Raw genomic sequence first — 56,460 nt, 5'->3', positions numbered from 1 at the left:
CAGTTCCTTGGCCAGACCGGTGATCTGCTCGCCCCGGTGATAGACCCGGTCGATCATGGCCAGCAGTTGCGATTCGGTCACCACGGCGAGTTCGATCTCGCGTTTGACCACCCGGCTGATCTCGTCGTAGGCCTGCAGGTCGGTGGGGTCGGACAGGCCTACCCGCAGAAGGCCGGAGCCCGGCTCATCCAGCACCAGGGCGCGGAAGCGGCGGGCCTGGGCTTCGGGAAGCAGTCGGATGAGGTCCGGCTTGGGCGTAAAACTGCGCAGATCGAGGAAGGGAATGCGCAACTGTCGCGCCAGGGCCTGAGAGATGCCCTCTTCCGTCACATAGCCGCTTTCGACGAAAATGCGTCCCAGCTTGCGCCCGGTGGCCCGCTGCCGGTCGAGGGCGAGTTTGAGCTGCTCCTCCGTGAGCAGGCCTTGCTCAATCAACAGATCGCCGAGGCGAACCTTCTGCGGTGCCGGCATCCCCTCCTCCAACCCACCTTAAGAGTTTTCGTTAATACCCTGAATTAACGATATTTTTACTTGGGCGGAACTTACCCCTTTTCCCCCACGCTGACAAGTGTTCGCCGTCGTCCTCGTCCATCCTGAAATCCCCCCCAATACGGGCAACGTCATCCGCCTGTGCGCCAACACCGGCGCCGATTTGCATCTGGTCGAACCCCTGGGCTTCGATTTCAGCGACAAGTCCTTGCGCCGGGCCGGCTTGGATTACCACGAAACCGCCCGCGTCCTGCGCCACCCGGACTGGGCAAGTTGCGCCGCGGCCCTGGCCGGGCGGCGCCTTTTCGCCATGAGCACCCGGGGCGAGCGCAGCCCCTTCGACCTGGCCCTGCGACCGGGCGATGCCTTCGTGTTCGGCTGCGAGACCGCAGGGCTGCCGACGGCCGTGCTCGAGACTTTCCCGTCCGGGCACCGCCTGCGCCTGCCCATGCGCCCAGGCCAGCGCAGCCTCAACCTTTCCAACGCCGTCGCCGTCACGGTGTTCGAGGCCTGGCGGCAGAACGGCTTCGCCTCCCTGGGCGACACCTCGCCTACCGGGCTCCGGCCGTGACCCGGCGCGGCTGGCGCATTGGCATCGCCCTCGCCCTCCTGGCCGCCGCCCTGGTCCTGGTGGCGGCTGGAGAAGTCCTCAGCCGCCCCGTCCCGCGCCCCGTCGGCCCGCCCCCGCCGGATTTCCCGGCCCGCACCGTGACCATCCCCGTCCCCCAAGGCGAGCCCCTCGTGGGCTGGGTCAGCCCCGGCCAACCCGGCCGTGGGGCGGTGCTGCTGCTCCACGGCGTGCGCTCGGACCGGCGGCAGATGCTCGCCCGCGCCCGCTTCCTGGCCCGCGCGGGCTACGCCACCCTGTTGATCGACCAGCAAGCCCACGGCGAGAGTCCGGGGGAACGCATCACCTTCGGCACCCGGGAAAGCACCGGCGTCCCGGCGGCCCTGGCCTTCCTGCGCCAGCAGTTGCCGGGGGAGCCGGTGGCCATCATCGCCGTTTCCCTGGGGGCTGCGGCCACCGTCCTCGCCCAGCCGCAGCCGCCGCCGGCGGCCGTGGTCCTGGAATCCCTCTACCCCACCATCGAACAGGCCGTCGCCAACCGCCTCGCGCTGCACGTCGGCCCCGCGGGCAAGCTGCTCGCCCCGCTCCTGCTCTGGCAACTGCCCCTGCGCCTGGATATTCCCCCCGAGGCATTGCGGCCCGTCTCGGCCATCGCGGGGCTCCAGGCCCCCGTCCTCATCGCCGCGGGCAGCGAGGACCGCCACACCCCCTGGAGCGAGACCGAGCAACTCTTCGCCGCCGCTACCGCCCCCAAGGAATTGTGGCGCGTCGAGGGCGCGACCCACGTGGACCTGCACGCCTTTCATCCCGCCGCCTATGAGGCGCGGATCGGCGAATTTCTCGCCAGGCACCTGGGCCCGGTGAAAGCGAAAGGGAAGACAGGAAGTTGACGTAGCCTGCTTCGTCATTGGCGGGACAAGATGAACGCCGGATTTGTGCGTCTGGCCAGGCGCGATCGGGGCGCGGATGCGCGCCTCGGCAGCGACGCAATCCGATTTGACTGGCCACGAGTCGCCGAACGCCAACCCTCAGGCTTCGCCGCCTGCCCTGCAGGCACCTTCGATGACCGCGTCCGAGAGGTAGTAGCCGGATTGCCTCAAATCGCCCAGCGTAGCGCGCAGATCGCTCAGAAGGCCGCGTCGCCTGGCTTCTGCAAGCAGGCCTGGCGTTCCCTTTACCGGCAGGCCATACACATGGTGAGCGATGCGCCGCCCACGCTTCTCGTCGATAATTGCCATGCACGGGGGGCAGACACGTGCCAGGCTGATGACGCTTGCTTCTCCCGCGTCGAGTTCCACCACCAGAAGCGGGTCGGGCTCGGGAGAGATCCGCACCCGTTTGGCCCAGGGCTCATCGGCGAGCGCTGCCGCGCCGGGGCGACCAAGACCGGCAAGCGCGACTTCACGGAATACCGTTTCAGGGATACAGAATTCCTTGAACAGCGCAGGCAGAAGATCAAGCCGCCCCACCAGCGACAAAGCGACCAGCGGGCCGGCATTGACCACCGCACGTTCAAGCATCACGCCGAAAATTCCCGGGTGATCTCATCCTCGGTCATGTCCACGACGGGCACGCCATCGCGGCTCGCTGCCAGCAGAAATTCGACCCGCCCCATGCCCGCCAGCCGCCCAGCCTTGCCGGAAGAAATTCTTCCCTGCTCAAAGAGCTTGAGCGCCAGCAGATAACGCGCCTCGTCAGAGAAGTTGCTCGGGAGCTCGGCAGGCGAGGGAAGTCCCTCGACAGGCAATTCGATAATCATCGTGTTCATCTTGAGCTCCAGCGCAATCTCGGGGTCGGCAACCGCCCTTGATCATACTTTCTACACCCCCCGATGGCGAGGGCGAGCGACGAGGCGACGAATCGGGCTGGGGGGCGAGCCGCACGACGAAGCTGTGCATTGCGCCTTGATCGCCCCCCGGTGCACGCCCCTCGGGCGCGCCCGAAAAATTCACAGGCTGCGAGTCAGGCGATTTCTTCCTTGGGATCCCGCGCCATGAGTTGTTCCAGGGCGCCGCGGGCGGAGAGCTTGCCGTCGAGGACGGCGGCCACGGCGGTGGAGATGGGCATGTCGATGGCCAGTTCGGCGGCCAGTCGGGCGACTTCCCGGGCGGTGTAGACGCCTTCGGCGACGTGGCCGAGTTCGGTGAGGATCTGCGCCAGGCTCTTGCCCTGGGCGAGGCCCAGGCCGACGCGGCGGTTGCGGGAGAGGTCGCCGGTGCAGGTGAGGATGAGGTCGCCCATGCCGGCGAGGCCCAGGAAGGTTTCGCGGCGGGCGCCGAGGGCGAGGCCCAGGCGGGCGATTTCGGCCAGACCGCGAGTCATGAGCGCGGCGCGGGAGTTGAGCCCGAGACCGAGGCCGTCGCACACGCCGGTGGCGATGGCCAGCACGTTCTTGACCGCGCCACCGACTTCGACGCCGACCAGATCGTCGTTGGCGTAGAGGCGAAGGCGGGGGGTGTGGAGTTCCCGCGCGCTGCGGCGGGCGAAGTCGAAATCCCTGGCGGCAAGGGCGACGGCGGTGGGCTGGCCGGCGGCGACTTCCTCGGCGAAGCTGGGGCCGGAGAGGACGCCGCAAACGAAGTCCTCGCCCAGCACTTCGGCGACGACCTGATGAGGCAAGCGGCCGCTGCCCGCTTCGAAGCCCTTGCACACCCAGATCAGGGGCACGGTGCAGGCCAAGGCGGCCAAGGCTTCGGCCGTGCCCCGCAGGCCGGCGATGGGAGTGGCGACGACGATGAGTTCGGCGTCGGCGACGGCCCGGGCGAGGTCGGTTGCGACGGCGACGCTTTCAGGCAGCGGGTAGCCGGGGAGGAAGCGCCGGTTTTCGCGCAGGGCGACGAGGCTCGGCGGCGACGTCCTCTTCGCGGCTCCAGAGGGTGACGCGATGGCGCCCGGCGAAGGCGATGGCCAGGGCGGTGCCCCAGGCTCCGGCAGCGAGGACGGCGAGGTTCATGCTGTCAACATCAGTAGCCCCAGACCTGGGTGCTGCGCACGTAGCCCCCGGCACCGTCCTTGTGGCGGACCTTGATCCAGCCGGCCGCGGCGGGTTCCAGGTAATCCAGGGCGACCCACTTTTCCGCTTCGAAGACCAGGGGGGCTTCCGGTTTGTCGGACTGACGGACTTCGGCCCTCGGGGCAGTCACGACGACGGTGCGACGGTCGCCCAGGGCCTTGCTCTCGACCCAGGCGAGGCTGCCTTCGGCGTCCCGCACCTTGGTCCAGCCTTCCAGCAGGACGACGATTTCCACCGGGGCGTGGCGGCGGATGAGGTAGAGCTTCTTGCCCTTCTGCGAGGGGGCGTCGTACATCACCGCCACCGGAGCCTCGATGGACCGGTACTCGACGGCGAAAGCCGGCAGGGCGGCGGCCAGGAGCGCCCCAAGGGCGGCGGCGACGCGGACGCCCATGGCTTATTGCAGGGGGGCGGCCGGGGCGTCGCCCTGCTCCGCCTGCTGCTGTTGCAAGCGGGCCATGTACATGGCTTCGAAATTGACCGGCTGCAGCACGATGGCGTTGAAGCCGGCGCGGGTGACGGCGTCGGAGACCGCTTCCCGGGCGTAGGGGTAGAGGATGTTGGGGCAGGCGATGGCGATGAGGGGCTCGATCTGCTCGTTGGGCACGTTCTGGATGCGGAAGATGCCGGACTGGCCGACTTCGACCAGAAAGACGGTCTTGTCTTCCAGCTTGGCGGTGACGGTGACCGTCAGGACCACTTCGAAGACGCCGTCGCCGACGCCAGTGCCTTGGGTGTTGAGCGTAATCTCGACCTTGGGAGCCTCCCGTTCGAGGTAGATCTGGGGGGCGTTGGGCACCTCGACGGAGAGATCCTTGACGTAGAGTTTTTCGATGCTGAACACCGGCTGCTGATTCTGATCCATGATGGTCTTTCGGGTTGAGTAAAGGGATTCAGGCGTTGTCGCCCAGGAGCAAGGGCAACAATCCGCCCGCGGCGTCCAGGGCCACGAGGTCGTCGCAGCCGCCGACGTGGGTGTCGCCGATGTAGATTTGGGGAACGGTGCGGCGTTGTGTTTTCTGCATCATTTCATCCCGCCGCTGGGGATCGAGGTCCACCCGCACCTCGTCGATGGCGCTGACCCCCCGGGCCGCCAGCAACTGCTTGGCGCGGATGCAGTAGGGGCACACCGCGGTGGTGTACATGAGGACGCGGGGCTTCATGGCCGATGAACCGGAAGCCCAGCGAAGGCCTGGCGCAGGGGCACGCTCACTTGCCGCGGCTGCCCTTGCGCACCGGCAGGCCCGCCTGGCGCCAGGCGTCGAAACCGCCGTCGAGGCTGTAGGGGCGGGCAAAACCGGCCTTCTTCAGTTCGCCGCAGGCCTTGGCCGAGCGGATGCCCGAAGCGCAGCAGAGGATGACCGGGCGCTCCTTGAACTTTTCGATTTCACCCAGGCGTTCGCCGAGCTTGCCGGCGGGGATGTGGCGCGCTTCCGGCAGGTGGCCGGAGGCGAACTCGTCGGCTTCACGCACATCGACGACCACGGCATCCTCCCGGTTGATGAGCAGGGTGACCTGGGCGGGGTTGAGGCCCGCGGCGTTCTTGGCCAGAAACTGCCAGGCGAGGGAGAGGCCGCTGGTGACGACGACGCCGATGAGGAGGATGTTCTGATTGATGAATTCCATGGCTGCCTTGTTCAGTCGTCTTCGCCGCAGAACACTTCGCGCATCATGCCGATGAGCTGAAGTATGCGGGCGTCGCCGACACGGTAGTAAACGCGGTTGGCATCCTTGCGCGTGAGGAGCACGTCCTTCTCACGCAGGATGGCCAGGTGCTGCGAGATGTTGCTCTGCGAAGTCCCGACCGCCTCGACGATTTCCTGGACACAGGCTTCCTGGTCGCCGAGGACGCAGAGAATCTTGAGCCGCAAGGGGTGGGCGATGGCCTTGAGGGCCCGGGCTGCCGTTTCGATGTGTTCCTGCTTGTCCATCAGGTTGAAAGCGGGTTTTTCCACGGAAAACCTCTATGGGGTTGGGGGGTTGATTATAAAATAGTCAAATCGTTTGCACAGAGCTTTCCTGCGTCCCGAAGCGCTTTCCGGAACGCATCCCGCCTTTCCTCCCCCTTGCCTTACGCCGTCCTCTACCTCGCCGCCGCCCTGGCGTTCGCCTTGCCTGCCGGCGCCGCCGAGCAGAAGGCCAAGCCCCGCGCGGTCAAGAGCCGTTCCACCCCGCCCCCCGTCGCCGCGCCGGAAATCGCCGACCGCCAGGCGGATTTGCAGGAATTGCGCGGGCGCATCGAGGCCCTGCGCAAGGATCTCGCCAGCAGCGAGGAAAACCGGGCCGACGCCGCCGACCGCCTGCGCGAGTCGGAACGGGAAATCTCCAATCTCCAGCGCAGCCTGCATCGCCTGGGCAACCAGCGCGGCGAATTGCAGGCCCGCCTAAACGATCTGGGGCGCCAGTCCCAGGATCTGGGCGCCACCCTGAACCAGCAGCAGGCGCAGTTGGAGAAGCTGCTCTACCGCCAGTACCTGCGCGGCAACCCGGATTCGCTCCACATTGCCCTCAACGGCGACGACCCCAATCAGGTGGCGCGGGATCTGCATTACCTGGCGGCCATCGCCCGCAGCCGGGCGGAACTGGTGGGGGAAATCGGAGCCACCCTGGAACGCAAGAAGACCCTCGCGGCAAGCGCCCGGGAGCAGGCGGAGGCCCTGGCCGAGGTAGAGGCGGAACAGAAGAGCCAGCACCAGGAATTGCACAAGCAGCGCAATGACCGCAAGGCGGTCCTGGCCGAGGTGGCCGACCGCGTCAAGCGTCAACGCAAGGAAATCGGCAGCCTGGAGCAGAACGAAAAGCGCATGTCACAACTGGTCGAGCGCCTTTCCCGCCTGCTCGCGGCGCAGGCGGCCAAGGCAGCGCAGGAGGCCAAGGCGGCCCAGGAAGCCCGGGCGGCTCAGGCGGCTCGCCAGGCCCGCGCCCGCCCGGCGCAGGGCGAAGCCGATCCGCCCTCGCCCGCGGAGGCTTCCCGGCCACCGCCCGCCCGCACGGCGGAGCCCGAGAACCGTCTCGAACCCGTAGCCAACAACGGCGCCTTCGCCCGGCTGCGGGGCAGCCTGCGCCTGCCGGTGCGGGGCACCCTGGCCGGCCGTTACGGCGCCGCCCGGGAAGGCGGCGGTTCCTGGAAGGGCCTGTTCATCCGCGCCGGCAACGGTGCCGACGTCAAGGCCGTGGCGGGTGGAAGAGTCGTCTTTTCGGAATGGATGCGAGGCTTTGGCAATCTGCTCATCATCGACCATGGCGACGCCTACCTGACCATCTACGGCAACAACGATTCCCTGCTCAAACAGGTGGGCGAAGCCGTGCGCGGCGGCGAGACCGTGGCCACCGTGGGCAACAGCGGGGGCAATCCGGATTCCGGTTTATACTTCGAGCTTCGTCACCAGGGGCAACCCGTAGACCCCATGAAATGGGCCAGTTTGAAATGAGCAAAGTCAAAACCATCTCCTTGGCCCTGGGCGGTTTCCTCGCCGGCGCCCTCATCAGCCTGCATCTCCCCGCCCTGGCAGAAAAGGACGCCCCCGGTGCCGGCCTGCCCATCGACGATCTGCGTACCTTCGCCGCTGTATACAATGCGGTGAAGCAGGCCTACGTGGAACCGGTGGAGGACAAGAAGATGATCGCCAACGCGATCTCGGGCATGCTTTCCAACCTGGACCCCCACTCCTCCTACCTGGACCCGGACGGCTACAAGGACTTGCAGGTGTCGACCCAGGGCGAATTCGGCGGCCTGGGCATCGAGGTGGGCATGGAGGACGGCCTGGTCAAGGTGGTGTCGCCCATCGAGGACACCCCCGCCTACCGCGCCGGCATCAAGGCCGGCGACCTCATCTTCAAGCTGGACGATGCGCTGGTGAAGGGCATGACCCTCAATGACGCAGTCAAGAAGATGCGCGGCAAGCCCAAGACGCCGATCAAGCTGTCGATCATCAGGAAGGGCGAAGCCAAGCCCATCGAAATCACCCTGGTGCGGGAAGTCATCAAGGTGCAGAGCGTGAAGTCCAAGGTGGTGGAACCCGGCTACGGCTGGGTACGCATCACCCAGTTCCAGGAAACCACCGGCGCCAGCCTGGTCAAGCACCTGGGCGATCTTTACAAGCAAGGCAGCCTGAAGGGCCTGATCCTCGATCTGCGCAACGATCCGGGCGGCCTGCTCAACGGCGCCGTCGGCGTATCCGCCGCCTTCCTGCCCCCCAACGCCAAGGTGGTTTCCACCGACGGCCGCACCGAGGACGCCAAGCAGGAGTTCCTGGCCCGCCCCTCCGACTACCTGCGCGGCACCAAGGAAGATTATCTGAAGGGACTGCCGGCGGAGATCAAGAAAGTGCCCATGGTGGTCCTGGTCAATAGCGGTTCGGCTTCCGCCTCCGAGATCGTCGCCGGGGCCCTGCAGGATCACAAGCGGGCCGTCATCATGGGCACCCAGACCTTCGGCAAGGGTTCCGTCCAGACGGTCCTGCCCCTGCCCGGCAATACCGCCATCAAGCTCACCACGGCACGCTACTACACGCCCAGCGGCCGCTCGATCCAGGCCAAGGGCATCGTTCCCGACATCGTGGTCGAGGAGACGGCCAACGGCACCCCCATGGCCAATGCCCGGGTGCGCGAAGCGGACCTCGAACGCCACCTCAACAACGACCGCGATGGCGAAGCGTCCAAGGAGGCGCCCAAGCCCGAGGCCAAGCCGGAAGCCAAACCGTCCCCCAAGACCCAGCCCAAACCCGGCAAGGGTGGGGACAAGAAGGAAGAAGCCGAGGACGAACTGCCGCCCCGGGTCGAATACGCGGGCAAGGGCGACTACCAGTTCGCCCAGGCCCTCAACCTTCTCAAGGGTCTGCAGATCATGCAGAATAAGACCCAGTAGTTTCGGCAGGAGGCACCATGGGCATTCCGGACCTGAAGAAGAACCGCGAAATCCTTTTCGCCAAGTTCCCCCCCGGCCAGGTGCCCGAAGCCGCAGACGACCTGGGCCGCCTGCCCGAAGTGGCGGTCGATCCCCGGGTCGAAAAACGCGCCGTCGGGGTCAGCTACGAGCTCACGGAACACACCCTGGAAGAGCTTGAAGTCCATCTGGAAGACAAGGGTTACCACCTGGACAACACCCTGATGAGCAAGCTCACCCGGGCCCTCATCCACTACATCGAGGACACCCAGCTGCACAACCTGGGCGCCCCGGAGAAACGCCTCAAGCGCTCCTCCCAGGAAGCCTACGGCAAAGCCTGGGAACACCATCCCCACGGTGACCACGACGAAACGCCGCCGGAGTGGCGGGAATATAAGTAGCCCCCCCATGAACGACGCCCAGCTCCTGCGTTACAGCCGCCACATCCTGCTGGACGATCTGGGCATCGAGGGGCAGGAGCGGCTGCTGGCGGCGCATGCGGTGGTGATCGGGGCCGGAGGCCTGGGGTCGCCGGCGGCGCTGTATCTCGCCTCGGCCGGGGTCGGCAGGATCACCCTCGTGGATGGCGACGAAGTCGATTTCACCAATTTGCAGCGGCAAATCCTCCACACCCAGGAGCGGGTCGGGCAGGCCAAGGTGCTTTCGGGCCGCACGGCCCTGGCCCAGATCAATCCCGAAATCGACGTCGTGGCACGGCACGAGCGCCTGGAGGGTGAAGCCCTCGACGCCCTCATCGCCACGGCCGACGTGGTCCTCGATTGCTGCGACAACTTCAGTACCCGGCACGCGGTAAACCGGGCGTGCGTGCACCACAGGAAGCCCCTGGTCTCCGGAGCCGCCATCCGTTTCGACGGGCAAATCAGCGTCTATGACATGTCCCGGGACGACTCGCCGTGTTACCACTGTCTGTTCCCCGAGGGGGAGGATGTCGAGGAGGTGCGCTGCGCGGTGATGGGGGTCTTCGCGCCGCTCACCGGCATCGTCGGAACGATGCAGGCCGCCGAAGCCCTGAAGCTGCTCGCGCACATCGGAGAATCCCTGGCCGGCCGGCTGCTGCTGGTGGACAGCCTGGAAATGGAGTGGCGCAGCGTCCGCTTCAAGAAGGACCCGGGCTGCGCCGTGTGCGGTCCTACGCCGGCCGGGCAAGCACCCGGATATCTGCCCCGACCTGCCGCACATCGCGAAGCGTCAGGCGCCGCCTGTCGTCCAGACTTGTCAGGGCGGACAGGTTGAAGAGCCCCCGGGCGTCGCTGCCGATGAGGCAGGGCGCCAGGTAGAGCAGGAATTCGTCCACCAGCCCTTCCCGCAACAGGGAGCCATTGAGCTTGAAGCCGGCTTCGGCGTGAACCTCATTGACGCCGCGGCGGGCCAGTTCCGCCAGCAAGCCGGCGAGGTCGACCTTGCCGGCGGCGTTGGGCTGGACGAAGACCTCGGCCCCCGCCGCCTCCAGGGCGGCAATGCGCCCCCGGTCCGCCACCGCCCCCGCCACCAGGACGTTGCCCCCCTTGAGGATGCGGGCGCCCAGCGGTGTCTCCAGCCGGCTATCGACCACCACGCGCAGGGGCTGGCGGGAACTATCCACCTCCCGCACGGTGAGTTGGGGGTCGTCGTCCTTGACCGTGCCGATGCCGGTCAGCAGGGCGCAGGCCCGCGCCCGCCAGCGATGGCCGTCACGCCGGGCCTCGGGGCCGGTGATCCACTGACTGACGCCGTTGCCGAGCGCCGTCTGGCCGTCCAGGCTGGCGGCGGCCTTGAGGCGCAGCCAGGGACGGCCCCGGGCCATGCGGGCGACGAAGCCGATATTGAGTTCCCGCGCCTCGGTCTCCAGCAGGCCGCATTCGGTGGCGATTCCCGCCGCCCGCAGCGCGGCGAGGCCCTGCCCCGCCACCAGCGGGTTGGGGTCGGCCATGGCGGCGACGACACGGGCCACCCCTGCGGCGATCAGGGCCTCGCTGCAGGGCGGCGTGCGTCCGTGATGACTACAGGGTTCCAGGGTCACATAGACAGTGGCGCCCCGGGCCGTCCCCCCCGCCGCCGCGAGGGCCAGGGGCTCGGCATGGGGCTCGCCGGCCCGGGCGTGCCAGCCCTCGCCCACCACGACACCATCCCGCACCACAAGGCAGCCGACGCGAGGATTGGGCGTGGTGCTGTACAAACCCTGCTCCGCCAGGCGCAGGGCGCGGGCCATGAAGCCGTGGTCGGCGGCCGAGAAACTCACGCCGGTCACTTGCGCGGCGACACTTCGCGGATGGCCCGGGAAAAGGCGTCCACGTCTTCGAAATTGCGATAGACCGAAGCGAAGCGGATGTACGCCACCTTGTCGAGCTTCTTCAACTCGCGCATGACCAGTTCGCCCAACTGCTGCGAGGTCACCTCGCGCTCCCCGGAAGAAAGCAGCTTTTCCTCAATGTCGCCGATGGCGGCATCGACGGCCTCGGTGGAGACGGGCCGTTTCCGCAGCGCCAGGTCCAGGCTGGCCCTGAGCTTGTCACGGCTGAATTCGGTGCGCGAGCCGTTTTTCTTGACCACCTGGGGCAGGCGGATTTCCGCCCGCTCGTAGGTGGTGAAACGCTTGTCGCAGGTGTTGCACTTGCGGCGCCGGCGGACGATGTCGCCCTCGTCGTTGAGCCGCGTGTCAACGACGGCGGTATCGTCAGCGCCGCAAAAGGGGCACTTCATGGACGAAATCCCGCAGGCCGGACCCGCCGCGCCACGCCGCCCCCCTCACGCCTCACCCCTCAAGCCCCATACACCGGGAACCGGGCGCACAGGGCCGCCACCTGCTCGCGCACCTTGGCGGCCACGGCCTCGTCGTTGGGGGCGTCGAGCACGTCGGCCACCAGATGGGCCACCTTCTCGGCCTCGATTTCGGTGAAGCCGCGGGTGGTCATGGCCGGGGAGCCGATGCGGATGCCGGAGGTGACGAAGGGCTTCTGGGGGTCGTTGGGGATGCCGTTCTTGTTGACCGTGATGTGGGCGCGGCCCAAGGCGGCTTCGGCTTCCTTGCCGGTGATGTTCTTGGGGCGCAGGTCCACCAGGAAGACGTGGCTCTCGGTGCGGCCGGAAACGATGCGCAGGCCGCGCTCCTCGGAGAGCACGCGGGCCATGACGCGGGCGTTGGCGATGACCAGCTCCTGATACTGGCGGAAGCCCGGCGTGGCGGCTTCCTTGAAGGCCACGGCCTTGGCGGCGATGACGTGCATCAGCGGGCCGCCCTGGAGGCCGGGAAAGATGGCGGAATTGATGGCCTTCTCGTGCTCGGCCTTCATCAGGATGATGCCGCCGCGGGGACCGCGCAGGGTCTTGTGGGTGGTCGAGGTGACCACGTCGGCGTGGGGCACCGGGTTGGGGTAGTAGCCGGCGGCGATGAGGCCGGCGTAGTGGGCCATATCGACCCAGAAGATGGCGCCGATTTCCCGGGCCACCTTGGCGAAGCGCTCGAAGTCGATGCGCAGGGCGTAGGCGGAGGCGCCGGCGCAGATGATGCGCGGCTTGTGCTCCCGGGCCAGGGCTTCCATCCTGTCGTAGTCGATGGCCTCGTTTTCGTCGAGGCCGTAGGACACCACCTTGAACCACTTGCCCGACATGTTGAGGGGCATGCCGTGGGTGAGGTGGCCGCCTTCGGCCAGGCTCATGCCCATGAGGGTGTCGCCGGGCTGGGCGAAGGCCATGAGGACGGCCTGGTTGGCTTGCGAACCGGAGTTGGGCTGCACGTTGGCGGCTTCGGCACCGAAGAGTTTCTTCAGGCGATCGATGGCCAGCTGTTCGGCCACGTCCACGTGCTCGCAACCGCCGTAGTAGCGCTTGCCAGGGTAGCCCTCGGCGTACTTGTTGGTGAGCTGGGAGCCCTGGGCTTCCATGACGGCCTTGCTCACGTAGTTTTCGGACGCGATCAGTTCGATGTGGTCTTCCTGACGCTGATTCTCGGCCGTGACGGCCTGCCACAGTTCGGGGTCGATCTTCGCCAGGGTGTCTTTCGCGGAAAACATGGGGGATGCCTCAAGCCATTGAAAAGGGCGAGGATTTTATCACGTCGGCAGTTCGTCCAGGGCGCCGGATTCCAGGTGGCGGGTGTCGCCCCAGGTGTCGAGGAACCAATGGCCGGCACGGCGGGAAATCCAGTTGAGGCCGGCGTTGGGAATGAGGAAGTCCCGCGGTGCCTCCAGGGCCGTGCCGCGCACGAAGCGATTGACGATATCGAGAACACCACCGTGCAGCACCAGAGCCACCGTCTGCCCGGGATGGGCGGCGGCGATTTCGCCCAGGCAGCCGGTCACCCGGGCATACATGGTCTTGAGGCTTTCGCCACTCTCGAAGTCGTAATCCGCGTCCCGCGCCTCGAAAGCGGCGTAGCCCGCCGGGTGGCGCGCTTGCAGTTCGGCGTAGGTCAGGCCTTCGAAAATGCCGTAGCGCCTTTCGCGCAGGGCGGGCCGGGCGACCGGTTCCAGGCCAGTGGCCGCGCCGATGGCCTGGGCTGTCTGCCAGGCTCGCCGCAGATCGCTACTGTAGAGCGCGACCAGGCCCGCCCGCACGAGCCAGCGGCCGGCGGCCTCGGCCTGGAGGCGGCCGGTGGCGTTGAGTTCGATGTCGATCTGACCCTGGATGCGCCGCTCGGCGTTCCATTCGGTTTCGCCATGGCGCACGAGGCACAGACGGGTGAGGGGCGAGGTAGGGATTTCCACCATTTTCCGCAATCCTGAGGGAGGCTACATTGGCCGGACTTGGGAGCGTCCGCGCCCCCGTAAAGCCGGCGAATGGGCGGGTCGCCAAAAAGCCCGGCATTTTATCAACCTTAGGAGGACTACCGTGACCCCTCTGCTCAAGCTCTCGGGCCTGATCGACGCGCTCAACGCCGCCGTCGGCAAGGCGGCGTTCTGGCTGGTGCTGATCATGACCGTCATCAGCGCCGGCAACGCCAGCGTGCGTTTTGCTTTCAATTACAGCTCCAACGGCCTGCTGGAAATCCAGTGGTATCTCTTTGCCGCCATCTTCCTCCTGTGCTCGGCCTACACCCTGCAGAAGAACGAACATGTGCGCATCGACGTCCTGTCGGGCAAACTTTCGCCCAAGGGCCAGGCCGTCATCGACATCATCGGCACCCTGGTCTTCCTGCTGCCCATGGTCATCCTGGTCCTGTGGCTGGCGCTCCCCCTGGTGGCCGAGTCCTACAAGATCCAGGAAATGTCGGCCAACGCCGGCGGCCTGATCCGCTGGCCCGTCAAGCTGCTCCTGCCCATCGGCTTCGCCTTGCTGGCCCTGCAGGGGGTATCGGAACTGATCAAGCGCTTCGCCTTCCTCGCCGGACTGATCGAAGACCCCAACTCCAAGGACAAGAAGCTGTCGCCCGAAGAAGAACTGGCCGCTGAAATCGCCCGCCTGGCCCAGGAGAAGAAATAATGGAATGGGTCATCGCCAACATGGCGCCCCTCATGTTCGGGGCCCTGGTTTTCTTCCTCCTGCTCGGCTATCCGGTGGCCTTCGCCTTGGCGGCCAACGGCATCGTCTTCGGCCTGATCGGCATCGAACTCGGGCTCCTCACCCCCGCCCTCTTCCAGGCCCTGCCAGAGCGCATATTCGGCATCATGGCCAACGACACGCTGCTGGCCATCCCGTTCTTCACCTTCATGGGGCTGATTCTCGAACGCTCGGGGATGGCGGAAGACCTTCTCGACACCATCGGCCAGCTCTTCGGCCCGCTGCGGGGCGGCCTCGCCTACGCCGTGATCTTCGTCGGCGCCCTGCTCGCCGCCACCACCGGCGTGGTCGCCGCCTCGGTCATTTCCATGGGCCTCATTTCCCTGCCCATCATGCTGCGCTACGGCTACGACAAGCGGCTCGCCTCCGGCGTCATCGCCGCCTCCGGCACCCTGGCCCAGATCATCCCGCCCTCCCTGGTGCTCATCATCATGGCCGACCAGCTCGGCCGCTCGGTGGGCGACATGTACGAAGGCGCCCTGGTGCCGGGCCTGGTACTCACCGGCCTCTACGTCGGCTACGTCTTCATCCTCACCCTGGTGAAACCCAACGCCGCCCCGGCCCTGCCGCCGGAGGCCCGCAGTCTGCGCGGCGCCAAGCTGCTGCTGCGTGTCCTCACCACCCTGGTGCCACCGCTGTTGCTCATCTTCCTCGTGCTGGGCACCATCTTCCTCGGCATCGCCACGCCAACGGAAGGCGGCGCCATGGGCGCGGCCGGCGCCCTGATCATGGCCATCGTGCGCAAACGCCTGTCCTGGAAGCTGCTCAAGCAGGCCATGGAAACCACCGGCAAGCTCTCATCCTTCGTGGTCTTCATCCTGGTCGGCGCCACCGTGTTCGGCCTGGTCTTCCGCGGGGTGAATGGCGACCTGTGGGTCGAGCACCTGCTGCTCTCCCTACCGGGAGGCCAGCTGGGCTTCCTCATCGTGGTGAATATCCTGGTTTTCCTGCTCGCCTTCTTCCTGGACTTCTTCGAGCTGTCCTTCATCATCGTGCCGCTGCTGGCGCCGGTGGCCGAGAAGCTTGGCATCGACCTGATCTGGTTCGGCGTCCTGCTCGGGGTGAACATGCAGACCTCCTTCATGCACCCGCCCTTCGGCTTCGCCCTCTTCTACCTGCGCTCGGTGGCTCCGGCCTCGGTGAAGACGACCGATATCTACTGGGGCGCCATTCCCTTCGTCTGCATCCAGATCATCATGGTGGCCATCATCATCATCTTCCCGAATATCGTCAGTTACGGCGATCCGGAAGCGAAGGCCCGGGCGGAGCAAATCCAGACCCAGGACGGATCGGACCTCGAATCCCTGATGGGCGGGGAGCAAAGCGAAGGCGACAAGGAAGGCGAAGCCAAGGAAGGCTCTGAAGAGGAAAACGCGCTCCTGAAGCAACTCGGCAACGGCGAGGCGGCCAAGCCTGGCGAAGGCGCCGACGAAGCCAAGGGCGACAAGGACGGCGACGCCCAGTTGCTCAAGGATCTCGGGAACAGCAAATAGCGCCTGCGCTGCTTCGGTTCACCCGCACTGCAGAGCCCCTGAGGGGGCTCTGTTTTTTATAGCGATGCGCTATCGCAGGAAGTGACGATAGCCATTTGCTGGCCGCCGAGCGCCAGCGCACAATGTCTCCACACCAACCCGCACAAGGAGACCCGCATGGACATCGGCATCAGCAAGAAGGAGCGCGAAAAAATCGCCGCCGGACTATCCCGCCTGCTGGCGGATTCCTTCACCCTCTATCTGAAGACCCATAACTTCCACTGGAACGTGAAGGGCCCCATGTTCAACACCTTGCACGTGATGTTCATGGATCAGTACACGGAATTGTGGAACGCCCTCGACCTCATCGCCGAGCGCATCCGCGCCCTGGACTTCCCCGCCCCGGGAACCTTCGGCGAATTCGCCAAGCTCACGGTCATCGAGGAAAGCGAAGGCGTCCCCAAGGCGAACGACATGATCCGGCAATTGGTGGCCGGCCAGGAAGCCGTGATCAAGACCGCCCGCAGCATCTTCCCGGTGGTGGACAAGGCGGGGGACGAACCCACCGCCGACCTCCTGACCCAGCGCATGCAGATTCACGAAAAGAACGCCTGGATGCTGCGCAGCCTGCTGGAGGCGTGACTTCCAAGGGCAATAAAAAACCCGCCGGGATGCGGCGGGTTTTTTTGACGCCCCGGAAGCCGGAGACTACTTCGCCTTCTGCAGGAAGCTGTCCATGCGCATCTCGGCCACGCTGAACCAGGCGTTGGTCGATTTGCGGTACTTGTCCCACTCCGTGTAGATCTTCTTGAAGGCCGGATTGGCGTTCGACTCGTCGGCGTAGAGTTGCAGCGCCGCCTTGCGCGCCGCCTTGAGGATTTCATCCGAGTAGGCCCGCAGCTTGACGCCGTTCTGCAGGAGCTTGGACAGGGCCGCCGGGTTCTTGTGGTCGTATTCGGCCATCATGGTCACGTTGGACTCGTAGGCGGCGGCCTGGAAGGCCTCCTGGTACTCCTTGGGCAGCTTGTCCCATTCCTTCTTGTTCACGAAGAAGTGGATGACCGGGCCCGGCTCCCACCACCCCGGGTAATAGTAGTTTTTGGCCACCTTGTAGAAGCCCAGCTTTTCGTCGTCGTAGGGTCCGACCCACTCGGCGGCGTCGATAGTGCCTTTTTCCAGGGCCGGGTAGATGTCACCCCCGGCGATCTGCTGCGGCACCGCGCCCAGGGCGGCATAGACGTTACCCCCCAGGCCGGCGATGCGAATCTTGAGGCCCTTCACGTCGGCCAGGGTCTTGATCTCCTTGCGGAACCAGCCGCCCATCTGGGTGCCGGTATTGCCGCCGGCGAAGGAGACGACGTTGTAATTGGAATAGAACTCGTCCAGGAGCTTCTGCCCGCCGCCATAGTAGATCCAGGCATTCATCTGGCGGTAATTCATGCCGAAGGGCAGCGCCGTGCCGAAGCCGAAGGTCTTGTCCTTGCCCACGTAATAGTAGGAGCAGGTATGGCAGACCTCGACGGTGCCTTGCTGCGCAGCGTCCAGGGCTTGCAGGCCGGGGACGATCTCGCCGCCGGCAAAGACGCGGATGTCGAACTTGCCATTGGTCATGGCGCGCAGACGGTTGGCGAGCACTTCGGCGCCGCCAAAGATGGTGTCCAGGCTCTTGGGGAAGCTGGAAGTGAGCCGCCACTTGATGGACGGCAGTTCGTTGGCAATGGCCGGGGCGGCGACGGTGGCCGCTGCACCGGCGGCGGCGCCGACGGTGGCTTTCTTCAGAAAATCGCGACGTTGCATGGTGTCTCCTCTGTTTTCATCGGACGAAAAACCGATGGGCAAGACCATTCTTGCCCACAGAGCTGCAACACGCCAGTTGCGGAAAACCCTAACCCCCGGGGCATGGAAGCCGCGGAGGTCAGGGTGTTATCGACGGGAGCGCCCCGGCGGGCGCGGTGCGTCGTTTTCTCAGCCGCGATGGGACTGCATGAAGTTGTCCAGCGGCACTTCCGCCACCGAGAACCAAGCCCGTTGAGTCTTGCCGTACTTGGTATAGGAGTCGTAGAGCTTCTTGAAGGACGGGTTCTTGGCGGACTCGTCGGCAAATATCTGCTGGGCGGCCTTGAAGGAACCTTCCAGGATTTCCTTGGGGAAGGTCCGCAGCTTGACGCCTTGTTGCAGGAGTTTGGCGAGGGCGATGGGGTTCTTGTGATCGTACTCGGCCAGCATGGTGACATTGGCCTCGGCCGCGGCGACCTTGAAAGCGGCCTGGTACTCCTTGGGCAGCTTGTCCCACTCCTTCTTGTTCACGAAGAACTGCAGGCAGGTGCCCGGCTCCCACCAGCCCGGACCGTAGTAATTCTTGGCCACTTTGTAGAAGCCCAGCTTCTCGTCGTCGTAGGGGCCGATCCACTCGGCGGCGTCGATGGTGCCTTTTTCCAGGGCCAGATAGATGTCGCCGGCGGCGATCTGCTGGGGAATCACGCCCAGTTCGGAGAACACCGCGCCACCCAGGCCGCCGATGCGCATCTTGACACCCTTCAAGTCGGCGACGCTGTTGATCTCCTTGCGCCACCAGCCACCCATCTGGGTACCGGTATTGCCGCCGGGGAAGGAGACGAAGTTGTAACCGGCGTAGAACTCGTCCATCAGTTCCTGGCCGCCACCGTAGGGATTCTCTGAATAACCGGCTATTTCCGCGCAGGCTGTCATAAAAAAGATGAAAAACAGGCGATTTTCGACCGTTGACCGTGAAATCCAGGGAGTTTTCCCTGCATTTCCCGTTTCACGGGCGCACCTCGCCCACCAAGGGCAACAATCGCTTGCGAGCCATCCACAAATTTGCCAGCGCAAACAGCGTCACGATCTGCCCCGTATTCTTCGCCAGACCACGGTAGCGAACTTTCACAAAGCCAAACTGGCGCTTCACTACCCGGAACGGATGTTCAACAATTGCCCGCACCGCCGAGAGCATCCGGTTGAACGCCTTCTGCTCCTCAGTCAGCGCTCCGCCAGCCGGCTTCTTGGTCGGTGTCAGAACAGACAGATTGCCTTCCTTCTGGAACTCGTCAATCGTCCGGTTCTTCTTGTGATAGCCGCGATCACCGAGCGCAATGGCTTCTTCCCCGTGCAGGCACTTCTCCATCATCGCAATGTCCGCAACCTTGGCCGTCGTGCATTCCACGGTATGAATCAAGCCGCTGTCGGCATCGACGCCAATATGGGCTTTCATCCCGAAGTGCCACTGATTGCCCTTCTTGGTCTGCGTCATTTCTGGATCACGCTTCTTGTCTTCGTTCTTCGTCGAACTCGGTGCTGCAATCAGCGTTGCATCGACTACCGTGCCGCGCTTCATCGACAGCCCTTTCTCCGACAACACCGCGTTGACCTCGGCAAAGATCGCCACCGCCAGGTCATGCTTCTCCAGCAGATGGCGGAAGCGCAAGATGGTGCTTTCGTCTGGCATCACATCCTCGAAGGCATCCAGTCCGGCAAACTGGCGCAGCAGCGGCACGTCGTGCAAGGCTTCTTCCATCGCCGGGTCCGAGTAACCAAACCACTGTTGCATGAAGTGAATCCGCAGCATCGTGCCCAGCGGCATCGGCGGGCGGCCGTTTCCCTTTTTCGGGTAGAACGGCTCGATCAGCGACTCAAGACGCGACCACGGCACCACCGTTTCCATCTCCGCCAGGAACACTGCCTTGCGGGTTTGCTTGCCGGCTTTCGGCAAAAAACCCGTCTCGGCCAGGCTCAGTTGCTTCATCGGTTTCATCTGTCTCATCAACTCAATGACAATGCCGTCATTTTCTCAAATTGCGCTGCATGATGGTTACTTATGCAGAGTTTCCGTAGTAGATCCAGGCGTTGGTCTGGCGGGCGTTGATGCCGAAGGGCAGGGCCGTACCGAAGGCGAAGCTGCGGTCCTTGCCGACGTAGTAGTAGGACGCGGTATGGCAGCACTCGACGGTGCCCTGTTGCACGGCATCCATGGCCTGGAGGCCGGGGACGATCTCGCCGCCGGCGAAGACGCGGATCTCGAACTTGCCGCTGGTCAGCTCCTTGATGCGGGCCGCCAGCTGCTCGGCGCCACCGTAGATGGTGTCCAGGCTCTTGGGAAAGCTGGACGTAAGCCGCCACTTGATCGACGGCAGTTCATTGGCAATGGCCGGGGCGGCCAGGGTTGCGGCGGCCCCGGCGGCAGCGCCGACCGAAGCCTTCTTGAGAAAATCGCGACGTTGCATGCTTCCTCCTTGAGTGGGTTCTGGGAGTGGCTGACCTGCCCAGGAAAGAGCGGACAATATTGGTCATACCACTTGACCGTGAATTATGGGTATACGGACCGGAGGAGGAAATTATGGAAAACCCTAAGCCGCAAGAAGCAAGGCTTGAGACCAGAAGACGCACGGAAAGTGGGCCGCGCCGGCAGGACCGCCGTAAAGCCTTACGGGGCCGCCGATTGGAGCGCGGGCGTCAACCCGCCAGGGTCATGCGGTCGATCAGGATGGACCCGGTCTGCTTGGAGCCCCGCACCAGCACGTCGTGCCCCACGGCAACGATGCCGGCGAACATGTCGCGCAGGTTGCCGGCGATGGTGATTTCCTCGACCGGGTGGGCAATTTCGCCGTTCTCGATCCAGAAGCCTGCCGCCCCGCGGGAATAGTCGCCGGTGACGTAATTGATGCCGTGCCCGAGAACCTCGGTCAGCAGGAGTCCGCGCCCCATGAGTTTCATGAGCCCGGGAAGGTCGTGCTCGCCGCTATCGAGTATCAGGTTGTGGCTGCCGCCGGCGTTGCCCGTGGTGGGCATCCCCAGCTTGCGCCCGGTGTAGGTGCTGAGGAAGTAGCCTTCGAGGACGCCATCCCGCACCACGTCGCGTTCCCGGGTGGCGACCCCGTCGTTGTCGAAGGCCGCGCTGCCCAGGCCCCGCGGGATGAAGGGGCGCTCGGCGATGCGCACGAATTCGGGGAAGATGCGCTTGCCCAGGTGATCGACCAGGAAGGACGCCTTGCGATACAGTGCGCCCCCCCCCGCGGCGTGGACGAAGCTGCCCAGCAGGGCCGCTGCCAGCGGTGCCTCGAAAATCACCGGCACCTCGGCGGTGGCGACCTTGCGGGCCCCCAGGCGGGCGGCGGCGCGGGCAGCGGCCCGGGCGCCCACCCGCTCAGGCGCATCCAGTTCCGCTGCCAGCCGGCGGGTGCTGTACCAGTCGTCCCGCTGCATTTCCTCGCCCTCTTCGGCGATGACGGAGCAGGCCACATAGTGGCGCGAGGTGGGGTAGCCCGCCAGGAATCCCAGGCTGTTGGCCGCGACGAACTGGGCCTCCTGGGTGGAAACCGTGGCCCCTTCGGAATTGCCGATGCGCGGGCTGGCGTCGAAGGCTGCCTCCTCGCAGCGGGTGGCCATGGCGATGGCTTCTTCCACCGGCAGTGCCCAGGGGTGGTACAAGTCTAGGTCCGGCAGCGCCGTCGCCAGCAGCTCGGCCTCGGGCAGGCCGGCGCAGGTGTCCTCGGCGGTGAAGCGGGCGATATCCAGGGCCGCCCGCACGGTTTCGCGCAGCGCCGCCGGAGAAAAATCCGAGGTACTGGCGTAGCCCTTGCGCTGGCCGCAATAGACCGTCACGCCGACGCCCTTGTCCCGGTTGTACTCGATGGTTTCCACCTCGCCGCAACGCACGGTGACCGACTGGCCGAAGCCCTCCGAAACGTCGACCTCGCTCGCCGTGGCGCCGCGGGCCGCCGCCTCCTGGAGCACATCGCGGGCGATCTGTTGCAGGGTAGCGAAGGGATAGGAAAAGCTGGCGGCAGCGGCCATGGGCGCGGTATCCGAGGGGGAAAGCCGTTATGATAGCAGCCCCGACGAGGCCCCCCGATGCGCGAAGACGATTTGCCCGACCCCGACCGCCGCCCTTCCAAGACCCAGGTCAAGGAGGCCATGCACGAATTGCAGGAGCTGGGTGCCGCCCTGGTCGAACTCTCGCCGGGCCAGTTGAAGCGCATCGATCTGCCCGAGGACGTCCTGGCCGCCGTGCGCGACTGGCAGCGTTTCAGCAAGCACGAAGCCCGCCGGCGTCAATTGCAATACATCGGCAAGCTCATGCGCGGCATCGACCCGGAGCCGGTGCGCGCCGGGCTCGCCCTGCTACGCGGCGAGTCCGCCGCCGAAACGGCCCGCCTGCACCGCCTGGAGCGGCTGCGCACCCGACTTCTGGAAGACGAGGGCACCCTGGCCGAAATCGCCACCCTGTGGCCCGGGGCCGACCTCACCCACCTGCGCCAGTTGCGCCGCAACGCCCTCAAGGAGCAGGAAACCAACAAACCGCCGCGCAATTTCCGCGCCCTTTTTCAAGTCCTGAAGGAACTCGACCAAGATGAGCACGCCCCCGGCGACAGCCTCTGAATCCGTCCTGATCGGCCTCGTCTCGATCAGCGACCGTGCCTCCACCGGCGTCTACCAGGATCAGGGCATTCCCGCCCTGGAAGCCTGGCTGGGCGCCGCCCTCACTTCGCCCTGGAAGACCCTCACCCGCATCATCCCCGACGAACAGCCCACCATAGAGGCGACCCTGCGCGAACTGGTGGACGAAGCGGGTTGCCACCTGCTCCTCACCACCGGCGGCACCGGTCCGGCGGCCCGGGACGTGACCCCGGAAGCGACCCTTGCCGTGGCCGACAAACTCATGCCCGGCTTCGGCGAGGAGATGCGGCGCATCAGCCTCAACTTCGTCCCCACCGCCATTTTGTCGCGCCAGGTGGCGGTCATCCGGGGCGGCTGCCTCATCATCAACCTGCCGGGCCAGCCGAAGTCGATCAAGGAGACCCTGGAAGGGGTCAGGGCTGCCGACGGCAGCGTGGTCCATACCGGCATTTTCGCCGCGGTCCCCTACTGCCTCGACCTGATCGGCGGCCCCTACGTCGAAACCGACGAGCGGATCAGCAAGACCTGGCGGCCCAAGACGGCGATGCGGCCGCGTCCGGCCTAAGCCGGGGCGACCCGTCGGCCGCGGGGTTCAGGAGTAGCGATAGCGGGCGACCTCGTAGTCCCCGCACTGCTGCACCAGGGCGACGGGGGAGAGGGTGGCCGGGCGGCCGTCCAGCCAGATTTCCATGGGCTCGCGCAGGTCGAAGCTGGCCAGGGGCAGGACCACGCGCATCTCGGCCTCGTCGCCGACATCCTTCAGCCACAGGCCGCGCACCGTGGTCGCGGCGACGTAACCGGTGCTGCGCAAGGGTTTCATCTCGACCGGAAGCGCGGCCCGCGAGAGCGTCATGAGGCCGACCTGGGCCTCGTTCTCGCTGCTGCGGTGATAGCGGCGGACGACGCCGACCAGCCAGTTGTCGCCCCCTTCGGGCTGCATGCCGAGCAGGCTGCCGATCCTGAGCCAATCGGGCCGGGGCTCGGCGACGATGGTGCCGAAGCCGCCGCGGCTGACGTTTTCCACCACCCAGGATTCGCCGGCAACGCTGTCCGCCGCGGGGGACAGGGCCGCCACCGCGTTGGGCAGACCGGCGACCACCGCCATGCGGTGCTTGACCGGGTAGCGGGCATGCTTGCGCAGGGGCGGCAGGGGAGCCCAACAGGCCGCCAGATGGGCGAGCACCGGCAAGACGTATTTGACTTCCACGTCCCCCCCCAGATTGATTTCGCCAGGGATCGCGCCGCCGTGTTCGAGGTCGGTGGCCAGTTGGGCCACCTGCAGGTGTGCCCGGGCGGGATGGAAGAAGCGCAGGGAGGGTGTCATCTGCTTGGGAACCCGGGCCAGGCGGGCCGGTGGTTCGGCCTTGTCGAGATCGACCCAATACACGCTTTCCTTGCTGCTCTGGGCGGAAAAGGAGAACCCTGGCAGAAAGTGCTCCACCAGACGCTCGGCCAGTTCGATCTGGGTTGGCAGGAGCGCGTCCAGGGACGAGGTGTACAGCACGAGCAGGCGCAGATATTCGTGCTCCGCGGTGGTGGTTTCCGTGCGGCGGGGATAGATCTGGACCGACTTTTTCGCCACCCCGGCCGCCTCGGCTGCGCCGTAGGCGAGGCCCAGGCGTTGCCAGAGGGAAGAGGTATGGGGGCCGTAGCGGTAGATTTCCGACCGGACGACGTGACCGAGGGCGGCCACCAGGCGCACGCAGATGAGCGGCAGGGCCTCGCGCAGCGCAGCAGCCTGACGGTCCTTTTCCCGGCTGAGGGCGAGGCATCTTTCGTAGGCGGATGCCGCGTTGAGCCAGAAGCCGTTGATCGCCTTCCACAACTTCTGCTCCTCGGCCCGGGCCAGACGGGGCGCCCGCAGGTACTCCCGCGTCAGCTTGAAGGCGTGGCGCTGGGCGGTCTCGTCCAACTCGCGCACCATGTCGAACAGGCGCCCGGGGGGCAGATCGTCGGCCAGCCGCAGCGATTCGAGCCAGCCGGAGATCTCGTCCAGGGCCTTGTAGGGGTGATCCCCCGGCAAGGCCGCGACGATGCGGCGGAATTCCTTCTCGTCGGCCAGGGGGTGTTCCGATTTGGCCTGTCCGAAGAGTTCGCCCAGTCTTCCCAGCTTGTCCAGCATCGTCGTTCTCCTTGTCTCCCCGGGGCGCAAGGGGCGGTAGGCGCCCCCGCAGCGCAGCGACCCCTATTCCGGGCGCTTATTGTACTCTCGCCTGGAGGAAGTCTATCCCCCAGGCAATGCCGAAGCCCGTCTGGTCGGTGGCAATGGCCCCCAACCCCCCCTTGCACGAGGCGGCCGCCAGATCGAGGTGCAGCCAGGGGCAGTCACCGACGAAGCGCTTGAGAAAACGCGCCGCCAGAATGTGGTCGGCGTCGCCTTCCAGGGTACATTGCTTGATGTCGGCCACCGTGCTTTCCAGGGCGCTCTCGTAGTCGGCATCCATGGGCAGGGCGCACAGGCGCTCGCCGCTGCTCCGCCCCGCAGCGACGGCCTCCCCGGCCAGGGCGTCGTCGGGGCTGAAGACGCCCCCGTAGCGCGTGCCCAGGGCGGTGATGAGGCTGCCGGTGAGGGTGGCGAAATCGACCACCAGATCGGGCTCGTCGCGCACCGCCAGGGCCAGGGCGTCGGCCAGCACCAGACGCCCCTCGGCGTCGGTATGGACGATTTCGATGCTCGTTCCGTCAAGCGCCGTCACCACGTCGCCCTGGCGATAGGCCAGGGGCGAAATTTCGTTGCGCGCCAGGGCGAGCCAGGCGTCGATGCGCAGGGGCAGTTGCAGGCGGGTGGCTGCCAGCAGGATGCCCAGCACCGCGGCCGAGCCGGCCATGTCCTCGTGCATGCCGGCCATGTACTTGGCCGGCTTGAGATTGTGGCCGCCGGTATCGAAGCAGATGCCCTTGCCCACCAGCGCCACCTGCTCGGCCGCACCGGGCGGCTCGTAGGACAGGCGAACGATGGCCGCGTCCTCCTCGGCGCTGCCCTGGGCCACGGCGATGAAGGCGCCGGCGCCCATATCCCGCAGGCGGGGAAGGTCGAACTCTTCCATGTCCCAGCCCAGCTCGTCGGCCATTTCCGCCAGCCGGTCGCGGTAGGCCCCGGGGGTGAGCACATTGGGCGGCAGGGCGACGAGGCTGCGCGCCACGACGCTGGCCTCGGCCAGCGCCCCCGCCCGGGCGGGGGGACGCGCCACGCCCCAGAGCACCAGCCGCTCCAGGGCTCGGGGCGCCTCGGCACGGCGCCGCGTGGGCAGGGGTGCACCGTTGGCGAGGCCCACGTAGGCGGCGATCTCGGCGGCCAGATCGATGAAGGCCTTGTCCCCGTCGAGCAGCACATGGATTTCCCGCGGCTCTTCGCTCAGCAGGGCCTGGAAGGCCTTGCGCACCAGGGTCGCCTGTTCGAAGCGCGGCGCCGCGGGATCGAGCACCGCCCACACCCGCAGGCCCGCCCCCAGGTCCGCCACCAGAGGCGTCTTGCTCAGGCTCGCAACCGTCTTGCCCCGCCGCGCCAGAACGGCCTCCAGGGCCTGGGGTTCGGGGCAGCCGGGCAGGAGCGTCTCGCCGGGCGGCAACAGGGCGAGGACGTGGGACAGGCTGCTCAGCGCTTGAGCGTCGGGCAGGGAGGCGTAAGTTTCCAGTCGGGCGAGCATGTAGAATCCGCGTGTTTCTGATTGCCGGGCATTATGCTGAAATCTGCCGCCGGCCGCTCGTCGGCGTCGGCCCCGCCCGCCACTCGGGACGCCCAACCCGCCCCCCCCGCCCGCCGCCCGGGGGAGGGATGCAGCCGCCGCGGCCCCCAGGATCACGACCATGCAGCCCTACCTCGACCTGATGCGCCATGTCCTCGAAAACGGCCACGACAAGTCCGACCGCACCGGCACCGGCACCCGTTCGGTCTTCGGCTGGCAGATGCGCTTCGACCTCACCCGAGGCTTTCCCCTGGTCACGACCAAGAAGCTGCATCTGAAGTCCATCGTCCACGAACTGCTGTGGTTCCTGCAGGGCGACACCAATATCCGCTACCTGAAGGAAAACGGCGTGCGCATCTGGGACGAGTGGGCCGACGCCGACGGCGAACTGGGCCCGGTCTACGGCCGGCAATGGCGTCGCTGGGAATGCCCCGACGGGCGCCGCCTCGATCAGATCAGCCAACTGATCGAAGGCCTCAAGCACAACCCGGATTCCCGCCGCCACCTGGTGAGTGCCTGGAATCCCGCCGACGTGGATCGCATGGCCCTGCCGCCCTGCCACTGCCTGTTCCAGTTCTATGTGGCGCCCCCCGCGGCGCCGGGGGGCAAGCGCCGCCTGTCCTGCCAGCTTTACCAGCGCAGCGCGGACATCTTCCTCGGCGTGCCCTTCAATATCGCCTCCTACGCCCTGCTCACCCTGATGCTCGCCCAGATCTGCGACTACGCCCCGGGGGAATTCGTGCACACCTTCGGCGACGCCCATCTGTACAGCAACCACTTCGAGCAGGCCAGCCTGCAACTCTCCCGCGAGCCGAGGCCCCTGCCGACCCTGGTGCTCGACCCCACGGTGCGCGACCTGTTTGCCTTCCGCTTCGACGACTTCCGCCTCGAAGGCTACGACCCCCACCCCCACATTGCAGCGCCGGTGGCGGTCTAGCCGACCTGCGCGGCCGACCCGACGCTGCCCCCCTGAACCCGGCGCCCGGCCAGTGGTCCACCGGACACCTCATCATTGCAAATGATCGCCATGCGCCTCCCAGCCCGCTTTGCCGTCCTCGCCCTTGCGGCCTGCGCCGCCCTCCCCGTCCACGGCCAGGACAGTACCGCCGAAGACTGGATCAAGAATCCGGCCATGGGCAATTACAAGGCCTACGCCGAATTCAAGATGGCTCAGTACGACAGCGCCCGGCGCATCTGGGAAGTCCTCGCCGGCCTGGGCAACCCGGACGCCCTCTTCAACCTGGGCATCCTGGCCGAAGACGGCCTGGGCGAGCCCCGTGACATGAAAAAGGCCGAAGCCCTGTACATCGCGGCGGCCAACGCCGGCGGATTCAAGGCCCAGTACCGGCTGGGCATGCTCTACAGCAGCGGCGGCGCGATCCCGCGGGACGTGGACCGGGCCCGCCACTACCTCAGCCTCGCGGCCGAAGGCGGCGACCGGGAGGCCGCCGCCCGTCTGGCCAGCCTGGACAAGCCCGATCGCCCCCCCACCCCCTTCGAGCGGGCCGAAATCCTGAGCAGCGCAGGGCGCCATGCCGAAGCCGCCGCAATTTATCGCGGCTTGGCCGAAGCCGGTGACGCCACGGCCCGCACCCGTCTGGCCTGGATGTTCGAGGCCGGCCGCGGGGTGGAGCGCAACCTGGACGAGGCGGCCCGTCTCTTCCTGCTCTCCGCCCAGGCGGGCGAGGCGGAAGCCCAGTACGCCATCGCGGTCATGGCCCGCACCGGCCGGGGACAGCCCCGGGACCGGGAGACGAGCCTCGCCTGGCTGCGCAAGGCCGCCGCCCAGCGCTACCCGGCTGCCCTGGCCGCTCTGGCGGCTGAGGAAGCGCCCTGATCGGGGAGCATTGCTGCCGGCGGGACTGAAGCAGGACGGGGGCGCCCCCCCTCTCCCCCCCCTCTCCCCCCCTCTCCCCCTGCCCCTGCCCCCCGCTTACGGAAAAAGAGGATCGCAGGGACGCAGCCCTGGGACAAATCCCGAAGCTCGGCCCCCACCCGCAGCGCAGCATTCGATTTGAATTGCAGCCGCGCCCACTTCTATGCATTATGAGAGCCATTCCACGAGGAGGATGTCCATGCCCATCACCCTGCTTGGCGGCGACCTGGGGGGAACCAAGACCCTGCTTGCCCTGACCGAAATACGTCGTGGCTATCCGGGCATCGTCCGGGAAGAGCGTTTCGCCAGCCAGGACTACGACCAGTTCGAGGAAATTCTGGCGGCTTTCCTGCACGGCTACGACACGCCCATCGTCGCCGCCTGCTTCGGCATCGCCGGCCCGGTGGAAGGGCGCAGCGCCAGGCTGACCTACCTGCCGTGGCGCCTCGACGCCGACGCGCTGGAGAAGCGCTTTTCCATCGGCCAGCTGCGGCTGGTCAACGATTTTGCCGCCGCGGCCCAGGGCATCGACTTCCTGAGCGGCAACGCGGTGCTCTCCCTGCAGGACGGAATCGCCCGCGGCCGGGCACCGCGGCTCATCCTGGGGGCCGGCACCGGGCTGGGCGTCGCCGGCCAGGTGTGGTCCGAGGGACGTTACCGCGTCGTCCCGGGCGAAGGCGGCCATGCCGGTTTTTCGCCCCAGACGGCGGAGCAGCGCGCCCTGGCGACCTACCTCGCCGAGCGAACCGGGCGCGTCACCGCCGAGGATGTGCTCTCCGGCCCCGGGCTCGCCCGCATCCACAGCTTCCTGACCGGAAGCGAATTGCCGCCGGACGAAATTGGCATCGCCGCCCTGGCGGGGGAAGAGGAGGCCGAGAGGACGGTGGCCTTCTGGCTCGCGGCCCTGGGCGCTTTCGCCGGAGATCTTGCCCTGCAGTGGCTGGCCCGGGGCGGGGTCTATCTGGCCGGCGGCGTGGCGGCCAAACTTCTGCCGGCGCTGTCGCCGGAACCCTTCATCAGGGCCTTCCGCGACAAGCGCGAACACGCGGGTCTCGTCGAGCAGATGCCCATCCACCTGATCCGCGACGAACGCCTCGGACTGCTGGGCGCCCTGGCGCTGGCCGCGCAGCAGTCCGGCACGGGATCCTGAGCAGCCCATACCGCGGCCGAGCGACGGCAGCGCCGCCGCTCGGCGCTTGGCCGACCGGGCACCTTAACCAATTGCGCTGGCGCCCGAAGGATTCACAGGCTCTGACTGAAAGCGGGAGTCAGGACCACGCAGCCCAGCGGGGGCAGGGTTAGGACCAGCGATGCGGGCTGGCTCATCCAGGGCTCGGCCCAGGCGGTGAGCCCCAGGCCGTTGCCCAGGTTGCTGCCGCCGTAGTGGGCGGAGTCGCTGTTGAAGATCTCGACGTAGGGTCCGGCGCAGGGAACCCCCAGGCGGTAGCCACGCTGGGGCTCCGGGGTGAAATTGGCCGCCACCACGACGAAGCTGCCGTCCCGGGCGATGCGCAACCAGGCCAGGACTGAATGGACGCTGTCGTGGCAGTCGATCCAGTGGAAACCGGCGGGGTCGAAATCCAGTTCGTGCAGGGCCGGGCGGTCGCGATGCAGGTGGTTGAGGTCCGCCACCAGGCGCTGCACTCCGGCGTGGCCATCCTCGGCCAGGAGGAACCAATCGAGTTCCCGGCTTTCCGACCACTCCCGCAACTGGCCGAATTCCCCGCCCATGAAGAGGAGCTTCTTGCCCGGGCTGAGGGCCTGGGCGGCGAGCAATAGCCGCAGATTGGCCAGGCGCTGCCAGGGATCGCCGGGCATCTTGCCCAGGAGGGAGCCCTTGCCGTGCACCACCTCGTCATGGGAGAGGGGCAGGACAAAATTTTCGCTGTAGGCGTACATCTGGCCGAAGGTGAGTTCGTCGTGGTGCCAGCGGCGGTGCACCGCTTGGCGGGCGAAATAGCGCAGGCTGTCATTCATCCAGCCCATGTTCCACTTCATGGAGAAGCCCAGCCCTCCCAGCCAGGTGGGCCGCGAGACCTGGGGCCAGGACGTGGATTCCTCGGCCAGGGTCAGGGCGCCGGGGAATTCGCCATGGACCAGGGTATTCAGGGCCTTGAGAAAGTCGATGGCTTCCAGATTTTCCCGCCCGCCGTGGCGATTGGGCAGCCACTCCCCGGCCTTGCGCGAGTAGTCGAGGTAAAGCATGGAGGCCACGGCGTCCACCCGCAAGCCGTCGAAGTGGAATTGGGACAGCCACCAGTGGGCCGAGGAGAGGAGGAAGCTGCGCACCTCGTGGCGGCCGTAGTTGAAGATATGGGTGCCCCAATCGGCGTGCAGGCCCTGGCGGGGGTCTTCGTGCTCGTAGAGGGCGCTGCCGTCGTAGCGGGCGAGGGCCCAGTCGTCCTGGGGAAAGTGTCCCGGCACCCAGTCGAGGATGACGCCGAGACCCGCCTGGTGGCAGGCGTCGATGAAGGCCCTCAGGTCGTCCGGCGAGCCGTAGCGCGCCGTGGGAGCGAAGTAGCCGGTGGTCTGGTAGCCCCAGGACTCGTCCAGGGGGTGCTCGGTGATGGGCAGAAGCTCCAGGTGGGTGAAGCCCATGTCCACCGCGTAGGGGATCAGGCGCTGGGCCAGTTCCCGCCACAGATAGGGACGGCCGTCGGGATGACGCATCCAGGAGCCAGCATGGACTTCGAACACGCTCATGGGCGCATGCAGCCAGTCGCGGCCGGCCCGGGCGGCGAGCCAGTCTCCGTCGCCCCAGGCGTAGGCCGAAGGCACCATGACGTAGGCCGCCGACCCCGGCCTCAGCTCGAAGCCGCGGGCGTAGGGGTCGCACTTCACCCGCAGGGCGCCGCACTGATCGGTGACGGCGAAGCGGTAGAGGGCTCCGGGCCTGGCGGCGGCCACCCGGCCTTCCCAGACCCCCGAGGGCCCCAGGGACACCAGGCCATCGACCCCCGGCTGCCAGGCATTGAACTCGCCTATGACCGAAACCGCCGCGGCCTGCGGCGCCCAGACGCGGAAGACGACCCCGCCCGCGTCGGGGTGAGCGCCGAGAAAATCGTAGGCGCAGAAATTGCGGCCTTCGTTGAACAGGTACAACGCTTCTTTTAGCGACATCATTCCCCCCGGCGGTATCATAAGCTCATAACCAGAGCCGAGGGAGGCCCGCCATGCCTGACAACGTCCAGTGCCCGCACCAGCCTTACTGCGAGATGCGCGAACAGACCGACATGCGCTTCATCAGCCAGCTCACCCGCAACACCTTCGCCATCATCCTGTCCGGGGGCCGCGGCAGCCGACTGAAGCAGCTCACTGACTACCGCTCCAAGCCCGCCGTGCCCTTCGCCGGCAAGTTCCGCATCATTGATTTCACCCTCTCCAATTGCGTCAATTCGGGCATCCGGCGCATCGGCGTGGCCACCCAGTACAAGGCCCACAGCCTGATCCGCCACATTCAGCGCGGCTGGAGCTTCCTGGACGGGCGGTTCGACGAATTCATCCAGCTCCTGCCCGCCCAGCAGCAGATCGACGAGACCCAGTGGTACCAGGGCACGGCGGACGCGGTGTATCAGAACATGCACTTCCTGCGCCGCTACGACCCCGAGCACATCCTCATCGTCGCCGGCGACCACATCTACAAGATGGACTACGGCCGCATGCTGGCCTTCCACGCCAAGAGCCGGGCGGACATGACCGTCGGCTGCATCGACGTGCCCCTGGCCGACGCCCGGGAGTTCGGCGTAATGGGCGTAGACGGGCACGACCGCGTCGTGGAATTCGTCGAAAAGCCCCAGCATCCGCCACCCATCCCCGGCCAGCCGCAGCGGGCCCTCGCCTCCATGGGCATCTACATCTTCAACGCCCGCTTCCTCTTCGAGCAATTACAGCGGGACGCCATGACCAAAGGCTCCAGCCGCGACTTCGGCAAGGACATCATTCCCTACATCGTCCCCCGCTACCGGGTCTTCGCCCATCGCTTCGCCGATTCCTGCGTCGGCATGACCGACGACATCCCCTACTGGCGCGACGTGGGCACCCTCGACGCCTACTGGGAGGCGAACATGGAAATGACCAAGGTGACGCCGGAACTCAACCTCTACGACAAGGACTGGCCCATCTGGACCTACCAGGAGCAACTCCCTCCCGCCAAATTCGTCTTCGACGACGCGGACCGCCGGGGCAGCGCCGTGGATTCCCTGGTTTCCGGCGGCTGCATCGTCTCCGGCGCCACGGTGCGGCGTTCCATGCTCTTTTCCAACGTCCACGTCCATAGCTGGGCCAAGGTGGAGGATTCGGTCATCCTGCCCCACGTCGATATCGGCCGCCACGCCGTACTCAAACGCTGCGTGGTGGACAAACGCTGCCGCATTCCTGAAGGCCTGGTGGCTGGCGTAAACCCGGAAGACGATCGCCGCCGCTTCCACGTCAGCGCCAAGGGCATCACCCTGATCACGCCGGAAATGCTGGGGCAAGGCGCCGGCAGCGGGCCCGTCTGAGATGAAGGACGCCCGGCCTCTCTGTGACCTCCCCCTCGCCCGCCTCGCGGGAGAGGGGCCGAGGGCGAGGCTAAGCCCCGTGGCCGAAGTCGCCTTCCTCTGGCACATGCACCAGCCGGACTACCGGCATCCGGAGAGCGGCGAGTTCGTCCTGCCCTGGGTGCTGCTCCACGCCATCAAGGACTACGCCGACATGGCGGGGCACCTGGAGCGCCACCCCGGCGTCCGCTGCACGGTCAATTTCGTCCCCGTGCTGCTGGACCAGATCGAGGATTACGCCGACCAGTTCGCCACCCGCCTCTGGCGCGACCCCTTGCTGGCCATCGCCGCCTGCCGCGACCCCGACCGCCTTTCCCGCAAGGACCGCGACTGGCTGCTGGACATGGGCTTTCGCTGCCATACCCCGACCATGCTGGAACCCTTCGCCCCCTACCGGCGCCTGCGCGACATCCACGCCTTCGTCAAAAGCCACGACGGCCCGGGCATCGACTACCTCTCCGGCCATTATTTCGCCGACCTCGCCACCTGGTATCTGCTGGCCTGGAGCGGCGAGACCCTGCGCCGCAACGGCACCACCATCCCCGAACTGATGGCCAAGGGTGCCGGCTTCACCCTGGCCGACCGGGAATGCCTGCTCACCACCCTGGGCGGCGTGGTCAAGAATCTCATCCCCCGCTACCGCGCCCTGGCTGAGCGGGGCCAGATCGAGCTGGCCTGCACCCCTGGCGCCCACCCCCTCGCCCCGCTGCTGCTCGATTTCGCCAGCGCCCGGGAAGCCTGGCCGGATTGCGTCCTGCCCGCCGCGCCGGAATACCCCGGCGGGCGCAGCCGGGCGGAAGCCCATCTGCAAGCCGCCCGCAGCAGCCACACCCGGCGCTTCGGCGAGGCGCCGGCCGGCCTGTGGCCCGCCGAAGGCGCCCTATCGCAAGCCTTCCTGGCCCAGATCGGCGACGCCGGCTTTGCCTGGACCGCCAGCAGCCAGAGCGTCCTCGAGAACTCCGCCGGGCCAGATGCCAGCGTCAATCTTCCCTGGCAGCCCCCCGCCGGCACACCGGGCGACGTCACCCTCTTCTTCCGCAACGAGCGGCTGTCCGACCTCATCGGCTTCGAATACGCCAAGTGGCACGGCCGCGACGCCGCCGCCCACTTCATCGCCGAGCTGGAAGTGGCCGAGACCCGCGACCCCGCGGCCGTGGTGCCCATCTTCCTCGATGGCGAAAACGCCTGGGAGTACTACCCCTACAACGCCTGGTATTTCTTCGACGATCTCTACGGCGCCCTGGAGGCCCACGCCAGCCTCGCCACCACCCCCCTGGGGGCCGCCGCCGCCCGCCACCGCGACGTGCGCCCCACCCTGCCCAAGCTCACCGCCGGCAGTTGGGTCTACGGCACCTTCTCCACCTGGATCGGCGACCCGGCCAAGAACCGGGCCTGGGAATTCCTCTGCGACGCCAAGCAATGCGCCGACCGCGCCCTGGACAGCCGCCGCCTGACCCCTGCCGAGCGCGAAGCCGTCCTCGCCCGCCTGGCCGTGTGCGAAAGCTCCGACTGGTTCTGGTGGTTCGGCGACTACAATCCCCCCCCCTCCGTCGCCTCCTTCGACGCCCTCTACCGCGAAAACCTCAAGGCGCTGTACCGCCTGCTGCGCCTGCCGATTCCAGCGGCTTTGGAACACCCGATCAGCCAGGGGGGCGGGAATGCGGAGGGTGGGGGGACGATGCGGCGGGCGGGGTAAAACCGGTAAAACCGTAATAAAACCGGGGACAGACCACGATTTTTCTCAGGCAAACGAAGGGCAGCCCCAAGTTTGCCAGCCCCATTCCGGCGGGCGCCACCGCCAACGCTGGCTGGGGGCGCTCAGAACAACTCCCCTGATTCCGGCTCCACCTGCTTGCGCGGTCTTCCCGCCTTGCCCGGTTGCACACGCCGCCCGAGCGCCCGGGCGATCTGGTCGCCAAAGCGCGCGTCACCCAGAGCAAAGTTGCCGTTCGTCGCCTGGCGGATCGCGTCCACCAGCCCAGGCTCCAGGGCGCAGCGGAACAGCTCCCGATAAGCCTCATGCCTTGCAGCAGCGTCGGCCCCCAGCGCCCTATACAGCGGGTGGGGCGTCAGCAGCGTACTCGCCTCGCCCTGAGCATTGGCGCGGTAGCTCGACCAGCGATACTCCGCCGGGTGCGGCACCATCCCCGCGCGCACCGGGTTCAATTCGATATAGCGCTGGCAGACCAGCAGATAGCCCTCTCCTTGGGTCGGGCAGGAGCGAAAACGACCCTCCCACAAGGTACCGGACCGGCGGTAGACACGATTCACGTACTGCACATAACGCTGCCCCAGAGCCTTCATCAGGGCCGCCGCCCCATCGCGGGTGGACGCCGAAAGCAGCAGGTGCACATGATTCGTCATCAGCACATAGGCATGCAGCGCACAACCCGTCTGGCCGGCGTACTCCTTCAACCAGTCCAGGTAGACCCCATAGTCTTCGTCGGCGATGAAACAGGCCTGACGATTATTGCCCCTCTGGATGATATGCAAAGGAACGTCGGGGAGCATCACGCGGGGGCGACGAGGCATGGACGGGCTCCGGCGGGGAGAGCCTCGCAGTGTAACTCGAAATCGTGGTCTGTCCCCGTTTTTTGTGTACCCGTTTTTTTGTGGTCTGTCCCCGTTTTTTGACTTAACGGCATTGGGTCTGTCCCCGTTTTTTCGTTTTTTTGCGTTTTTTCTGCTCTACTGTCCAAAAAAAAACGGGCGCCGTAGCGCCCGTTTTGGTTCAACTGGCTAAGCCAGATTAGAACTTGTGCTGGATGCCGAAATCGAAGGCCTTGGTGCCACCCAGGCCGGTGCCGGCGTTGGTGTTGGCCTTGTAGGAGATTTCGATGGCAGAGTTGTCGCCTTGGCTGATGTTGCCGTAGTCGGCGTACAGCTTGGTGCGCTTGGACAGGTTGTAATCCACGCCGAGACCGAACTTGCGAGCGGTGCTGTCGGAGGTCTGCTTTTCCTTGGTGCGGCCGTAGGTGGCCTTCAGCAGGAAGTTGCCGACCGGGGCGGTGGCGGAAACAAACCAGGAACGCCAGTCAGCCACGGTACCCACGCCGTCACGGCCTTCGAGCTTCTGCTTGTCCCACAGGGCGCGCAGCTTGACCACGCCGAAGTCATAAGAACCGGCGATGGTGGTCACGGTGTCGCGATCAAGAGGGATGGTGCCGAGCAGCATGTAGTCGTCAAAGTGGACGCGCTCCCAATCAACGGTGACATCGATGGGGCCGTTGGTGTAGTTACCCATCAAGGTGGTCAGCATGCCGTCCAGCTTGTTGCCGTTGGTTTCCTGAGGGTCCAGGCCGAGGCCGTTGGTTTGGGAACCGATGTTGGTCGCGTAGGCACCAACGAAGGAGAAGCCGCTCCAGGAGGGAGAGATGTAGGCGATGGCGCTGTTGGCACGGTCAACCTGGGCGGTCATCTGCGTGAAGTTACCAACGTTGCCGCCACCGAAGGCGTCGTACTTGTTGAAGATGCCGTAGCGAACGCCATCCAGACGGCCGCCGACTGCGGTACCGAAGCCACCGGTGACGCCGACGTAGGCATGACGGATGGTGGACAGGCCGGTGCTCTCGTCACCGCTGAAGCCGTATTCGGCTTCGAAGATGGCCTTGAGGCCGTTGCCCAGATCTTCGGCGCCCTTGAAGCCGAGGCGGTTGCCCTGGGCAACGCCGCTGTCAAGCCGGTGGGTGCTGTCGGACGAGGACACGCCGCCGCTGTTGCCACTGGTGTTGACGTAGCCGAAATCCATCAGGCCATAGATGGTCACGTTGGTTTGGGCGAAAGCAGCGCTGGAAGCCAGGCCGGCGATGGCCAGAGCGATCAGTTTCTTTTGCATTGCATTACTCCTTAGTGGTTAGTTTTAGCGCCCCTGGAGACGCTAGCTTTACCTCTCGGATAGAGAAGTTGGGCGGATTTTGCCCGGCGGTAAGGCGAGGAGCAACGACTGATTGGCTTTCGGGGGAGAAACTGCTGCCCCCTGTTGTTTGTCCGCAACAACTTGATACACCCCGGGGGAAGCTGCCTGCCCCAAATCTTCGCAATGAACTGCAAGGGGCAGAGAGCAACGGGATCAAGCTCAACCCGGTCTACTCGGCTCCGACATCCTCGAACACCGCCTCCGGCGGGGCGGAGAAGTCGAGGCTTTTGAGCAGCAGGCCCCGGCCGGCTTCGCTGGCGGCCAGGAGCCAGTCACCGTTGGGGGTGCGGCGAAAGACTTCGATGCTCAGGCGGTCGGGGTCGATGAGGGCGTACTCTTCCAGGCTGTCGATCTGGCGGTAGGCGGCGAACTTGCCGCCGCGGTCGTAGCCGGCGGTGCTGTCGGAGAGCACTTCGACGATCACCTTGGGCTGGCTCATCACGGTCTCCGCCAAGTGGTCTTCCGGGTGGCAGGTGACCATCACGTCGGGGTAGAAGATGTTTTCCGCGGCCCGCAGCTTCATGTCGGCCATGTAGGCGCGACAAGGGGTGCCGCGCAGGTGGGTCTTGAGGAGGCTTGCCACGTTGAGGGACACCGTGACATGCACCCGGCGGGCGCCGACCATGGCGAAGGCCTCGCCCTGGAAGAGTTCGTGTTTTTCCGGCTGCTGCGCTTCCCAGGCAAGGAAGTCGGCGGCGGAGAGGGTGGGTTTTTCGGCAGCCAGTCCCATGGGGTATTCCTTTGAGCGCGAACTTCCCGAAGCTTACACCAAGGCCGCCGGCCGGGCTGTCAGGGGCCGAACAGGCGGTCCAGTTCGACGCCCGGATCGGCGGCGCGCATGAAGGCTTCGCCAACCAGGAAGGCATTGACCCGGTTTTCCCGCATCAGCGCGACGTCCCCGGGGGCGAGGATGCCGCTCTCGGTGACGACCAGGCGGTCGGGCGGGATGCGCGGCAGCAGCGCCAGGGTGGTTTCCAGGCTGACTTCGAAGCTGCGCAGGTTGCGGTTGTTGATGCCGATCAGGGGGGTCTTGAGGCGGAGGGCCTGGTCGAGTTCTTCGCCGTTGTGAACCTCGACCAGGACGGCCATGCCGTAGGCCAGTGCCACCGCTTCGAATTCTTCCATGCGCGCGAGCGGCAGGGCCGCGGCGATGAGCAGGATGGCGTCGGCGCCCATGGCCCGGGCTTCGTGGACCTGGTAGGCGTCCACCAGGAAGTCCTTGCGCAGGACGGGCAGGGTGCAGGCGGCGCGGGCGGCCTGGAGGTAATCCGGGCTACCCTGGAAATACGGGCCGTCGGTGAGGACCGAGAGGCAGGCCGCACCGTGTTCGGCATAGCTCGCGGCGATGTCGGCCGGGCGGAAGTCCGGACGGATGACGCCCTTGGAGGGGCTGGCCTTCTTGATTTCGGCAATGACGGCCGGCCGACCCGCTGCAACCCTGGCCTTCAGGGTACCGACGAAATCGCGGGGGCCGGGTTGACGCTCGGCGTCGGCCCGCAGGTCGGCGAGCGGTCGGATTGCCCGGGCGGCGGCGACTTCTTCCTCTTTGGTCGCCAGTATCCGGTCGAGAATGTCCGAACCGGAGCCGGCACTCATGCGCAACTCCGCGTGCGGCTGACAAAGTCCTCGACCTTGGCCCGGGCGGCGCCACTGGACAGGGTTTCGAGGGCTTTGTCGACACCGGCGGCGAGGGAATCGGCGAGGCCGGCCACGTAGAGCGTCGCGCCCGCGTTGAGGGCGACGATGTCCCGGGCGGCACCGGGGCGGTTTTCCAGGGCGCCCAGCAGCATGGCGCGGGATTCCTCGACGTTGGCGACCTGGATGGCCCTGGGGTCGTGCAGGGGCAGGTCGAAATCCTCCGGCCGCACTTCGTATTCCCGCACCACGCCGTCTTTCAGCTCGCCCACCAGGGTGGGGCCGGCGATGGAGATTTCATCCAGGCCTTCGCGCCCATGGACGGTCAGGGCCCGCTCGCTGCCCAGGCGTTGCAGCACGTGAACCTGGATACCGACAAGATCGGGGTGGAAGACCCCCATGACCTGGCGCCTGGCCCCGGCCGGGTTGGTGAGAGGACCAAGGATGTTGAAAAGGGTGCGGACGCCGAGTTCGCGCCGCACCGGGGCGGCGTGCTTCATGGCGCTGTGGTGGTTGGGGGCGAACATGAAGCCGACGCCGACTGCGTCGATGCACTCGCCCACCTGTTCCGGCTTGAGGTTGATGTTGGCACCCAGGGCTTCCAGCACGTCGGCGCTGCCCGACTGGCTGGAGACGGAGCGCCCGCCATGCTTGGCGACCCGCGCGCCCGCCGCCGCGGCGACGAACATGGCGGCGGTGGAGACGTTGAAGGTATGGGCGCCGTCTCCCCCCGTGCCGCAGGTATCGACCAGGCAGCCCGCATCGGCCACCTGGACCTTCGTGGATAACTCGCGCATGACCGAGGCGGCGGCGGCGATTTCGCCCACCGTCTCCTTCTTGACCCGCAGGCCGGTGATGATGGCGGCGATCATGACCGGCGACACCTCTCCGCCCATGATCTGGCGCATCAGGGCGACCATTTCGTCGTGGAAGATTTCGCGGTGCTCGATGACACGCTGCAGGGCGGCTTGGGGGGTCATGGACGGTGCTCCTCCAGGAAGTTCTTCAACAGGTCATGACCACGCTCGGTCAGAATGGATTCGGGGTGGAACTGGACGCCCTCGACGGCCAGGGATTTGTGGCGCACCCCCATGATTTCGCCGTCGTCGGTCCAGGCGGTGACTTCCAGGCAATCGGGGCAGCTTTCCCGCTCGATGGCCAGGGAGTGGTAGCGGGTGCAGGTGAGGGGGTTGGGCAGGCCGCGAAAGACGCCCACATCCTTGTGCAGCACCGGGGAGACCTTGCCGTGCATGAGCCGTTTGGCGTGGACGATGCGCCCGCCAAAGGCCTCGCCGATGGCCTGATGGCCGAGACAGACACCCAACAGGGGAATCCTGCCGGAAAACTCGCGGATAGCGGCGAGGGAAACCCCCGCCTGGGCCGGGGCGCAGGGGCCGGGGGAAATGACCAGGTAGTCCGGCGCCAGGCCGGCGATTTCGTCCAGGGCGATGGCGTCGTTGCGGAAGACCCGCACGTCCTGGCCCAGTTCGCCGAAATACTGCACCAGGTTGTAGGTGAAGCTGTCGTAGTTGTCGATCATCAGAAGCATGGCGCCATCCCTCGGGCTTGTCTTGGGTCGCGAATCAATCGATGCGGGTGTCGAGGCCCTGTTCGGCGAGTTCCGCCGCCCGCAGCACGGCGCGGGCCTTGTTGCGGGTTTCCTGCCATTCGGATTCCGGGTCGGAGTCGGCAACGATGCCGGCGCCGGCCTGGACGTGGAGTTGCCCGTCCTTCATGACCGCCGTGCGGATGGCGATGGCGAGGTCCATGTCGCCCTGGAAGCCCAGGTAGCCGACGGCTCCGGCGTAGATGCCGCGCTTGACCGGTTCCAGTTCGTCGATGATCTCCATGGCCCGCACCTTGGGAGCGCCGGAAACGGTTCCCGCCGGGAAGGTCGCGCGCAGGACGTCGAGGGCGTCGAGACCCGGCTGCAGGCGGCCTTCCACATTGGAGACGATGTGCATCACGTGGGAGTAGCGCTCGATCACCATGTTCTCGGTGAGGCGCACGCTGCCCACCTGGGCGACGCGGCCGCAGTCGTTGCGCCCCAGGTCGAGGAGCTGGACGTGTTCGGCGCGTTCCTTTTCGTCGGCCAGGAGGTCGGCGGCCAGGGCGGCGTCCTCGTCCGGCGTGGCGCCCCGCTTGCGCGTCCCGGCGATGGGCCGCACGGTGACCGTGTCGCCCTCCAGACGCACCAGAATTTCCGGCGAGGCGCCGACGACGTGGAAATCGTCGAAGTCGAAGTAGAACATGTAGGGCGAGGGATTGAGGCTGCGCAGGCTGCGGTAGAGCGCCAGGGGACTCGCGGTACAGGGTTTGGCCATGCGCTGGGAGAGGACGACCTGCATGATGTCGCCTTCGGTGATGTAGTCCTTGGCCCGCCGCACGGCCGCCTTGAAGGCTTCCTCACCGAAACCCGAGACGGCGGGCGCGGAACTGCGCGGTCCCTCTTGCGGGATGGCCACCGGCTCCCGCAGGCGGGCCACCAGCGTCTTCAAGCGGGCCCGGGCCCTGTCGTAGGCGCCGGGCACCCCGGGCTCGGCATAGACCACCAGGGTGAGCTTGCCCGAGAGGTTGTCGACCACGGCAATTTCTTCCGAGAGCAGCAGGACGATGTCCGGCGTGCCCAGATCACCGGCGGTCTGTCCATGGCAAAGACGCTTCTCGACGTAGCGTACGGTGTCGTAACCGAAGCAGCCCACCAGGCCGCCGCAGAAGCGGGGCAGCCCCGCCGCCGGCGCGACGCGGAAGCGCGCCAGGTAGCGCCCGAGGAACTCCAGCGGGTCACCGCCCTCCTCCCGCTCCACGATGCGGTCGCCGCAATGGACGGCGACCTCGCTGCCGCGCACGACGATGCGGGTGCTGGCCGCCAGGCCGACGAAGGAGTAACGGCCGAAACGTTCGCCGCCCTGCACCGACTCCAGCAGATACGAAAAGGGCCGGCCCGCCAACTTGAGGTAGATGGACAGGGGCGTGTCGAGGTCGGCAAAGGTTTCCAGGGTCACGGCGACCCGGTTGTAACCCTGGGCCGCCAGGGCGTTGAATTCGGTTTCAGTCATGGGGAACCTCAAAAATGACAGGGAACTGGTCAGGCCGGATGCGCCGCACGGAGGGCGCAGGAACGATTCAGGAGCGCCAGTGGCGCCAGGATTCGGCGGCCGCGAAGGGGCGCCAAAGCCAGAATTGCCGGTCGATCAGGGAAGTCATTTCGGGTGGGGGCGGGTCAGAATTCAAGGGCGCGCCGGTAGGCGGCGAGCAGGTCGGATACTAGCGCATCGCATTCGGCACTGTCCACCGGCCGGCCTTCGTTGTAGCCGTAGGGGACGCAGAAGACAGGGCAGCCGGCGGCCCGGGCCGCCTCGATGTCGTTGAGGGAATCGCCCACGTGCAGGTTGCGCTGCGGCGTCGTTCCCAGGAGGGCCACCCCGTGCAGCAGGGGCTCGGGCCGCGGTTTCTTGTAGGGCGTGGTGTCGCCAGAAACGACGACGTCGAAATAGGAGGCCAGGCCGCAGCGCTCCAGCAGCGCCTCGGTGAACAGCCCGGGCTTGTTGGTCACCACGCCGAGAGGGATCCCGGCGGCCTTCCAGGCCTCCAGACCGGCGAGGACGCCCGGGTAGAGGACGGCCTGCTGGCCATTGACCTCCAGATAGTGGCGTTTGAAGGCCTCGATGCCGGCTTGCAGACGGCGGGCCTCCGGCGGGACGCCCCGGGTCAGGCAACGCTCGACCAGGACGGCCATGCCCTTGCCGACGAAGGCATGGATTTCGGCCAGGCTGCGCGGGGGCTCGCCAAGCTCGAGAAGCATGCGGCGGCAGGCTTCGGCCAGATCGGCGACGGTGTCGAGGAGCGTTCCGTCCAGATCGAAGGTGACTGAAGCGAAGCGCACGGGTCAGAGGCTGTGAAATTTTCGGGCGCGCCCGAGCGGTGTGCGCAAGTGTGCACGATCAAGGCGCAAAGCACAGCCATAGCTCGGGCGATGGCGAGCATTGGCAACGCCGAGCGGGCGCAGTTGCGCATGACGAGCGGGGGTGAACGAAATTTTCACAGCCTCTCAGATCTGGGCGAGTTCGGCCCGCAGGGCGGCAATCACCGTGTCGTAACGATGGGGATCGGCGTCGCGGCCGGCGCCGTAAACCGCGGAGCCGGCGACGAAGGCATCGACGCCGGCCCGGGCGATTTCGGCGATGTTGCCGACCGTGACACCGCCATCGATTTCCAGGCGGATGGGGCGTCCGCTCTCCCGCGTGTAGGCGTCCAGCCGGGCCCGCGCCTGGCGGGCCTTGGCGAGGGCCGAGGGGATGAATTTCTGGCCGCCGAAGCCCGGATTGACGCTCATCAGCAGGACGACATCGATCTTGTCCAGGACGTGATCCAGACAATCCAGGGGGGTGGCGGGGTTGAAGACCAGGCCCGCCTGACAGCCCTGATCCCGGATGAGGGCGAGACTACGGTCGATGTGCTCGGAGGCTTCGGGGTGGAAGGTGATGATATTCGCGCCGGCCTTGGCAAAATCGGGGATGATGCGGTCCACCGGCTTGACCATGAGATGCACATCGATGGGCGCGGCGGTGCAGGGTCGGATGGCGGCGCAGACCAGGGGGCCTATGGTCAGGTTGGGAACGTAATGGTTGTCCATCACGTCAAAGTGAATCCAGTCCGCCCCCGACGCGACGACGTTTTCCACTTCCTGCCCGAGGCGGGAAAAATCAGCCGAGAGGATGCTGGGGGCGATGACGAAATCCGTTGCCGGCATGAAACACTCCAAGACAGATACCCACGATTCCATGAGTCAAGAAAAAACCTACCGCGTCGAGGTGACGCCCCACCCCCGCTTCATTCCCGATCAATCCGACGCGGAAGGCGACAATTACGTTTTCGCCTACACCATCGCCATCCGCAATACCGGCACCGTTCCGGTACAACTGGTGTCGCGCCACTGGATCATCGGCGACGCCAACGGCGAGGTCCAGGAAGTGCGCGGCCTGGGGGTGGTGGGGCAGCAACCGCTGCTGCAACCCGGCGAGGTGTTCGAATATACCAGCGGATGCGCCCTCAAGACACCGGTGGGCACCATGAAGGGCACTTACCGCCTGGTGGCGGCCGACGGCCATTCCTTCGACGCCACCATCCCGGAATTCGTCCTGGCCGTGCCCCGGGTGCTGCACTGAATCTGCGCCACCCCTACACCCTGATCGCCCCGGTCTACGACCTGGCCATCGAACGGGTGTCGCGAAGGCTGCGGCAAACCAGCCTGGCCGCGCTGCCCGCGGCCCCTGCGGATATCCTGCTGGCCGGCATCGGCACCGGCCTCGACCTTCCCCTGCTGCCCACCGGGTACCGTGTGGTGGGCTGCGACCTCACCCCGGCCATGCTGGCCCGGGCGGTGGCGCGCCGCGACACCTGCGACCTCGAGGCCGTGGTGGCGGATGTCCGCCGCCTGCCCTTCGCCACCGCAAGCTTCGATGTCGTGGTCCTGCACCTGATTCTGGCCGTGGTTCCCGAACCCCGGGCCTGTCTGGCCGAGGCGGCCCGGGTGCTGCGGCCCGGCGGTGCGGTCCTCATCCTGGACAAGTTTCTCCGTCCCGGGGAATCCGCCCTGCTGCGGCGGGCCGCCAACACCCTCGTGCGGCACGTGGCGACGCGGCTGGACGTGGTCTTCGAGGAGGTTCTGGCGGGGGTTTCTGGCCTGAAAGTCGTTTCCGACCAAGCGGCCCTGGCGGGGGGCTGGTTCCGCCGTATCGTGCTCTGCCGCGAGGGTGCAGGGCGAGAGTGGCCGGCGGCAGGGATCAGCGGCGCTGCTTGCCGACCTGGTCGCCGATGACGCCGCCAATGGCGGCCCCCCCGACCGTCCCCAGCACACCACCGCCGGTGACCGCGGCGCCCACCACGCCTCCGACGCCGGCGCCCACCACGGCGCTCTTCTGGCGCGAATTCATGCTATCCCAACTGGCGCAACCCGAGGCGGCAAGGGCGAGGGCGAGGACGGACAAAAAGGCTGGAATGCGTTGCATGGCTGGACTCCCGGAGATTGGACGGCTAAACCCGTCGATGGAGGGAGCTTAGGGTTGCTCGCGCCGGGTGCCTGTTGCCAGCCGTTACGGGATGTATCCCCGGATGAATCGGGAGGTGCCCGCGCGCGGGGCGGACGGGGAGCGCCCGCCGGCCGGGATCCTTACTGCCACCGGGTTCAGAAGCGGTAGAAAGCGGAAAAATTGAGTCGGGTGCGCACGGTGTCCGTGGCCAGGCTGTTGCGATCCAAGGCGCGGGCAACATCCAGGGAGGTTTCGAAGCGGTCATGGGACCAGCGCAACCCCGCGCCGGCGCTGGCAAGCCGTTCGGTGTGGCCGTCACTGCGGGTATGAACGGTACCGCCGTCAACGAAGATGACCGGCCGCAGACGCGGAACCAGAACCTGGGGCGCCAAGGCCTCCAGGTTCCAGAGGTAGCCGTAGTCACCGGCAACCTCACGGTCGGCAAAACCGCGTACGGAACCGGCGCCGCCCAGGCCGAACTGCTCGCCGGGAATGAGGGTGTGGCTCGACCACTGACCGCGCAGCTTGCCGGTGAAATTCCAGCCCTGGTTGGCCAGGGCGCCTTCGACACCGTAGCGCCAGGCGTCCCAGAAGTGATCCGCCTCCACCGCCGCATAGTTTGCGTTGCGGTTGTCGGCCCCCCCGCCGAAATTGCGCGCGTATCCGACGTTGCCGCTTACATGGCCCCAGGCATGGTCCTGGCGGGCGGTGTAAAGCAGGGAAATCGGGCGCGACCCCACGTCGGGGGTGATCTTCGTTCCGGCAAAGCGGGTGTCGTTGCGGAAGTGACGGTCGTCCAGCGCGATGGCAGCCGTGTGTTGCAGGGTTCCCTGCCGGGGGAGCGCCAGACTGAGCTTCACGCCCATGAATTCCCCGCCACCGCTCACGTCGAGGAGCCCTCCGCCCTGCGGCACCTGGCCGGTATTGACATCGGAATAGGTGTAGTAGCCGGACAGGCTGAGGCCGGTGCCATAGAAGGGGGCCTGGTAGTAGAGGCCGAAAAGCGAGACCTGGCCGAGATCACGGGGATCCAGGGTATAGGAGGCGGTGACGACGTGGTCCCGGTCGAACAGGTTGGCGTGTTGCACCCCCACCGTGAGCCGATAGATGCCGTCCCCATTGCGGGCGGGATCGATGGAACGGTTGGCGGTCAGGCCGGCGAAGAAACCGAGGGGTTCGGCATCCCGGACCCGCAGGTCGGCGTCCACGCCGCTCCGCGACGCGCCTTCGCGGAAGGTGATGGCGGCCTGTTTGGAGGGGTTGACGTTGGCCGCGGTGAGGTCACGGCCCAGGTCGTCCATGTCGGGGGGTTCGCCGACCCGCAGGGCGGGCAGGCTGCGCAGGATGTTCTCGCTGGAAAAGTGCTGATTGCCGCTCACCGTGACCTTGGCGAGGTTGAAGGCGAGCACCTGCAGGACGACTTCTCCCCCCTGGGGCTTCTGGACCGGCACCAGGACGCGGTGGAAGACGTGCCCCTCGTCGCGGAAAGCCTTTTCCAGCGCCTTGGCCGCCTGCTCGATCTGGGCGATGCTGCGCTTCTCGCCCACATGGGCGGCCAGGATGGCGGCAACCTGGGCTTCCGAGAGCGGTGCCCTGCCTTCGATGCGGTAGCGCGTGACGTCGAGGGTGGGCTCCTGAACGGCGGGCGTTTCGGCCTGCGCCGGAGGCGCCAGCAGGGCGAGGCAGGAAGCCAGGGCGATCAGGCAGGGGGCCATTCGCCCACCGGGTTGGGGACGCGCCATGGCTTCAGTTGACCTCGCAGATTTCCTGCTCCGGCGCCCCCAGGGTGACGCCGTAGAGCTGGATGATGTCAGGATCGTTGGCATCGAACATTTCCGGAATGGGGAAGGGGTCGTCGCTCAGGAAGCGCGGGATGGGGTCGAGACGGTGGGGGACGCCGTCGGCACCCACGTAGCCGGCTTCGCCCGGGCCCAGATCGAGGCGCCCACCGCTGCTGAGCAGGAAGACGTGACCGTCGCGCACCAGGGCGTAGAGACCATCCTCGCCATTGGGCAGCACGCTGCCGAAAAGAGCATCCCAGTTGATATCGACCTGATCCGGCCTGGGGGAAACGAAGGCCCGGATTCCATCAGGGATGCCCGCCAGGGAGCGTGGCGCGCCGTCCTTGCCCACGCAGGCGGACTGCCCCTTGGCGACGGACATGTCGCGATTGCCCGTGACGACGATCTCGCCATCCCAGGTCGAGGCGGAAAGCGAGTCGGCGCAGGCGGCCGAGGCTTCGGCCTGGGCCTTGGCGGCCGCGGCTTTCTTGTCCTTGGCCGACGCCGCCTTGACGGGCTTGCCTTTGCTTGGCGAAGCGGGCGGGGGCTGGTAGCCAGGGACGCAGGGGCCTTCGCAGCGAATATCCATGCCGGTGCCGCGGATGCCGATGGTGGCAACCACGGTGGAGACGCTGACCGCCCCCGGATTGCGCTTGCCCAACAATCCGGTAAAGAAGCGCAGGCCGCCCTTGACGAGGCGGACGGCGAAGTTGTCGGGCTGATTTTTGCGGTCGTAGGCGAAATCCTCGACCCGGAAGACGGTCTGGGGCTCCAGGGAAACGCGGGTCTGGTCACGGAAGCCGATGACCACGACGGCAGCGGCACTGGTACGGATTTCGTCTCCTACCTGCAAGGGGGCACCCTCGAAGAGGCGCCGGGCTGCCTGCCCGGATTGCACGGCCACCGCCTCGCCCTGGATGCGCACCACGCGGGCGATCACGGTGTCGGCGGGCGGCAGGGGGGCCACCTTGTTGGGGCGGGTGCGCACTTCCTGATCTTCCTTGCGGCAATCCTCGCCGCAGAGGCGGGCGTCGAAGCTGGTGCCACGGATGCCGATGGTGGCGGTCACCGTACCAAACTGGATTCCGCCGGGATTGCGCTTGCCGATCAGCCCGGTCACCGCGCGCAATCCGCCCTTGAGGAGGCGCATGACGGCGCTTTCCTCGCCCTTGTCGTGGGCGAATTTGTCGACGGCGAAGCTGGTTCCAGGACGCAGGGTGATCTTGCTGCCGTCCTTGAAGGACAGGACGGCGTAGCCGCGATCGGTGGTGTTGATGGTATCGCCTTCGAGCAAGGCTTCGCCGCGCACCAGGAAACGCGTCGCCTCCCCCGGGCGCTGGGCCGTGGCGAGGCCCTGGGCGAAATCCACCTGCCCGATCTTCTGCTGGGCCTGGGCAATGCCCCCCGCCAGCAGGCCCACGAGCAGCCCCAATCCCGCCGCCCGGCGCCAGTACTTGGAAATCAAATCAACCCTCCCCGTTGCGGCATCAACTGCACTGCGGTATCCGACGCCGGCCGAAATCGTAAACGATTTCACCCTCTTCAGTGAGCGTCAGGGTGTACAAGTCCTGCAGACTGTCGAGAAGAGCGATGATTTCGCCACTGCCCGGATCGACCAGGAGCACCACCCCCGCCGTCGTCACCACCGGCAGCAGGCCGGAGTTGATATTGAAGACACCCACGAGGCCCGTCGTGCAGCCGATGCAACTGCCCCCCAGGAAGATGTTGTTGCCGGTGAGCGCACCGGCCGATACGGTGCCGTTGGTGATGACCATGTTGCCGGAGGCGTAGGCGTTCATGGTGCCCGTGGCGACGATGCTGGCCGAGGCCGAGCCGCCGGTGACGGCGATGCTGCCGTTGGTGGCGGCCATGTTGATGTTGCCGGCGGTGATGGTGGCCGTGGCGGTGGCGGCCGCCCCGGCCTGGACGACGATCGAACCGTTGGTGGCCATGTTGAGGACCGCCGGGTCGATGGCGGCGGAACCCGCCGCACCGCCCAGCACCTGGATGGACCCGGTCAGGGCGCTGATGTCCATGGTGCTGCCGGCGCCGGCCTCGACCTTGGACGAGGCCGCCGCCGTGGCGCCCCCCTGGACGATGAGGTCGCCGACCAGGAGCGACTGGTTGGCCCCGGAAACGAGCCAGGCCTCTCCCAGGGAGGAGGTGTCGCCCACGCGAAGCGTCCCGGCGGCGGTGTAGGGCATGGTGATGGTCTGGGCGCCCGTGGTGCCGACCTTGGCGATGGAACCCGCCGCCCCGCTGTGGTTGAGGATGGTGAGGAAGGCGTTCGTGCTTCCGGTGCCGTTGAGGGTGATGGTCTGGGTGCCCGCCGCGGTGATCTCGGCCGCGGCGGCGGCGACGCCGGAACTGACCGTGACCGTGACGTTGTCCGCCGTCAGGTTCTGGGCACCGCCGGAGACGATACCCGCCAGCGCGCCGCCCGGATTATTGACCGTGACGGTACCGGAGACGTTGAGGCTCTGGGTACCCGCGCCAGTCTGATTAACCTCCGCGTCGGAGCCGGTCCCGGCGACGACGGTCAGATTGCCCTGGGTGGTGATGGTCTGGCTGGTGGCCGATTGCAGACGTGCGCCCGCGCTGGCCCCGGTACCGCCGGCCAGGGCGATGTTGCCGCTGTTCTGCACCGACTGGCTGCTGCCGGCGACGATGTGGGCGTAGGCGCTGACGCCGCTGCCGCCGGTCAGGGTGATGGCGTCGGTGGCGTCGTAGGAGCCGCTGTTGAGTCCGATGGTCTGGCTGCCTCCAGCGACGATTTCGGCATGGGAACTGTCCGCTCCGCCGGTGACGGATAGGGTTCCGCCGGCGCGGAGGGTCTGACTGCCACTGGCGCTGATCCACGCCGAGGTGCCTGTGGCTGCGCCGGTTCCCGCCTGGACGATGATGCTGCCACTGGCATCGTTGTTGAAGAGATAGGTTTCCCCGATGACCTGGCTCCCCCCGGTGACTTCGATGGCAGCGGTCATGCCGGTCACCGTCCCGGCGAGGACGGAAACGTTCCCACCGGCCATGATTTCCTGGTAGCTGCCGGCCCGGATACGCGCATTGCCACCGCTGCCGCCCTGGACAAGGATATCGTCAGTCGGCGCGTTGCCGAAAACGTAGCTCTGGGTCTCACCGACGTACTGTGCGCCGCTGGTGCAGATTTCGGCAAAGGCTCCCGGCCCGGTCCCACAGGCGCCACTCGACCCGGCGCCGGTCCCGCTGCCGCCCAGCACCTGGATATCGTTGCGGCTCTGTACCACTTGAGTACTGGCCGCCCGGATCGAGGCATAGGCTCCGATGCCCGAGCCTCCCTGGACAAGCAACGCATCGGTGGGATCGTAGAAGTATTGATACTGGTAGCCCACCGTCTGGGTCGAGGCACTCACGACTTCCGCATAGGCCCCGTTGCCGCTGCCGCCGAGGACCGAAATGGTGCCGCCACCATACAGCGTCTGCCCGCTTCCGGCGCGCACGGACGCATAGGTGCCGCTGCCTGTGCCGCCCTGGATCAAGACACTGCCGGTGGGATCGTGAAAATAAGTGGACTGATTGCCGAGGGACTGGTCGCTGGCGCTGACAATCTCGGCAAAGGCGTTGGTTCCAGCCCCCCCCAGGACCGACAGGTCGCCACGCACCTCGCTGATGTACTGGTAATCCCCCAGGATGCGCGCGGTGGCGTCGGTGCCCCCGCCCGCCAGGACGCTGAGATTGTTGCTGCGAATGTCCTGGTAGTCGCCTTGCAGCAGGGCGCTCGCGCTGTCCGAGGCACCGCCTTGAACGATGACGTCATTGGAAGCGTAGAGATTCTGCGAGCCGGAGGAGGTGATTCCCGCCGAGGAACCCGTCCCATTGCTGCCGCCCAGAACCCGGATATCCCGCCCCACGGAGACGGTCTGCACACTGCCGCTTGAAAGGTTGAGCAGGGCACTGCCACCGTCGCCCTGAACGATGAGGTCGCGGCCGATGTTCGAAGACTGGTAAGCGCCCTGGACGAGGACATTTTCCCCCACAGCCGCTCCGGCGAGAATTTTCACGTCGCGACCGGCATCGAGGAAAAGCGATCCACTGGCGACGACGCTACGCGGCCCCCCGCTGGCGGCGATGAGGACATCGCCCGTCGAGGAGTTGGTGTCGAGGCGCAGGTCGACGACGCTGATGTCGCCATTGACCCGGATGCTGCCGTCGCTGGCGGTGAGATGGAAACTGCCGGCGGAGGCCGGGGTTACCGGACCGAGAACCAGTTCCGCCGTGCCCCGCGTGAGACTGAAGCCGGCGTAATTGGGGTTATTGACGATACTGATGCTGCCGCTGCCGCTGGCGCGGGTGGTGATGTAGAGATTGGTCAGCGTGGTGTTGTTGAGGTCCACCGCAATGGTATCGGCGGCATTGAGGGTGAGGCTGACGGTCTTGTTGACCACGATGGGCGTGCCGCCGGAGCCGATGCTGCCGTTGGCCGCGTAGAGCGTGACGCTGCCGCTGGGATCGTCGAGGTTGTTGGCGGTGTTGATGGTCGCGGCGCCCGTGCCGAGAATGCTCCCCGAATAGGCGCTCAGATTGGCGGCCGATCCCAGGGTCGCCACGCTGCCGACGGTGATGTCGCCGGAGTAGGACTGGGCGGTGACGCTCCCGCCGCCGGTGGCCAGGCTGTTCAGGGTGACGTTGCCGTCGGTGTTGAACAGGGCCTGAGTCCCGGCGCCGGTGAAGCCATTCACGTTGATGGCCGATTCACTGCCGTAGATTTGCAGGGAGCTGCCCGCGGCACCGAAATTGCCAGCCACATTGACATCGCTGACGGTAACGCCGTCGGAACGCTCGGTGTAGCGGGCCGTAACGGCCGTCGCCGAATTCCAGGTAAGGTTCGCGTTACTGCCGCTGCTGGTGAGGGTGAAGGTCTGTCCGGGCGCGATGATGGAAGAAGCCCCCCCCAGCTGATCGCCCTTGGCCTGCACGTAGAGGCTGGTCAGCGCCGCCGTCGAAGTGACGTCGATGGCCCCCCCGGCGATCAACTGGTAGAGGCTGGTGGTACCGGTCAGATCGGCGACCACGGCGCCATCGCTGGCCTGCAGGTAGGCGGTGGGCGTCGTGATGGTGGCCAGGGTGGTGTCGATGCCGTTGGGCGCGGTGATATTGACGGTGGCGCCGGCAGCAATGGTGATGGCCCCGGGGACGTAAGCGTCGGTCGCGTTGATGTCGACGGTGGAGGTCGCCGTCAGGTTGCCGGTATTGAAGGTCGTCCCCGATACCGTGAGATTGCCGCCGTTGGCGGTGAGCGCTCCGGTATTGAGGGTATTGCCGGAAACCGTGGTGTTGTAGGCCAGGATGGCGCCCGAGGCCAGGGTGCCGGTGCCGGCGGCGACGTTGGCGCTATCGACGTAGTAACCGTTGTAGGTCGTCCCGCCGGTGATGGATCCGGTTCCGCCATTGACGGTAATGCCGTTGGCGGCAGTGACGCTGACCGAGGTAGCGCTGGAGACGTTGCCGGCGGTGGTGATGCTGCCGGAGGCCGAGAGGGTCAGGTCCTCGGTCACGTACTCGTTGCTACCGGTGTGAGGATTGAGGAGATAGCTGCCGGGGAAACCCCGGCGGGTGCCGCTGGCCGCGACGGCGCCGAGAACCAGATTCGCTCCGCTGACACTGATGTCCAGACCGGCCAGATCACCGGCGGTGATGTCGGCACCGTCGATGCGGATCTTGTTGCCGACCGCAGCGGTGGAACTGGTGACGTCACCGACGACGACCGCCCCGCTGCCGCCGTCGAGGTCGATCAGTCCGCCGACGACATTGTTCGTCCCCGGCAAGGTCTGGGTCAGGCCGTTGCCGGCGGCGAGGGTGAGGTCGTTCAAGCCGGCGGTGGTGAGGCTGGCGTTGCCGAAGACCAGGGCGCTGCTGCCGGAAGCGGTGAATTTGAAGGCATCCAGGGTATTGGCCGCCTGGACGATATCGCCAATGGTGATGGTCGACCCGTCGCTGCTGGCATTGACCGACAAATCCAGGGACGAGAGCACCGAAGTGCCACCGACGCCCATGCCGCTTGCTCCCGCCGTCAGGTCGATGGCGCGCAGGGTGCGGGCGGTGCCGGACATGTCCTGGGCCGAGACGTGGAACTGCCCGCCGGCACTCACGCGCAGGGTGCCCTGGGTATCCACATTGATCGCTTTGCCCACGGCACCGACGCTGCCGGCGGGCGAGGTGAGCTGAACGGTGCCCGTGCTGCCGGCCACGATATCCAGGGGACGGGCGAAGCTTGCGTCGCCGATGCCGTTGGTGGCGCTCAGAGTCACGTTGCCGGTCGCGCTGATGTCCGCCCCGGCGTTGTCCTGAGTCGTCGTCAGGGTGCCGTTGGTGGCCGTAAGGGTGACGTCCCGGTTGCTGCCGTTCGCCGCGATGGAGGTAAAGCTGAGATTGCCGTTGGTGGCCGTGCCGCTGACGCTGCCGTTGGTGGTGGTGACGGTGCCCAGGGTCAGATTGCCGTTGCCGGCAGTGTAACTGGCCGAGGTTCCCGCGCTGTGAGCGCCGGTGGCGGTGAGGGCACCGTTCTGGGCATTGAGGGTGATGTCGGTTGAGGAGGCCGTAAGCGTGCCGTTCGCCGTGATGGCTCCGGTGCCGGAATTGGTCATGCGGACCCGGGTGCCGGAGATATCGCCCGCCGCGCTGATTGCACTGGTCGTGCGGACGTTCTGCCCCAGTTGGTAGTTGTAGTACTGGCTGCCAGCATTCAGGGTGACCGTGCCGCCTGCGGTGATGGGACCGGAAACGGTCAGATTGCCCGTGCCGGTGTTGGTCGCCGTGAAGGACGACCCGGTCGTCACCGTCCCCAGGATGATGCTGTTGGTCGTGACGTTGTTATTGCTGTTCGTGTAGCTGTAATAGACACGGCCGGCCGAGACGCTGGCGGAACCGGCGGCGCTCAGGGTGCCCACATTGACGGTGCCGTTGTCGTCGGTATCCAGGGTGATGCTGCCGCCGCTGCTGGTCAGGCTGGTGGCGGTGATATTGCTGGTGTCGGCGCACAGCGGATAGGGGTAGGCCTGGGAGCACTTGGCGGCGTACAGGGAGATCGAGCCGGTCGAGGTGACGGATGTCCCCGTGATCGAGCCAGCGGCGGTGACGTTGAGGCTGCCCACCGTGGCGTTGCCGTAGCTGACCCCGCCGCCCCCGGCCACCAGGGATACCGAGGCCGAGGGGACATTGAGGTTGCTGAAGGCGAGCCCCGCGTTGCTCACGTTCAGGGCGAAGCTGGTGAGCCCGCTGGCCGCCTGGACATTGGCGTTGAGGACGCCGCTGCCGGCGCTCAGGTCGAAGACATCCAAGTTGGGCGCCCCAGCGATCTCCGTGGCGGCCAGGGCGGCCAGGCTGCCGTCGAGGGACAAGCCGGTGAGGGTGGGCGTGTTGACAACGTCGATGAATGCCCCTCCCCCCAGATTGCTGAGGGTGAGTGAAGGCGAATCGACCTGCAGCGGGGCCGCGGATGTCCCCAGGGTTCCGCTGGCGTCCTGGCCGTCGAGCTGGACGAAGGGGCCGATGATGGAGCCGCCCGCCACCTGGCGCATGCCGGCGTTGGAGTAGAGATAGACCCCGGAAGCGCCGTCAATGAGGCCGAGGTTGAGTGCATAGCCGGACTGGTTGTACAGCCGGACGTAGGAGCCGGAGGAATCGGCATTGATGCGCGCCGCCCGGACATAGTTGGCATTGATGCTGCCGGGAGCGGTGAAGGTTGCCGTATTCCCGGCCGTCACGGTGTTGTTGTTGAGGCTTCCGCCAGCGGAATTCAGGGCGGCGTTGCCCGATGCGCTGACCGTGCTGTTGAAGACACCGCTCTGGCCCGAAAGGGTGACGTTGCCACCACTCGCTTCCAGGGAGTTGATCGATCCGCCGCTCGAGGTCAACGCTACCGTGGAGCCGCTGACGCTGCCGGTGTAGTTGCTGTCGATGTTGCCGGTGACGTTGACGGTCGTCGTGCCGGCGGAGGACAGATTGCCGGAACCCCGCAGGGTGTAGCCGGAAAGGGTGACGCTGCCGTTGCTGGCCGACAGCGACTGATTGAGGTAGATGGAACCGGTGGCGTTGTCACCGTTGGCCTGGACGGTAAGGCTGGTGCCGGTGAAGACGGTGGAACTGTTGAAGTAGACGTCGCGCTTGGCCTGCAGGATGACGTTGCCGCCCAGTTGGTTGAGGCCGGTAGGGGAGATGGTGAGGATATTGGTCGGCAGGTCGGCAAACTGGTCGGTGACGATGGGCAGGATGCCGCCAATGGTGGAGACGATAATGTCCAGCGGGTCGAGCAGCAGGAAACCGGCCTCGCCCAGGGGAGCGGTCAGGTCGGCGCCGCCGGAGAAGAGCAGGTCGTGGGCACCGGAGACCTCGGCGAAGCCGCCATTGCCTCCCAGAATTCCGCCCCGGGCGGAAATGCTGCCCAGGAAGCGCGTCGTCTCGTCGGACCAGACGATGACGCGCCCGCCGTTGCCACGCCCGGTGGCATCGGCCACCAGACGGGCGCCTTCCCCGATGAAGACCCGCTTGGCGTTCTGCACCTCGGCGTTGCTGCCCTGGTAGTCGCCGCCGACGAGAATCTGCCCGCCGCCGGAGGCGCCTGAGGCGTCCACCGTCGCTCCGGATTCGACCGCGACCCGTTCGCCGAGCAGGCGAATATCGCCCCCCCGGCCTTCGCTGCCGACGGCAGAAACCAGGCCGCCGACGCGGGTGGTGCCTTCCGGGCTCTGAATGGTGATGTTGCCGCCGCTGGGGCCGTCGGCCCGGGTGACGCTGTCGGCGGTGAGGACCACTTCGCTGCTGCCCACCAGGCGGATACTGCCGTCGGCGTCCTGGGTCATCCGGTTGGCGCGGATCTCGCCGCTATGGCGCAGGGAGCCGGCAAAGACCTGGATGGCGCCGTTGTCGGCCAGCAGTTTGCCCAGGTTGAGCACCGTGTCGGCGGGCGCCTGGACCTCGAAAGTGACCCCGTCGAAATCCAGGCTGGCGATTTCGATGCGCCGACCGGCGGCGAGCAGGAGGTGCCCGCCGGGGGCCTGGATGATGCCGGCGTTTTCGATATTGGGCGCGATGAGGGCGACGCTGCCGCCGGGGGCAACGGTGATGAGGCCTTCGTTGCGGATGGTGCCGCTGCTGGCATCACCCAGGAAGCGCAGTTTGCCGGCCAGGAAGTCGGCGTCGGACAGGCTGAGGGTGGACGCGAGAAAACCGTTGGTATCGACCCGTGCTCCGGGCCCGAAGACGATGCCGTTGGGGTTGATGAGGAAGACCCGGCCGTTGGCTTCGAGGCGGCCCATGATCTCCGACACCTGGCTCCCCACCACCCGGTTGAGCACGGCGGACGACGCCGTAGGCTGGACGAAGCGCACGAGATCGCCGGCACCGATGGAAAACTGGTTCCAGTTGATGATGGAGCCGTTGGAGGCCCGCACGTTCATGACGCCGGAGGACGGCTGGGTGATCGTCACCTGGCCGTTGACCACGCTCGCCCCCTGGGGCAGGCCCGCGTAGGCCACCGGACTGAAGGCGTAATTGATCGCGAACGCCAGGATTGCTCCCTGACGCAACTTGAACGAAGGATTCCTTGCCATACCACCCCCTTGGCGTCACCCCACCGGATTTCGGTGAGACTCAGCCTGCCTGGAAGGCTGAGATCGCGCCCCGGACTCCCTTTTCGGAATCCCGCTTCCCCAGCCGACCCGCCCCGGGGGCCGCGCGCCCCCGGAACGATCGATTCAACGCCCCCGCCTCAGGCGGGGAATCCTGGCACCGGGCCCTAAAACCGCCCGGCATAGCTCAAAAATTAAGCAATATTTGTACCGACAGACCGCGCTTCCCGCTCCCGCAGGGAAAGCAGACGCCTCACGAAACGGCAATCCCGGCTTTTTTGTGACTTAGTGTAAAGTTTTCCGACACCCCGAGATCAACTACGGTAGTCGGCGTTGATCTTGACGTAGTCGTAGGACAAGTCGCAGGTATGGACGTTCGCCATAGCAGTCCCGCGGCCCAGGTCGATGCGCACGGTGATTTCAGCCTGCCCCATGACGCGGGCACCATCCTCTTCCCGGTAGGAGGCCGCCCGGCCGCCCTTTTCTGCCACCATCACGTCGTCGAGCCAGACCCGCAGGCCGTCTACGTCCAGATCGGCAATACCCGCGTAGCCGATGGCGGCCAGGATGCGCCCGAGATTGGGATCGGAAGCGAAGAAGGCCGTCTTGACCAGGGGGGAATGGGCCACCGCGTAGGCAACCTGGCGACATTCCTCCCGATCGCGCCCGCCTTCTACCGCAACGGTGATGAACTTGGTCGCCCCCTCGCCGTCCCGCACGATGGCCTGGGCGAGTTCCACGGCCACGGCGATCAGCGCATCCCTTACGGCATCCCAGCCCGGCTCCTGGCCAGTGACGAAGGCGGCCCCCGAAGCGCCGCTGGCCATGAGTACGAAGGAGTCGTTGGTCGAGGTATCGCCGTCGACGGTGATGCCATTGAACGAGGCGTCGGCGGCCTCTTTCACCAGGGTTTCCAGAAGCGGCCTCGCGATGCCCGCATCGGTGGCGACGAAGCCCAGCATGGTGGCCATATTGGGCTTGATCATGCCCGCCCCTTTGGACATGCCGGTGACGGTGACGGTGCGCCCCACTGCCTGAACCTGGCGCGAGGCCGCCTTGG

The 56,460-nt window shown here is 66.5% G+C and carries 51 protein-coding genes and 2 pseudogenes (2 of these 53 running past the window's edge); 18 read left to right on the top strand and 35 right to left on the bottom strand.

Features of this window, described 5'->3' with window-relative positions:
• Positions 1–471, bottom strand: the beginning of a protein-coding gene (gene tadA / locus IPM73_01875) for a Flp pilus assembly complex ATPase component TadA (protein ID MBK8916839.1). The gene continues 1,239 nt to the left of window position 1, outside the view; the window shows 471 of its 1,710 coding nt (coding positions 1–471); its start codon is at positions 469–471; its stop codon lies beyond the left edge, outside the window.
• Between the two features lie 97 nt (positions 472–568).
• Between tadA and IPM73_01870 the strand changes: the two genes are divergently transcribed.
• Together IPM73_01870 and IPM73_01865 are read left to right on the top strand one after the other, a co-directional pair.
• Positions 569–1,060, top strand: a complete 492-nt coding sequence (locus IPM73_01870; protein ID MBK8916838.1) for a tRNA (cytidine(34)-2'-O)-methyltransferase — start codon at positions 569–571, stop codon at positions 1,058–1,060.
• Positions 1,057–1,947 carry an alpha/beta hydrolase gene (locus IPM73_01865; protein MBK8916837.1) on the top strand — a complete coding sequence of 297 codons (891 nt, stop codon included), beginning with the start codon at positions 1,057–1,059 and terminating at the stop codon, positions 1,945–1,947. Before IPM73_01870 ends, IPM73_01865 begins: the two co-directional genes overlap by 4 nt.
• A 138-nt stretch (positions 1,948–2,085) precedes the next feature.
• On the opposite strand, the gene IPM73_01860 is transcribed toward IPM73_01865, so the two are convergent.
• From IPM73_01860 to IPM73_01825, 8 genes and pseudogenes are all read right to left on the bottom strand, one after another.
• Positions 2,086–2,580 (bottom strand): DUF3368 domain-containing protein, encoded by a 495-nt coding sequence (locus IPM73_01860; protein MBK8916836.1) that lies wholly within the window; start codon positions 2,578–2,580, stop codon positions 2,086–2,088.
• Complete coding sequence (locus IPM73_01855; protein ID MBK8916835.1) at positions 2,577–2,825, bottom strand: UPF0175 family protein; 249 nt, start codon at positions 2,823–2,825, stop codon at positions 2,577–2,579. The genes IPM73_01860 and IPM73_01855 overlap by 4 nt, the downstream gene beginning before the upstream one ends.
• 194 nt (positions 2,826–3,019) lie before the next feature.
• Positions 3,020–4,010: pseudogene (locus IPM73_01850) on the bottom strand (NAD(P)-dependent glycerol-3-phosphate dehydrogenase).
• 10 nt (positions 4,011–4,020) lie between these two features.
• A complete protein-coding gene (locus tag IPM73_01845) occupies positions 4,021–4,464 on the bottom strand; it encodes a hypothetical protein (GenBank protein ID MBK8916834.1) in 444 nt (147 codons plus the stop codon).
• A gap of 3 nt (positions 4,465–4,467) precedes the next feature.
• On the bottom strand, positions 4,468–4,935 hold the full coding sequence (gene secB, locus IPM73_01840; GenBank protein MBK8916833.1) for a protein-export chaperone SecB: 468 nt from the start codon (positions 4,933–4,935) through the stop codon (positions 4,468–4,470).
• 28 nt (positions 4,936–4,963) lie between these two features.
• A complete protein-coding gene (gene grxC / locus IPM73_01835) occupies positions 4,964–5,233 on the bottom strand; it encodes a glutaredoxin 3 (protein MBK8916832.1) in 270 nt (89 codons plus the stop codon).
• A gap of 46 nt (positions 5,234–5,279) precedes the next feature.
• Positions 5,280–5,696, bottom strand: coding sequence for a rhodanese-like domain-containing protein (locus IPM73_01830; protein ID MBK8916831.1), 417 nt, complete (start codon positions 5,694–5,696; stop codon positions 5,280–5,282).
• 11 nt (positions 5,697–5,707) lie between these two features.
• On the bottom strand, positions 5,708–6,001 hold the full coding sequence (locus IPM73_01825; GenBank protein MBK8916830.1) for a winged helix-turn-helix transcriptional regulator: 294 nt from the start codon (positions 5,999–6,001) through the stop codon (positions 5,708–5,710).
• A 60-nt stretch (positions 6,002–6,061) separates the two neighbouring features.
• On the opposite strand from IPM73_01825, the gene IPM73_01820 reads away from it, so the two are divergent.
• Genes IPM73_01820 through moeB form a run of 4 tightly spaced genes read left to right on the top strand, consistent with a single transcriptional unit; the run spans position 6,062 to position 10,209 of the window.
• Entirely contained in the window at positions 6,062–7,501 is a 1,440-nt protein-coding gene (locus IPM73_01820; GenBank protein ID MBK8916829.1) for a peptidoglycan DD-metalloendopeptidase family protein, read from the top strand.
• Positions 7,483–8,937 (top strand): PDZ domain-containing protein, encoded by a 1,455-nt coding sequence (locus IPM73_01815; GenBank protein ID MBK8916828.1) that lies wholly within the window; start codon positions 7,483–7,485, stop codon positions 8,935–8,937. The genes IPM73_01820 and IPM73_01815 overlap by 19 nt, the downstream gene beginning before the upstream one ends.
• Before the next feature lie 17 nt (positions 8,938–8,954).
• Positions 8,955–9,356, top strand: a complete 402-nt coding sequence (locus IPM73_01810) for a hypothetical protein (protein ID MBK8916827.1) — start codon at positions 8,955–8,957, stop codon at positions 9,354–9,356.
• 7 nt (positions 9,357–9,363) lie between these two features.
• Positions 9,364–10,209, top strand: a complete 846-nt coding sequence (gene moeB / locus IPM73_01805; protein ID MBK8916826.1) for a molybdopterin-synthase adenylyltransferase MoeB — start codon at positions 9,364–9,366, stop codon at positions 10,207–10,209.
• Here the strand turns inward: moeB and ribD are convergent.
• From ribD to IPM73_01785, 4 genes are read right to left on the bottom strand one after another with little or no spacing between them, the layout of a single operon-like run.
• Complete coding sequence (gene ribD / locus IPM73_01800) at positions 10,106–11,194, bottom strand: bifunctional diaminohydroxyphosphoribosylaminopyrimidine deaminase/5-amino-6-(5-phosphoribosylamino)uracil reductase RibD (GenBank protein ID MBK8916825.1); 1,089 nt, start codon at positions 11,192–11,194, stop codon at positions 10,106–10,108. The two genes, moeB and ribD, sit on opposite strands and share 104 nt — an antisense overlap.
• Positions 11,195–11,199: 5 nt before the next feature.
• Positions 11,200–11,655 carry a transcriptional repressor NrdR gene (gene nrdR / locus IPM73_01795; GenBank protein MBK8916824.1) on the bottom strand — a complete coding sequence of 152 codons (456 nt, stop codon included), beginning with the start codon at positions 11,653–11,655 and terminating at the stop codon, positions 11,200–11,202.
• Between the two features lie 59 nt (positions 11,656–11,714).
• Positions 11,715–12,965, bottom strand: a complete 1,251-nt coding sequence (locus tag IPM73_01790; GenBank protein ID MBK8916823.1) for a serine hydroxymethyltransferase — start codon at positions 12,963–12,965, stop codon at positions 11,715–11,717.
• Positions 12,966–13,004: 39 nt separating this feature from the next.
• Positions 13,005–13,661: a histidine phosphatase family protein gene (locus IPM73_01785; protein ID MBK8916822.1), complete on the bottom strand. Its 657-nt coding sequence runs from the start codon at positions 13,659–13,661 to the stop codon at positions 13,005–13,007.
• A 121-nt stretch (positions 13,662–13,782) separates the two neighbouring features.
• On the opposite strand from IPM73_01785, the gene IPM73_01780 reads away from it, so the two are divergent.
• The 3 genes from IPM73_01780 (at position 13,783) to IPM73_01770 (ending at position 16,565) form a co-directional block, all read left to right on the top strand.
• Entirely contained in the window at positions 13,783–14,373 is a 591-nt protein-coding gene (locus IPM73_01780) for a TRAP transporter small permease subunit (protein MBK8916821.1), read from the top strand.
• A complete protein-coding gene (locus IPM73_01775) occupies positions 14,373–15,944 on the top strand; it encodes a TRAP transporter large permease subunit (GenBank protein MBK8916820.1) in 1,572 nt (523 codons plus the stop codon). Before IPM73_01780 ends, IPM73_01775 begins: the two co-directional genes overlap by 1 nt.
• A 156-nt stretch (positions 15,945–16,100) precedes the next feature.
• Positions 16,101–16,565 carry a DNA starvation/stationary phase protection protein gene (locus IPM73_01770; protein ID MBK8916819.1) on the top strand — a complete coding sequence of 155 codons (465 nt, stop codon included), beginning with the start codon at positions 16,101–16,103 and terminating at the stop codon, positions 16,563–16,565.
• A 66-nt stretch (positions 16,566–16,631) separates the two neighbouring features.
• Here the strand turns inward: IPM73_01770 and IPM73_01765 are convergent, their stop codons facing one another.
• From IPM73_01765 to pmbA, 5 genes and pseudogenes are all read right to left on the bottom strand, one after another.
• Positions 16,632–17,720, bottom strand: a complete 1,089-nt coding sequence (locus IPM73_01765) for a TRAP transporter substrate-binding protein (protein ID MBK8916818.1) — start codon at positions 17,718–17,720, stop codon at positions 16,632–16,634.
• Positions 17,721–17,888: 168 nt separating this feature from the next.
• Positions 17,889–18,632 (bottom strand): TRAP transporter substrate-binding protein DctP, encoded by a 744-nt coding sequence (gene dctP / locus IPM73_01760; protein MBK8916817.1) that lies wholly within the window; start codon positions 18,630–18,632, stop codon positions 17,889–17,891.
• A 73-nt stretch (positions 18,633–18,705) separates the two neighbouring features.
• The gene (locus IPM73_01755) at positions 18,706–19,683 is read right to left on the bottom strand and encodes an IS5 family transposase (GenBank protein MBK8916816.1); all 978 of its coding nucleotides are present in this window, start codon (positions 19,681–19,683) and stop codon (positions 18,706–18,708) included.
• 82 nt (positions 19,684–19,765) lie between these two features.
• Positions 19,766–20,161, bottom strand: a pseudogene (locus tag IPM73_01750) (twin-arginine translocation signal domain-containing protein).
• Positions 20,162–20,390: 229 nt separating this feature from the next.
• On the bottom strand, positions 20,391–21,731 hold the full coding sequence (gene pmbA, locus IPM73_01745) for a metalloprotease PmbA (protein MBK8916815.1): 1,341 nt from the start codon (positions 21,729–21,731) through the stop codon (positions 20,391–20,393).
• Positions 21,732–21,788: 57 nt separating this feature from the next.
• Between pmbA and IPM73_01740 the strand changes: the two genes are divergently transcribed.
• Positions 21,789–22,316, top strand: a complete 528-nt coding sequence (locus IPM73_01740) for a DUF615 domain-containing protein (GenBank protein ID MBK8916814.1) — start codon at positions 21,789–21,791, stop codon at positions 22,314–22,316.
• Positions 22,288–22,899, top strand: a complete 612-nt coding sequence (gene mog / locus IPM73_01735; protein ID MBK8916813.1) for a molybdopterin adenylyltransferase — start codon at positions 22,288–22,290, stop codon at positions 22,897–22,899. Before IPM73_01740 ends, mog begins: the two co-directional genes overlap by 29 nt.
• A gap of 27 nt (positions 22,900–22,926) precedes the next feature.
• Here the strand turns inward: mog and IPM73_01730 are convergent, their stop codons facing one another.
• Positions 22,927–24,456: a hypothetical protein gene (locus IPM73_01730; protein ID MBK8916812.1), complete on the bottom strand. Its 1,530-nt coding sequence runs from the start codon at positions 24,454–24,456 to the stop codon at positions 22,927–22,929.
• 76 nt (positions 24,457–24,532) lie between these two features.
• Positions 24,533–25,981, bottom strand: coding sequence for a leucyl aminopeptidase family protein (locus tag IPM73_01725; protein MBK8916811.1), 1,449 nt, complete (start codon positions 25,979–25,981; stop codon positions 24,533–24,535).
• A 160-nt stretch (positions 25,982–26,141) separates the two neighbouring features.
• Here IPM73_01725 and IPM73_01720 point away from each other — a divergent pair, with 160 nt between their 5' ends.
• From IPM73_01720 to IPM73_01710, 3 genes are all read left to right on the top strand, one after another.
• The gene (locus tag IPM73_01720) at positions 26,142–26,957 is read left to right on the top strand and encodes a thymidylate synthase (GenBank protein MBK8916810.1); all 816 of its coding nucleotides are present in this window, start codon (positions 26,142–26,144) and stop codon (positions 26,955–26,957) included.
• A 90-nt stretch (positions 26,958–27,047) separates the two neighbouring features.
• A complete protein-coding gene (locus IPM73_01715; protein MBK8916809.1) occupies positions 27,048–27,857 on the top strand; it encodes a sel1 repeat family protein in 810 nt (269 codons plus the stop codon).
• 238 nt (positions 27,858–28,095) lie between these two features.
• Positions 28,096–29,046 carry a glucokinase gene (locus IPM73_01710; protein ID MBK8916808.1) on the top strand — a complete coding sequence of 317 codons (951 nt, stop codon included), beginning with the start codon at positions 28,096–28,098 and terminating at the stop codon, positions 29,044–29,046.
• 92 nt (positions 29,047–29,138) lie between these two features.
• Here the strand turns inward: IPM73_01710 and glgB are convergent, their stop codons facing one another.
• Positions 29,139–31,016, bottom strand: coding sequence for a 1,4-alpha-glucan branching protein GlgB (gene glgB, locus IPM73_01705; protein ID MBK8916807.1), 1,878 nt, complete (start codon positions 31,014–31,016; stop codon positions 29,139–29,141).
• A gap of 53 nt (positions 31,017–31,069) precedes the next feature.
• Here glgB and glgC point away from each other — a divergent pair, with 53 nt between their 5' ends.
• Both glgC and IPM73_01695 read left to right on the top strand, forming a co-directional pair.
• Positions 31,070–32,395 carry a glucose-1-phosphate adenylyltransferase gene (gene glgC, locus IPM73_01700; protein MBK8916806.1) on the top strand — a complete coding sequence of 442 codons (1,326 nt, stop codon included), beginning with the start codon at positions 31,070–31,072 and terminating at the stop codon, positions 32,393–32,395.
• A 1-nt stretch (position 32,396) separates the two neighbouring features.
• The gene (locus tag IPM73_01695) at positions 32,397–34,130 is read left to right on the top strand and encodes a glycoside hydrolase (protein MBK8916805.1); all 1,734 of its coding nucleotides are present in this window, start codon (positions 32,397–32,399) and stop codon (positions 34,128–34,130) included.
• A gap of 122 nt (positions 34,131–34,252) precedes the next feature.
• Here IPM73_01695 and IPM73_01690 read toward each other — a convergent pair whose 3' ends face one another.
• From IPM73_01690 to rpe, 9 genes are all read right to left on the bottom strand, one after another.
• Complete coding sequence (locus IPM73_01690) at positions 34,253–34,966, bottom strand: transposase (protein ID MBK8916804.1); 714 nt, start codon at positions 34,964–34,966, stop codon at positions 34,253–34,255.
• A gap of 217 nt (positions 34,967–35,183) precedes the next feature.
• Complete coding sequence (locus IPM73_01685) at positions 35,184–36,269, bottom strand: porin (protein MBK8916803.1); 1,086 nt, start codon at positions 36,267–36,269, stop codon at positions 35,184–35,186.
• A 250-nt stretch (positions 36,270–36,519) separates the two neighbouring features.
• Entirely contained in the window at positions 36,520–37,080 is a 561-nt protein-coding gene (locus tag IPM73_01680; protein ID MBK8916802.1) for a Uma2 family endonuclease, read from the bottom strand.
• Positions 37,081–37,139: 59 nt separating this feature from the next.
• Positions 37,140–37,946, bottom strand: a complete 807-nt coding sequence (gene trpC / locus IPM73_01675) for an indole-3-glycerol phosphate synthase TrpC (GenBank protein ID MBK8916801.1) — start codon at positions 37,944–37,946, stop codon at positions 37,140–37,142.
• Entirely contained in the window at positions 37,943–38,965 is a 1,023-nt protein-coding gene (gene trpD, locus IPM73_01670; GenBank protein ID MBK8916800.1) for an anthranilate phosphoribosyltransferase, read from the bottom strand. The genes trpC and trpD overlap by 4 nt, the downstream gene beginning before the upstream one ends.
• Positions 38,962–39,534, bottom strand: coding sequence for an aminodeoxychorismate/anthranilate synthase component II (locus tag IPM73_01665; protein MBK8916799.1), 573 nt, complete (start codon positions 39,532–39,534; stop codon positions 38,962–38,964). The genes trpD and IPM73_01665 overlap by 4 nt, the downstream gene beginning before the upstream one ends.
• Positions 39,535–39,568: 34 nt before the next feature.
• Entirely contained in the window at positions 39,569–41,044 is a 1,476-nt protein-coding gene (locus tag IPM73_01660) for an anthranilate synthase component I (protein ID MBK8916798.1), read from the bottom strand.
• A 164-nt stretch (positions 41,045–41,208) separates the two neighbouring features.
• On the bottom strand, positions 41,209–41,871 hold the full coding sequence (locus IPM73_01655) for a phosphoglycolate phosphatase (GenBank protein ID MBK8916797.1): 663 nt from the start codon (positions 41,869–41,871) through the stop codon (positions 41,209–41,211).
• 165 nt (positions 41,872–42,036) lie between these two features.
• Entirely contained in the window at positions 42,037–42,738 is a 702-nt protein-coding gene (rpe, locus tag IPM73_01650; protein ID MBK8916796.1) for a ribulose-phosphate 3-epimerase, read from the bottom strand.
• A gap of 31 nt (positions 42,739–42,769) precedes the next feature.
• On the opposite strand from rpe, the gene apaG reads away from it, so the two are divergent.
• Together apaG and IPM73_01640 are read left to right on the top strand one after the other, a co-directional pair.
• A complete protein-coding gene (apaG, locus tag IPM73_01645; protein ID MBK8916795.1) occupies positions 42,770–43,153 on the top strand; it encodes a Co2+/Mg2+ efflux protein ApaG in 384 nt (127 codons plus the stop codon).
• Positions 43,150–43,806, top strand: coding sequence for a class I SAM-dependent methyltransferase (locus IPM73_01640; GenBank protein ID MBK8916794.1), 657 nt, complete (start codon positions 43,150–43,152; stop codon positions 43,804–43,806). The genes apaG and IPM73_01640 overlap by 4 nt, the downstream gene beginning before the upstream one ends.
• On the opposite strand, the gene IPM73_01635 is transcribed toward IPM73_01640, so the two are convergent.
• The 5 genes from IPM73_01635 to argJ all read right to left on the bottom strand — a co-directional run.
• Positions 43,772–43,996 carry a glycine zipper 2TM domain-containing protein gene (locus IPM73_01635; GenBank protein MBK8916793.1) on the bottom strand — a complete coding sequence of 75 codons (225 nt, stop codon included), beginning with the start codon at positions 43,994–43,996 and terminating at the stop codon, positions 43,772–43,774. The genes IPM73_01640 and IPM73_01635 overlap by 35 nt on opposite strands.
• 176 nt (positions 43,997–44,172) lie before the next feature.
• Positions 44,173–45,732 (bottom strand): ShlB/FhaC/HecB family hemolysin secretion/activation protein, encoded by a 1,560-nt coding sequence (locus IPM73_01630; GenBank protein ID MBK8916792.1) that lies wholly within the window; start codon positions 45,730–45,732, stop codon positions 44,173–44,175.
• A gap of 31 nt (positions 45,733–45,763) precedes the next feature.
• Positions 45,764–47,263 (bottom strand): FecR domain-containing protein, encoded by a 1,500-nt coding sequence (locus IPM73_01625; GenBank protein MBK8916791.1) that lies wholly within the window; start codon positions 47,261–47,263, stop codon positions 45,764–45,766.
• 22 nt (positions 47,264–47,285) lie between these two features.
• The gene (locus IPM73_01620; protein MBK8916790.1) at positions 47,286–55,382 is read right to left on the bottom strand and encodes a filamentous hemagglutinin N-terminal domain-containing protein; all 8,097 of its coding nucleotides are present in this window, start codon (positions 55,380–55,382) and stop codon (positions 47,286–47,288) included.
• Positions 55,383–55,714: 332 nt separating this feature from the next.
• On the bottom strand, positions 55,715–56,460 hold the 3' portion of the coding sequence (gene argJ, locus IPM73_01615; protein MBK8916789.1) for a bifunctional glutamate N-acetyltransferase/amino-acid acetyltransferase ArgJ. 481 nt of this gene lie beyond the right edge of the window; 746 of the gene's 1,227 nt are visible here — the last part of the coding sequence; the start codon falls outside the window, past its right edge; its stop codon occupies positions 55,715–55,717.

The sequence above is a fragment of the Betaproteobacteria bacterium genome (genome assembly GCA_016720065.1).
Taxonomy (GTDB): Bacteria; Pseudomonadota; Gammaproteobacteria; order Burkholderiales; family Rhodocyclaceae; genus SSSZ01.
This window is presented reverse-complemented; position numbering and strand designations above follow the sequence as displayed.

What these genes read in the sequence shown, in the direction of transcription:
- IPM73_01755 (MBK8916816.1), bottom strand. Translation starts at nt 19,683, where the DNA reads ATGAAGCAACTGAGCCTGGCCGAGACGGGTTTTTTGCCGAAAGCCGGC.
- moeB (MBK8916826.1), top strand. Translation starts at nt 9,364, where the DNA reads ATGAACGACGCCCAGCTCCTGCGTTACAGCCGCCACATCCTGCTGGAC.
- IPM73_01830 (MBK8916831.1), bottom strand. Translation starts at nt 5,696, where the DNA reads ATGGAATTCATCAATCAGAACATCCTCCTCATCGGCGTCGTCGTCACC.
- IPM73_01845 (MBK8916834.1), bottom strand. Translation starts at nt 4,464, where the DNA reads ATGGGCGTCCGCGTCGCCGCCGCCCTTGGGGCGCTCCTGGCCGCCGCC.
- apaG (MBK8916795.1), top strand. Translation starts at nt 42,770, where the DNA reads ATGAGTCAAGAAAAAACCTACCGCGTCGAGGTGACGCCCCACCCCCGC.
- IPM73_01725 (MBK8916811.1), bottom strand. Translation starts at nt 25,981, where the DNA reads ATGCTCGCCCGACTGGAAACTTACGCCTCCCTGCCCGACGCTCAAGCG.
- IPM73_01855 (MBK8916835.1), bottom strand. Translation starts at nt 2,825, where the DNA reads ATGAACACGATGATTATCGAATTGCCTGTCGAGGGACTTCCCTCGCCT.
- IPM73_01715 (MBK8916809.1), top strand. Translation starts at nt 27,048, where the DNA reads ATGCGCCTCCCAGCCCGCTTTGCCGTCCTCGCCCTTGCGGCCTGCGCC.
- secB (MBK8916833.1), bottom strand. Translation starts at nt 4,935, where the DNA reads ATGGATCAGAATCAGCAGCCGGTGTTCAGCATCGAAAAACTCTACGTC.
- IPM73_01790 (MBK8916823.1), bottom strand. Translation starts at nt 12,965, where the DNA reads ATGTTTTCCGCGAAAGACACCCTGGCGAAGATCGACCCCGAACTGTGG.
- IPM73_01620 (MBK8916790.1), bottom strand. Translation starts at nt 55,382, where the DNA reads ATGGCAAGGAATCCTTCGTTCAAGTTGCGTCAGGGAGCAATCCTGGCG.
- trpD (MBK8916800.1), bottom strand. Translation starts at nt 38,965, where the DNA reads ATGACCCCCCAAGCCGCCCTGCAGCGTGTCATCGAGCACCGCGAAATC.
- glgB (MBK8916807.1), bottom strand. Translation starts at nt 31,016, where the DNA reads ATGTCGCTAAAAGAAGCGTTGTACCTGTTCAACGAAGGCCGCAATTTC.
- grxC (MBK8916832.1), bottom strand. Translation starts at nt 5,233, where the DNA reads ATGAAGCCCCGCGTCCTCATGTACACCACCGCGGTGTGCCCCTACTGC.
- IPM73_01690 (MBK8916804.1), bottom strand. Translation starts at nt 34,966, where the DNA reads ATGCCTCGTCGCCCCCGCGTGATGCTCCCCGACGTTCCTTTGCATATC.
- IPM73_01630 (MBK8916792.1), bottom strand. Translation starts at nt 45,732, where the DNA reads ATGGCCCCCTGCCTGATCGCCCTGGCTTCCTGCCTCGCCCTGCTGGCG.
- dctP (MBK8916817.1), bottom strand. Translation starts at nt 18,632, where the DNA reads ATGACAGCCTGCGCGGAAATAGCCGGTTATTCAGAGAATCCCTACGGT.
- trpC (MBK8916801.1), bottom strand. Translation starts at nt 37,946, where the DNA reads ATGAGTGCCGGCTCCGGTTCGGACATTCTCGACCGGATACTGGCGACC.
- nrdR (MBK8916824.1), bottom strand. Translation starts at nt 11,655, where the DNA reads ATGAAGTGCCCCTTTTGCGGCGCTGACGATACCGCCGTCGTTGACACG.
- mog (MBK8916813.1), top strand. Translation starts at nt 22,288, where the DNA reads ATGAGCACGCCCCCGGCGACAGCCTCTGAATCCGTCCTGATCGGCCTC.
- IPM73_01730 (MBK8916812.1), bottom strand. Translation starts at nt 24,456, where the DNA reads ATGCTGGACAAGCTGGGAAGACTGGGCGAACTCTTCGGACAGGCCAAA.
- rpe (MBK8916796.1), bottom strand. Translation starts at nt 42,738, where the DNA reads ATGCCGGCAACGGATTTCGTCATCGCCCCCAGCATCCTCTCGGCTGAT.
- IPM73_01810 (MBK8916827.1), top strand. Translation starts at nt 8,955, where the DNA reads ATGGGCATTCCGGACCTGAAGAAGAACCGCGAAATCCTTTTCGCCAAG.
- IPM73_01770 (MBK8916819.1), top strand. Translation starts at nt 16,101, where the DNA reads ATGGACATCGGCATCAGCAAGAAGGAGCGCGAAAAAATCGCCGCCGGA.
- IPM73_01695 (MBK8916805.1), top strand. Translation starts at nt 32,397, where the DNA reads ATGAAGGACGCCCGGCCTCTCTGTGACCTCCCCCTCGCCCGCCTCGCG.
- pmbA (MBK8916815.1), bottom strand. Translation starts at nt 21,731, where the DNA reads ATGGCCGCTGCCGCCAGCTTTTCCTATCCCTTCGCTACCCTGCAACAG.
- IPM73_01685 (MBK8916803.1), bottom strand. Translation starts at nt 36,269, where the DNA reads ATGCAAAAGAAACTGATCGCTCTGGCCATCGCCGGCCTGGCTTCCAGC.
- IPM73_01785 (MBK8916822.1), bottom strand. Translation starts at nt 13,661, where the DNA reads ATGGTGGAAATCCCTACCTCGCCCCTCACCCGTCTGTGCCTCGTGCGC.
- IPM73_01720 (MBK8916810.1), top strand. Translation starts at nt 26,142, where the DNA reads ATGCAGCCCTACCTCGACCTGATGCGCCATGTCCTCGAAAACGGCCAC.
- IPM73_01825 (MBK8916830.1), bottom strand. Translation starts at nt 6,001, where the DNA reads ATGGACAAGCAGGAACACATCGAAACGGCAGCCCGGGCCCTCAAGGCC.
- IPM73_01635 (MBK8916793.1), bottom strand. Translation starts at nt 43,996, where the DNA reads ATGCAACGCATTCCAGCCTTTTTGTCCGTCCTCGCCCTCGCCCTTGCC.
- glgC (MBK8916806.1), top strand. Translation starts at nt 31,070, where the DNA reads ATGCCTGACAACGTCCAGTGCCCGCACCAGCCTTACTGCGAGATGCGC.
- IPM73_01765 (MBK8916818.1), bottom strand. Translation starts at nt 17,720, where the DNA reads ATGCAACGTCGCGATTTTCTGAAGAAAGCCACCGTCGGCGCCGCCGCC.
- IPM73_01775 (MBK8916820.1), top strand. Translation starts at nt 14,373, where the DNA reads ATGGAATGGGTCATCGCCAACATGGCGCCCCTCATGTTCGGGGCCCTG.
- IPM73_01660 (MBK8916798.1), bottom strand. Translation starts at nt 41,044, where the DNA reads ATGACTGAAACCGAATTCAACGCCCTGGCGGCCCAGGGTTACAACCGG.
- IPM73_01740 (MBK8916814.1), top strand. Translation starts at nt 21,789, where the DNA reads ATGCGCGAAGACGATTTGCCCGACCCCGACCGCCGCCCTTCCAAGACC.
- IPM73_01710 (MBK8916808.1), top strand. Translation starts at nt 28,096, where the DNA reads ATGCCCATCACCCTGCTTGGCGGCGACCTGGGGGGAACCAAGACCCTG.
- IPM73_01665 (MBK8916799.1), bottom strand. Translation starts at nt 39,534, where the DNA reads ATGCTTCTGATGATCGACAACTACGACAGCTTCACCTACAACCTGGTG.
- IPM73_01815 (MBK8916828.1), top strand. Translation starts at nt 7,483, where the DNA reads ATGGGCCAGTTTGAAATGAGCAAAGTCAAAACCATCTCCTTGGCCCTG.
- IPM73_01680 (MBK8916802.1), bottom strand. Translation starts at nt 37,080, where the DNA reads ATGGGACTGGCTGCCGAAAAACCCACCCTCTCCGCCGCCGACTTCCTT.